Here is a 57,671-nt window from a genome sequence, read left to right as displayed (position 1 = left end):
GAGGGGAAATCAGAGTTGAGTATTTATGTAGATATCAAAAAACGCTTTGGTGACTTCACCCTTGAAATGCAGTTTGAGGCGGAAAATGAAATTGTCGGTATCCTAGGTGCATCCGGCAGCGGAAAAAGCATGACGCTGCGCTGCATTGCGGGCATTGTTACACCCGATTCCGGCGAGATTGTATTAAACGGAAAAACCCTCTACAACTCTGCAAAAAAAATCAACCTTACACCGCAGCAGCGCAATGTCGGGTTGATGTTTCAAAGCTACGCGCTTTTTCCGAATATGACGGTTGCGCAGAACATCGCCGTCGGTATTAAGGATAAGGCGCAGCGTACGAAACTGGTGGGCGACTACATCGAGCTGCTGCGTCTGCAGGGGCTGGTGGGGCGCTATCCATCGCAGCTTTCAGGCGGGCAGCAGCAGCGTGTGGCACTTGCGCGTATGATGGCGAGCAGCCCTGATATTTTGCTGTTGGACGAGCCGTTTTCTGCGCTCGACCGTCATCTGCGTTTTTCGATTGAGCAGGAATTTGCAGACGCACTTGGGTGCTTTGACGGTACGGTGCTGCTTGTATCCCACAATGTGGGCGAAATCTATCAATACTGTGCTACAACTGCCGTTTTGGCACAGGGTAAGATTGCGGAGTACGAAAGCACTGAGGAGTTATTTTACTCGCCCAGAACGGTGGAGGGTGCACGCCTTACAGGCTGTAAGAACCTTTCTGCTGTCAAGGCTATCGGGCACAATACTGTCTTTGCTGAGGATTGGAATCTGCAGTTTATCTTGCAGCAGGAGTTGCCGGACGGAATCACCGCCATCGGCATCCGCGAGGCTGATCTTACACTCACCAATTTTACCGGCGAGTGTGGTGTTTCTGTAACGGTTACAAATGTAAAATATTTTCCACAGTTCGCGGTACTCAACCTTTCCCCAAAGAGGGCACAAAGGGACATTTACTTTACCTGCTCAAAAGCGCTGGTAGGAGATTACCTCACACAGAGTGAACGAGGCGAGCTGTATTTATCTGTTGGCCCCGATCAATTGTTGTTTCTTTCTGGTGAAAGTTAGAATATGGTAATAAAAAACAGCCCAATAAACGGGCTGTTTTTCTTATCTTCAAAATAAATCAACAAAAAAGTTTTTCAAAATTCCATCAGAATGATACAATTTGTAAAAATTACGAATGGATGATAAAAAGCTATTAAAAACGTGGTATAATGTTATGAACAAAAAAGAAAAAAGAAATAGAGCCGGAGGTAATGTATGAAGCATATAATTGACCCTCTTGATTTATCGGTAGATGAAATTACCGAATTGCTTGACGTAGCAGATGACATTGAAAACAACCCCAAGAAATACGCGGAGATTTGCAGGGGGAAAAAGCTTGCGACCTTATTTTACGAGCCAAGCACCCGTACCCGCCTTAGCTTTGAGGCGGCAATGCTGAATTTGGGCGGAAGCATATTGGGCTTTTCGTCGGCAGACTCCAGCTCTGCTTCAAAGGGCGAGAGCGTTGCGGATACCATTCGGGTAATTTCGGGTTATGCCGATATTTGTGCAATGCGCCACCCAAAAGAGGGTGCACCCAAGGTAGCTTCTGAGTACGCAACAATTCCGGTTATCAACGCGGGCGATGGCGGCCACCAGCATCCCACTCAAACCCTTACTGACCTGCTTACGATTCGTTCCCTTAAGGGCAGGCTGGACGATCTTACCATTGGGCTTTGCGGCGACCTTAAATTCGGCAGAACCGTGCACTCCCTCATCAAATCGCTGTCGCGCTACAAAGGCATTCGTTTTGTGCTCATTGCGCCTGAGGAGCTGCGTATTCCCGATTATATCCGCGAAGAAGTGCTGCGTGCAAACAACATTCCGTTTGTCGAGGTAGAGAAGATGGAAGAGGTCATGCCGGAGCTGGATATTTTGTATATGACCCGTGTACAGCGCGAACGCTTTTTTAATGAGGAGGATTACGTGCGTCTGAAAGACAGCTACATTCTCGACATGCAAAAGCTTAGAGCGGCAAAGCCGGATATGTTTATTCTGCACCCGCTGCCGCGCGTCAACGAAATCTCAACCGAGATTGATAACGACCCGAGAGCGGCGTATTTCCGGCAGGCACAGTACGGCGTTTATGTTCGTATGGCGCTGATTCTTAAACTACTGGAATTGGAGGTAAAAGCAGATGATTAATGTTGACAGCTTAAACAGAGGCGTGGTCATCGATCATATCCATGCAGGCAAAGCAATGGAAATCTACCAATACCTGGATCTCGGTCGTCTTGATTGCAGCATTGCGATTATCAAGAACGCAAAAAGCCGTAAAATGGGCAGAAAAGATATCATCAAGATTGATGAGAACATTGATATCAACCTTGATGTGCTGGGTTTTATTGACCCCGATATTTCCATCAACATCATCAACGAGGGCGGATTGATTGAGAAAAAAAAGCTCAAATTGCCCGAGCAGGTGACCAACGTTATTAAATGTAAAAACCCTCGCTGCATTACCTCAATCGAGCAGGGTATCAACCATGTATTTAAGCTTGCCGACGTTCAGAACGGTATCTATCGTTGCATTTATTGTGAACAGGAGTTCCAAAACAAATAATAAATTTTCATCATTGGAGGAGAAAAATCATGGCAAATACAGTTATTGCAGCAAAAAACGCACCCGCAGCGCTGGGGCCATATTCCCATGCAATGCTGGCAAACAATACCCTTTATACTTCCGGTCAGCTGGGGCTTAACCCTGTCTCGGGCGAACTGCTCGCAGGCGTTGAAGCACAGGCAGAAATGGCGCTGAAAAATCTTGGCGCTGTGCTTGAAGCAGCAGGCATGAGCTTTACCGATGTTGTGAAAACCACCGTGTTTCTCGCTGATATGGGTGATTTTGCAGCAATCAATGCAATTTATGCCAACTATTTTAAAGGTGAGTGCCCTGCGCGCTCCTGCGTACAGGTAGCTGCATTGCCAAAAGGCGCCTTGTTTGAAATCGAAGCGATTGCAGTTAAATAGTTTTATGATTTTTTAATTTGGGCAGCAGATAAAGAACTGCAGATTACCTTGAAAAACAGGTATTCTGCAGTTCTTTTGCTTTTGTTACAGGCAATAATAATTTTGCATCATTCTAATTGCTTTTTCTTACAAAAATAATATAAAATTATTATAAAAATCTCTAAATATTATTACAAGGGGCCTAAACAGCTTGAATAATGCTAAAAATGCATTATAATGAGTTTGCATGATAAAAAATAATTATTTATCTGCCGGGCAGGAGCTAGCTGCCTGATGTGCGATGAAAGTCGCAAAAAAATGATATGAGGTGTTATCGTGAAAGAGGCTGTCAACAAAACTCCGGGCTCAATTTTTAGCCTGGAGGGGACTCCCAGCATGAAGCAAATTGTACCACTTGGGCTACAGCATGTAGTTGCGGCAATTGTGGGTGTTGTTACCCCGGCTCTCCTAGTGTCAAATGTGTGCAACCTTTCCCCGGCAGATAAGACTCTTTTGGTCCAGTCATCTCTTTTAATTTCGGCAATCGCAACCTTACTCCAGCTTTTCCCGTTTAGCAAAAAACTGGGTTCAGGTCTGCCCGTAATTATGGGCGTCAGCTTTGCTTATGTACCCACGTTGCTGGCTATCGGCGGCGAATTTGGTATTGCAACCATCTTTGGTTCTCAAATTATCGGCGGTCTTGTCGCTATTGTCGTTGGCATTTTTGTAAAAAAACTAATGGTGCTTTTTCCGCCGCTGGTAACCGGTACGGTTATCTTTACAATTGGTCTTTCGTTGTACCCCACGGCTATCAACTATATGGCCGGCGGTAAGGCTTCAGAGACTTTTGGGTCTCCTCAAAATTGGCTGGTGGCTATCATCACCTTTGCGATTGTAGTGTTTTTTAACTATTACACCAAAGGCTCTATGAAGCTTGCCGCTATTCTCATTGGTATGGTTTCGGGTTACGTGGTTTCGTTTTTCATGGGCATGGTCAGTTTTGATTCTGTTGCAGCGGCTGGCTGGCTTTCGTTCCCCGCACCCATGCACTTTGGAATTGTGTTCCAACCCACCGCAATTGTGTCGATGGTCATAATCTATGTTGTTAACGCAGTACAGACCATTGGCGACCTTTCCTCCACTACTTCGGGCGGCCTTGACAGAATGCCCACCCATGACGAGCTTTCCGGCGGCATCATCGGCAACGGTATTGCCAGTGTGATTGGCGCATTCTTTGGTGGTATGCCCACTGCTACCTATAGCCAGAACGTCGGTATTGTTATTGTAAACAAAGTTGTAAATAGAATAGTATTTGGCTTTGCGGCATGCGTACTGCTTGTTGCAGGATTTGTTCCAAAGTTTGCATCTGTTCTCACCACTATTCCGCAGAGTGTTATCGGTGGTGCTACCATCTCGGTATTTGCTACTATTACTATGACCGGCATTAAAATGATTGCCTCTCAGCCTCTTACACCGAGAAACACCGCAGTAGTTGGTCTTTCAGTTGCGCTTGGCGCAGGTATTGTACAAGCAACCGGCTGTCTGCAGCTTTTCCCGTCGTGGGTTCCCACCGTGTTCGGCAGCTCCTCTGTAGTAGTGGCTACTTTAATGGCTGTTCTGCTGAACCTCATTCTCCCTAAGGACAAACCAGAAGCAAATAAATAAACTACACACTCTATTAGACTGAAAAAAGTTTTACTCGGGATACCCGGCTAAGCCGTATGAAAGAAGGAGGCTATTCATGAACAAATACGTAAGCGCGTACCTACCTCTCGTCGATTTTATCGCCGATTGTATGGGGGAGAACACTGAAGTTGTTTTGCACGACCTAACCGATTACCACCAATCGGTGGTTGCCATCCGCAATGGGAATATCAGCGGAAGGAGTGTTGGTTCACCAATCACCGATCTTTCGCTTAAGGTGCTTAAGGCGGCAACGTTTGAACAAACACCCTACATGGCAAACTACCAGGGGGTAGCAAAAAACGGTCATATGCTTAAATCCTCTACATACTTTATTAAGGACGACAGCGAACGTTTTGTTGGAATGCTTTGTATCAATACGGATTATCACAATTTGGTTTCATCACGCAACCTACTTACCGAGATGATTGCGATGATGAAGATTCCCAATGAGTCTGCGGCAATTTCCGAGAATCTGAATATGAATGTGCACGAGCTTGTTATGAACAATATCCACCGTATCTGTCCCGATATTGGCAATTTAGCGGAGACTATGCAGCAGCGCGAAAAGATGGAGATTGTGGATAAGCTTAACGAGATGGGTACCTTTATGATCAAAGGTGCAATCAGCTATGTGGCTGATGCACTGAGGGTTTCGGTGCCGACAATTTATCGCTATCTAAACCTTGTTAAAAAAGAAAACTAAAAAGAAAGCACGTTGCCTCGGTTGGCAGCGTGCTTTTTACGGTTTGTTTAAGTTATTTTGCATCAATATAGCTGTACAGTGTGTATTTTGAGATACCAAAATGCTTGCTTACTTTATCTCCGGATTTTGTAATGAGAAACGCACCGGTGCTATTGAGAAACTGAATCGCCTTAATTTTATCGTCTTTGCCCATCAGTGCAACGGGTTTTCCCACTAAACGTACGGATTGTTCAATCAGCTCATCAAGCAGATCATTAACATTTTGTGCAATGCGTTCGGGCTCTTTCGTATCCGGCTCGGTGGCAATCAGCGGTTTTAGCGAGTTTTCAATCATCAGCAATCCGGTAATGTCGTAGTTGATGGAGAAAATACCGACAACCTCATTCTTTTCATCGCGGATGTAAATTGTACTTGATTTGAGAATTTTGCCGTCGCGTGTTTTGGTGAGGTAGTTCAGATGATCTTGCAGTTTGCTGTGTTCGCCATGCAGCGCCTCTAATACCACCAAAGAGGGACCGTCGCCTGTTTTGCGCGCGGTTACATGCCCGTTTTCGATAATGACAATCGAGTTTTCGGTAAAATTATTGCTGAGGTCATGCACTACAACCTCACAGTTGCTGCCAAACTGCTGCGATAAGCCTTTCGCAAGCCGCTTTAAAAAATCAAAGGTTAAACCTTGCAGCATAGTTACCTCCGTTTCTCCGGTGCGCATATAGAATGGGCCAAAACCGCATGGTAATGCCTCCGGTGCAAATTTGTATAGTATCCATCATAACAGAAACTAAAAATAAATCAACAGTTTGCATTAAAAAAAATAATTGCTAAAAAATAATTTTTAGTTTATGCATATCGCCAATGCTTTCCTGCTTGATTTTTATTAAATCGAATGGTAAAATATAAATTGTAAACAGAAAAACTATACTTTCTGTGCAATGTGTAGCGTTTGTGTTAAAAGTAATACTAAGTAAATCGAAACGTAAAAAGAAAAGAACAGCTGAAACGGAGTGCTTTGCGCACGGGCTGAATGTTCACAATTCCGGGGAACATTCTGCACGTCGCGTAGGCCTTTTTTATTGCAGAAAACCCGGCAGGGAACATTCCTTTTTCAAACGTGCAACCAACATTATCTTAAAATAGCAAGGAGAATGCGCGATGTTATTAATTGGAAACGGTAGACTGGTTACCCGCGACGAAAACAACCTCTTTCTGGAGAACGGCTGTGTCTGCGTAGAAAAAGAGCTGATTACAGAGGTGGGCGAAACCGCTGCAATGAGGGCGAAATATCCCGACGCTGAGTTTATCGATGCTAAGGGCGGCGTTATTATGCCGGGTCTTATTAATGCGCACAATCATATTTACAGTGCGTTTGCGCGCGGTCTTTCTATCAAGGGGCATAATCCGAAAAACTTTATGGATATTCTTGACGGACTGTGGTGGACGCTTGACCGTAAGCTTACGATTGAAGACACCAAATACAGCGCTTATGCCACTTACCTGGATTGCATCAAAAACGGTGTGACAACCGTATTTGACCACCATGCAAGCTATGGCGCAATTGATGGTAGCCTGTTTGCAATTTCAGATGCAGCGGCAGAATACGGCGTACGCACCTGCCTGTGCTACGAGGTTTCTGACCGTGACGGCGAAGATAAAATGAAACAGGCAGTGCTGGAGAATGAAGCGTTCATCAAAGCAGCGCTGAAAGATGATAACGATATGCAGTACGGCATGATGGGCATGCACGCTGCGTTTACACTTTCGAATAAAACCTTAGAGCTTTGCCGCGAGCATACCCCTAAGGGCACAGGCTTTCACATCCATGTCGCCGAGGGCATCAGTGATGTTTACGATTCCCTTGAAAAATACGGTAAGCGCGTTGTCAATCGCCTTTATGATATGGATATCCTCGGCCCGCAAACGATTGCCGGTCACTGCATCCACATCAACGAGCACGAAATGGATCTTTTAAAGCATACCGACACTATGGTGGTACACAACCCCGAATCCAACATGGGCAATGCCGTTGGCTGCCCCGCAGTGCTTAACTTGTTCCAAAAGGGCATTCTCATTGGCCTTGGAACAGACGGCTACACCAACGATATGCTTGAATCCTATAAGGTTGCGAATATTCTTCACAAGCACAACACCTGCAACCCCAATGTAGCATGGGGCGAAATTCCCGTCATGCTGTTTCACAACAATGCCGCCATTGCAAACCGCTACTTCAAAAAGCCCCTTGGTGTGCTGAAGGCAGGTGCAGCGGCAGATGTCATCGTCACCGACTACAATCCGCTCACCCCAATGACCGCCGATAACATTAACGGTCATACCTTGTTTGGAATGAACGGGCGCAGCGTTGTCACCACCGTCTGCAACGGCAAGGTGCTGATGAAAGACCGTGAGCTGCTTGGTGTTGATGAGGCAGCGGTTCTTGCAAAATGCCGCGAACAGGCAAAAGGTCTGGCAGACCGCATCAACTTTGGGAGATAATAAATCAGATTTGGATTTCTGTGGGCTGAACGCATTTCATTATCAGCCGCAATAGAGAGGAGAAATACACATGAGTGATAGAATGAGACCAATCCCATTTGACAAACTGGTCAACTGGGTACTGGAGGAGCATAAAAACGACGGTGCTGTTTTTGGCGTACAGCGCCCCTTTATTAAAAAAGATGATAAGGTGCTGCACCTGTTCGGCGAGCAGATGGAAACACCGTTTGGCCCTGCGGCAGGGCCGCACACCCAGCTTGCACAGAATATTATTGCCTCGTATTTTGCAGGCAGCCGTTTCTTTGAGCTGAAAACCGTACAGACGCTGGATGGCGAGGATTTGCCGGTTGCAAAGCCCTGCATCAATGCCGAGGACGAGTGCTATAACGTCGAATGGTCGACCGAACTGCGTGTGCCTGAGGCATATGACGAATACGTCAAGGCATGGTTTGCCCTCAAGCTGATCTCAAAGGAGTTCGGACTGGGCAGCGATACCGGATTTATGTTCAATATGAGTGTCGGCTACGACCTTGAGGGTATCAAATCCAAAAAGATAGACACCTTTATTGAGGGGCTCAAAGATGCCTCTGCTACCGAGATTTGGGCGGAGTGCAAAGCGTATACGCTTGCCAACCTAAACCGTTTTGAGCATATTGATGCAGCGTTTGTAGAGGGCATCAGCCCTCAAGTCTGCACCTCCATCACGCTCTCCACCCTGCACGGATGCCCTCCGCAGGAGATTGAGCGTATCGCCACCTACCTCATCACCGAGAAGGGGCTCAATACCTATATCAAATGCAACCCGACCTTGCTCGGCTACGAATTTGCACGCAAAACCATGGATGAGATGGGGTATGACTATCTCGTATTTGATGACCACCACTTTAATAACGATCTGCAATTTGAAGACGCAGTGCCGATGATTGGGCGCCTGATTGCCTTGGCAGAGAGCAAAGGACTTACCTTTGGTGTGAAGCTCACCAACACCTTTCCGGTGGGCATTGCACAAGGCGAGCTGCCCGGCGAGGAGATGTATATGTCCGGCCGCTCACTCTATCCCCTCACTGTTTCGTTGGCGCATAAGCTTTCCAAAGCGTTTGATGGCAAGCTGCGCATTTCCTATTCCGGCGGTGCGGATATCTTTAACATTGAAAAGATATTCGAGATTGGTATCTGGCCGATCACTCTCGCAACCACTCTGCTTAAGCCGGGCGGCTACCAGAGGCTTTCACAGATGGCAGAAGCTCTGGATGCTCACGAATACAAGGATTTCGACGGGGTTGACCTCGTTAAGCTGCAGGCATTGGCCTATGACTGTGTGCGTGACCCTCACCACCTAAAAGCAATCAAGCCGTTGCCGAACCGTAAGATGAATAAGAAGGTTCCCCTCATCGATTGCTTTACCGCACCATGTCAAAACGGATGTCCTATTGAACAGGATATCCCTGCCTATGTGCGTTTGACCGGTGAAGGCAAGCACCTTGAGGCACTCAAGGTTATCACCGAGAAAAACCCGCTGCCGTTCATCACTGGTACCATCTGCCCACACCACTGTGCAGATAAGTGTACCCGTAGCTTCTACGACGATTCGGTAAAGATTCGCGCCGCGAAGCTGGAGGCCGCCGAAGCTGGTTACGATCAGCTGATGGCAGAGTTGGAGACACCAAAAACCAAGGGCAGATCCAAGGTCGCAATCATCGGTGGCGGCCCCGCAGGCCTTGCGGCGGCATATTTCCTGGGCAAAGAAGGAATGCAGGTAACCGTATTTGAGAAGAAAAAAGAGCTTGGCGGTATTGTAAAACTTGTTATTCCCGAGTTTAGAATCCCGTCTGCTGCCATTGAAAAAGATATTGACCTTGTGCGCAGCATGGGTGCGGAGTTTATACTCGGCTCTGAGCAAACCTCGGTAGAGGAGCTTAAAGCGCGTGGTTATAAATACGTACTGTTCGCTGTGGGCGCATGGAAGCCCGGCAGCCTGCGCCTGGAAAGTGGCGAGGCGATGAATGTACTCGAATTCTTAGAGAAATACAAGGCGGATGAATCCAGCCTCAACCTTGGTAAAAATGTTGTCATCGTCGGCGGAGGAAACACCGCTATGGATGCTGCCCGTGCCGCAAAACGCGTCAAGGGTGTGGAAAAGGTTTCGCTCGTTTACCGCAGAACCAAACGCTACATGCCTGCGGATGAAGAAGAGCTTGCACTTGCACTGGAGGACGGTGTGGAGTTCTGTGAGCTGCTTGCACCCATTGGAATTGAAAACGGCATGCTCAAATGCTACAAAATGGAGCTTGGTGCACCCGATGAGAGTGGCAGACGCAGCCCCGTACAAACCGAAGAAATTGTTAAGGTTCCCGCCGATACCGTGATTGCGGCGGTGGGCGAAAAGGTTGACACTGCGCTGTTTGAGAAAAACGGCATCGCTGTTGATGAGCACGGACGTGTGAAAGCAGACACGAAAACCTTTAAAACCAGTATTGAGAATGTCTTTGTTGCAGGCGATGCTCTGCGTGGCCCCGCAACTGTGGTAGAAGCAATTGCCGACGCCATCCAGTTTGCAAAAGCCATTTCCAAACTGGAGACCGACCGTTACGCGGAGCTGAATGTCAACCCCAACCCTGCAAACGTAAGGCTGAAAAAAGGTGTTCTTGAGGTTGATACCGATGCTTACAAGCAAAGTGAGCGCTGCTTAGAGTGCCCAACAGTGTGCGAATGCTGTGTAGATGTTTGCCCCAACCGTGCAAATCTCTCCATCCATGTTGGCTCCAAGCCAATGGCACAGATTATTCATGTCGACGGTATGTGCAACGAGTGCGGCAACTGTGCAAGCTTCTGCCCATACGACAGCGCACCTTACAAAGAGAAATTTACCTTGTTTGAGAATCTTGCCGATTTTGAGGACAGCACCAACGAAGGCTTCTTGTGCGTTGACGGCGCAAAGAGCATCTTCCATGTTCGTTTGGATGGTCAGGTTAAGGATTATCAGATTTCAGACCCCAAATGCGGTCTTCCTGAAGATATTCGCAAACTGATTGCCACCACCTATGTCGAATACAATTATCTTTTTTAATTGACAAGTTTTCATCATCGTATTACCATTGTCTTAAGAAAATAGCCTATGCGGGTGTCCGAACAGACGGATACCCGTATTGTGCATGTTCAAGGGGGCTATACTATGTCAAAAATTATCAAGGGCGGAACCATTGTTACACCAAAGGGCAGCTTTGCTGCCGATCTTCGCATAGAAGACAACAAGATTGCCGAAATTGCCGAGCAGCTGCCCGCAGACGGCGCTGAGGTGCTGGATGCCACCGGCTGCCTGCTGTTTCCCGGTTTTATTGACGCGCACACCCACTTTGATATGAGCACCGGTACTGCTTTGACAGCGGATAACTTCCATAGCGGTACAAGAGGTGCCATAGTTGGCGGCACCACTACCATCGTCGATTTTGCAACGCAAGAAAAAGGTGAAACCCTGGTGCAGGCGCTGAAAAACTGGCACGCGAAAGCCGACGGTGTATCCTCCTGTGATTATGCGTTTCATATGGCAATCAGCGACTGGAACCCATCTGTTCGTAACGAAATTGATACGATGGTGGCCGAGGGTGTCACCTCATTTAAGCTGTACCTCGCCTACGACAACCTGCGCGTTTCGGATGGAGAACTGTACGAGATTCTCAAATGTGTACGCGATGTGCATGGTATCATCGGTGTCCATTGCGAAAACGGTGACCTTGTCAATGAAATGATTGCGGAAAAACGTGCCGCAGGCGAGCTTACCCCCGCCGCACACCCGGCCTCCCGCCCCGATTTTGTAGAAGCCGAAGCGGTTTCGCGCTACCTCTACATTGCCGAGGCGTCAGATGCCCCCGTTAATATTGTACACTTGAGCACCAAACTGGGTTTTGATGAAGTGCTAAAAGCACGCGCAAAAGGCCAGAAGGTATATGTAGAAACATGCCCGCATTACCTAATGCTCGATGAAAGCCGTTACAACCTTGAAAATTTTGAGAGCGCAAAATACGTTTGCTCCCCGCCTTTGCGCAAAAAAGAAGATCAGCAGTGCCTGTGGACAGCGCTGAAAAATAACGATATCGATACCGTTTCTACCGACCATTGCAGCTTTAACTTCAAAAAGCAGAAGGAGCAGGGGAGAGATGATTTCAGCAAAATTCCCAACGGTATGCCGGGTGTTGAGCACCGCCCTGCTGTAATGTATACCTATGGTGTGTGCGAAAACCGCATTACCAAAGAGCAAATGGCAGCGCAGCTGAGTGAGAACACTGCCCGTTTGTTCGGTATGTACCCGCAAAAGGGGGCAATGCTTGCAGGCAGCGATGCAGATATTGTAGTGTGGGACCCCTCGTTTAAGGGAACAATCACTGCGCAGCATATGCAGCAAAATGTAGACTATACTCCGTATGAGGGCTTGGCTGTTACGGGCAGACCCAAGGCGGTATTTCTGCGCGGGCAGCAGGTGGTGCAGGATGGCGAAGTGATTGCCGAGCATTGCGGCGCCTACGTGCATCGCCACGAAAGTGAGTATTACCCGCAGCATGGATAAAGGATTTTAGCGAATATTGTGTAAAAAAGACGGGTGATTTGCCCGTCTTTTTTATATATCAATTGAATTATTAATTTTTCAAAAATTGTGCAATATAATCGAAAATTTATGGTACTATATAGGTAATAACAATAGTAAAAAGAGGAACTTAATTATGAAAAAAACTACAAAGCTTATTGCTGCAGTTTTATCACTCGCAATAACAATACCGCTTGCTGCATTTAAAGTGCCGGACTCCCCTTTGCGTAATCATATGCTGCAAACGAGTGTATCCGACCTATCCTCGGAAGATGAAGACATGCTCAGGCGGCTCAGCGGTACATGGAAAGGCTCGTTTTATGTTGTGGTGGGCGAGGCAAAGTATATCAACGATAACGTCACCATGAATTTTGTAAACAGCAAAGAGGGGCACAAGATTTACCTCACGGTTGCATCTTGCGATGCAGCTTATCTGAAGCCGAACGAGTGGCATTTGGAAGACGGCCGCTTAGTCTATACATTTAACGACGGGCCATGGCAGGCAAATGTCAGCCTGCGCTTTGAAAATGACAAAACACTCGTGGGGGTATATGAGCAGTATGGCAGCAGGCATGATGTTCGTTTTGTTAAAACATCTGCAACCCCTGTAGACCTCGGGCTTCAGCCGCAGTTTTCGTTTGAGGGTATTTCGGCAAACGACAGCCTCAAAAAGCTAAGAGAATACCCTGGCTATACCAATGCCGGCGGGGGCATCCCATATACCTACGAGCTGGGCAACCGAAACAAATTGAAAGCAGCCATAAACACCTATGCCCTAGATGAATTGATGAACGCTCAGGAGGATGATGTGAGCAAGATGACCGCACTTCTGAATTGGGTGTGCAACAATTTCCGCCACAATGGGGAATCCGGCATGCCAGAAAAACAGGATGCACAATCAGTTATGCAGTACAGCAAAAGAATGGGCGGGGTAGAATGCAGGGGGCTTTCGATTATTCTCTCGGAAATGCTGCGAGCCTACGGAGTACCTGCAAAGTCAATCAAATGTGCGCCTGCTAGTGCAAACAGCGAGTTTTGCCATGTGGTGGTGCATGCCTATTCCAAAGAGCTAAAGCAATGGATTATGCTTGACCCGACCTATCGCCTGATTTTAAAGAATGATAAGGACACGTATGTGAGCCTGCCAATGCTGCGTGAAAGCCTCATCAACGGCACGAAGCTGGTTCCGAATGAAAATGCGGGGCGCAACGGCAGACCTTTCTATTTGGATTTTTACCGCGCTTATATGACTCAAAATTCATTCCATTTTTCCAGTGCAACCAATTTTTCATCTGGTTCTGAGGGTAGTGCAGGCAACCTTGTTAACGCTCTGGTGCCGGCTGGCTATCCCGCGACTTATGCTTATTACAGGAGTGAGCGCCCCACTAACAGCAGCGACGAATTCTGGAAGCTGCCGAAATAATCTTATGTTTAATATGAAAAAAGTGCCTTACCAAACGGTGAGGCACTTTTCTGCATCTTGAGAGCTATTTCTTTTTTCGGGAATAAGGGGTATCCTCCATCGGTAGCTTGGTTCTGAATTTGCCGTCCCAATTGTAATAGGCGAGCTGCACGGCAGGTGGAGTGGGAATCGAACAGATTTCACCAATACCCTTTGCACCGTAGGCAAGGTCGTTGTCGTTCTTTTCGATGATTACCGACTCAATATCCGGTACCTGAGTAGATTTGAGTAAGCCCAATGTACCGTATTTTGCGGTGGGGATACCATCCTTGAGTGGGAAATCCTCAGTCAAAGCGTAACCAAGACTCATCACAACGCCACCCTCAATTTGTCCCTCAACGCTGATTGGGTTAACAGCTTTGCCAACGTCGTGTACAGCAATTACTTTTGCAAGCTTGCCATCCTCATCCAAATCTACCAGATGGGTTGCAAAGCCGTAGGCGATATGGCTGACAGGGTTAGGCTTGTCGCTACCCATTTTGTCGGTAACACCAAGGTATTCACCGATAAATTCCTGACCGTTCAGGCTCTCGAGTGCATTGTTGCCCAATGCTTCTTTCAGTGCGATAGCAGCACGGTGGGTTGCCTCGCCGGTAAACAGCGTCTGGCGGGATGCTGTGGTGTTGCCCGAGTTGGGCGCTTCTCTGGTATCGGGTATATCGTAAACCACCTGATCGGGGCTTAACTCAAGTGTTGTACACACCATTTGAGTAACGACAGTACCCATACCCTGACCAATGCATGCCGCACTGGTGTGAATATGCACCTTGCCATCTCTCACGGTCAGTCGGCAGCGACCGGTGTCGGGAATGCCCACACCCAAACCGCTGTTCTTCATTGCACATGCAATGCCCGCTTTGGGGTGTGCATCCAGATAAGGCTTTACTGCCTCCAGTGTTTCCACCAACGCGGTGGAATCATCGGCAATCTGCCCGTTAGGCAGTATCTGTCCGGGACGTATTGCGTTGCGGTAACGAATTTCCCATGGGGAAATCCCTACTTTTTCGGCCAAGAGATTGAGGTTACACTCGGTTGCGAAACAGCTCTGCGTTACACCAAAGCCGCGGAATGCACCTGCGGGCGGGTTGTTGGTGTACCATGCCTGCCCGTGAATATCAATATCTTGATAGTTATAGGGGCCTGCCGCATGAGTACAAGCTCTTTGCAGAACAGGGCCACCGAGAGAAGCGTAGCAGCCGGTATCGGTGAGCAGCGTCGCTTTCATTGCGGTGAGGTAGCCGTTTTCGTCACAAGCGGTGGTAAACTCCATCTCCATTGGGTGGCGTTTGGGGTGTACGAGCATACTTTCTTTGCGGGTAAAGGATACTTTTACGGGGCGTTGGGTTTTGTATGCGAGAATCGCTGCGAGGTGCTGAACGCTCATATCCTCTTTGCCGCCAAAGCCGCCGCCTACCATTTTGGCAATTACACGCACCTTTTCCTCGGGCAGCCCCAGTGCTTCGCTGCATTCCTTGCGTGTCTGGTAAATACCCTGATCGCCGGAGTAGATCAGCACACCGTCGTCCTCGGGCAGCGCAACGGCGGTTTCAGGCTCAAGAAAAGCATGATCGGTGAACGGAGTACTGTAATGCATCGTCACCACATGCTTTGAATTTTTAATTTTCTCATCTGCGTTGCCGCGCACCAGGCGCTCATTGGCAAGCAGGTTGCCGGTCTCGTGAATCAGCGGTGCGCCTTCTGCCATCGACTCTTCAACAGATAGAATCGGCTTCAGCACCTCATAATCGATTTTTACCAGCTTCTTTGCTTCTTCAAGCACTTCTTTGCTCTCAGCGGCAATCAGTACAATAGCATCCCCTGCAAAATGCGTTTCTTTGCCCTCGGGAATCAGCACATCGTAATCCTTTTTAAGGTGCCCGATTTTCTGGTTGCCGGGTAAGTCGGCCGCAGTGAGCACCGCAGCCACACCGGGCAGAGCTTTCGCCTCACTTACATCAATGTGCTTGACAAGGGCGCGGGGGTGACCGCTGCGCACTGCACTGCCGTACAGCATACCTTCCTTGTAAATGTCATCGGTGTATTCCGCTACGCCAAGCGCCTTTGCAACGGCGTCAACGCGGTGCAGGTTCTCACCAATCACACCGGTAAAATCATGTGCGGGCACAGCAGTATTCTCGCGAAACAGCTTTGCGGCGAATAAAATTGCTTCCTCAATCTTTTTATATCCGGTGCAGCGGCAGATATTATTTTTAATCGCTTCTTTTACTTCAATAGGTGAAGGGGTCGGATTGCTGTCAATCAGCCCTTTTGCGCTGATTATCATGCCCGGTGTGCAAAATCCGCACTGAACAGCTCCCACGTGGGTAAATGCATAACCATAAACATCTTTTTCGCGCGGGGTTAGCCCCTCAGCCGTTACAATACTTTTTCCGGCCGAACGTGCGGTGGTTAGAATGCAGGCTTTTGTTGCCTTTCCATCTACCAAAACCATACAGGTTCCGCAGGCGCCCTCTGAACATCCGTTTTTAACAGAAGTGAGGTTAAGATTATCTCTCAAATATGTAATCAGTTTCTCATCCTTCTGCGCAAAAGTTGTCTGCCCGTTTACCACGAATTCAAACATAACTGCACCTCGTTTCTACATATTTTTCTCTACAGCCCGCGCGCGAAGCACTCCGTTTCAGCTATATGATAACAACACTAAAAATTTTTAAGATTTTTATAACTTTTAACTGAAGTATGACTTTACTGCACTTTGTACACAATTAAAAAACAATAAAAGAATTATAGTGTCACTATTACATAGTTTATCATCATAAAACAGAAAAAGCAAGGGCAAAAATCCCCTGATTTCGGTAAAAATAAAATATTTTTGAGCAAATCTAAAAATTTTTTAGAAAACCTATTGATTTCTTCGTTTTCTGTGCTATGATGGAAACATAAAGCAACACCAAGCAATGGAAAATACCGCTTATAATATTAGGAGGGGGCCGTACGAATGGATAAGATTAAATGGGTAGCAAACCAAATGCCTAAAACCGATGACGCGCAGCTTAAAGTAATGGCGCTGCCCGAGGTAGAGAAAGCGAGAGCGTTCCATAAAAGCTTTCCGCAGTACACCACAACACCTCTGGCACATTTAAAGAATATGGCAGAGGTTCTTGGGGTAAAAGAGTTCTTTGTTAAGGATGAATCCTACCGTTTTGGCTTAAACGCATTTAAAGTTCTAGGCGGGTCTTTCGCAATGGCGCGCTACATAGCACAGCAACTCGGCAAAGATGTTTCTGAGGTCGACTACAACTACTTAACCTCCGATAAGCTCCGCGAGGAGTTTGGTCAAGCAACCTTTTTTACCGCAACTGACGGCAACCACGGCAGAGGCGTTGCGTGGGCAGCAAATAAATTGGGACAAAAATCAGTTGTGTTAATGCCGAAGGGCTCTACCAAAACACGCTTTGACAACATTGCCAAAGAGGGTGCAAAGGTAAGCATTGAAGAAGTCAACTACGACGAATGTGTTCGTATGGCTAACGCAATGGCAGAAAAAACCGAGCACGGTGTTATGGTGCAGGATACCGCATGGGACGGCTATGAGGAGATTCCGGCGTGGATTATGCAAGGCTACGGTACTATGGCAATGGAGGCTTACGAACAGCTCAAGGCTTCCGGTGTTGAGCGGCCAACCCATATCTTTGTTCAGGCCGGTGTAGGTTCTCTGGCGGGTGCAGTACAGGGCTTCTTTGCCAATATGTACCCCGAAAACTGCCCCACCACCGTTGTTATGGAAGCTGAAATCGCAGCCTGCCTGTATAAATCGGCGGCTGAGCAGGATGGTAAGATCCGTTTTGCAGAGGGCGATTTGCAAACCATTATGGCTGGTCTTGCTTGTGGCGAGCCGAACACCATCTCGTGGGATATTCTGAAAAACCACAGCAGCTTCTTTGTCTCCTGCCCCGATTGGGTAGCGGCAAAAGGAATGAGAATGCTGGGCGCACCGATGAAGGGCGACCCGCAGGTGGTTTCCGGAGAATCCGGCGCAGTTGCAATGGGTCTCATCGCAACACTTATGGAAAGCGATGAATATAAGGACCTTCGTGAAGCGTTGAAGCTTGACGAGAACTCCAAGATTTTGATGTTCTCCACCGAAGGAGATACCGACCCCGAAAGTTACCGCAATATCGTTTGGAACGGTTCTCACGCGTCATACGTTGAGAAGTAAGGCAACCGTAACACTTTATAGAGTAAACAGATATAAGATAAATTAAAAACAGGAAAGGGAGATTTTATCATGGATTTTAACAAAATCAAAGAAGCTGCCCAGGGCTACGAAGCTGCAATGACTAAATTTCTGCGCGACCTCGTTGCGATTCCCGGCGAAAGCTGCGGAGAAGAGGGTGTCATCAAAAGAATTGAAAAAGAGATGAACGACCTCGGTTTTGATAAAGTTGTAATCGACCCCATGGGCAATATCCTCGGTTATATGGGTAAAGGCGAAACCTTGATTGGCTACGATGCTCATATTGATACAGTCGGTGTTGGCAATATGGCTAACTGGACCTTTGACCCTTATGAGGGCTTTGAGACAGATACCGAAATTGGCGGACGCGGAACCTCCGATCAGCTTGGTGGTATTGTTTCGGGCGTATACGGCGCAAAAATCATGAAAGATCTCGACCTTCTCAGTGATAAATACACCGTTGTTGTGACCGGTACCGTGCAGGAAGAAGATTGTGACGGTCTTTGCTGGCAGTACATCATCAATGAAGATAAAGTGAAACCTGAGTTTGTTGTTATCACCGAGCCGACCGACGGCAACATTTACCGTGGCCAGCGCGGACGTATGGAAATCCGTGTTGATGTCAAGGGTGTATCCTGCCATGGTTCTGCACCGGAGCGCGGTGACAATGCCATCTACAAAATGGCAGACATTCTGCAAGAGGTTCGCGAGCTGAACAATCACCTGCACTATGATCCGTTCCTCGGCAAAGGCACCGTTACCACTTCTGAGATTTTCTATACATCGCCTTCCCGTTGTGCAGTTGCAGATTCCTGCGCAGTTTCTCTTGACCGCCGCCTGACTGACGGCGAGACCTATGAGATGGCTCTTGAGGAAGTTCGCAACCTGCCCTCCTGCAAGAAATACGGTGCAGAGGTTAGCATGTACACCTACGAGCGTCCGTCGTGGACAGGGCTTGTTTACCCCACCGATTGCTATTTCCCCACATGGGTTATTCCTGAGGATCATGCTGCTACACAGGCAATGGTTGAGGCATATAAGGGCATGTACGGCGAGCCGAAAGTAGACAAATGGACCTTCTCCACCAACGGTGTGTCCATCATGGGTCGTTACGGCATTCCTTGCATCGGTTTTGGTCCGGGTAAAGAGGCTCAGGCGCATGCTCCCAACGAGAAAACCTGGAAAGAAGACCTCGTTCGCTGCGCAGCAGTTTACGCTGCAATGCCCACCATCTACTGCAAAAAATAAGAATAGACGCTACCCCCTTGCTTGACGTGTACTTCTGTGAAAGTGCACCGTCAAGTTGGGCGGCTGAAATTTTTAAGTTTCACAGCCCGCATAGTTATGCGGTTGATACTAAAATATAAAGGAGACATACACAATGAGCGGACTGAATAAATACATCGAAACCCTCAACAAGCTTAATTTCTCGAACATGTATGAGAACGATTTCCTCCTAACCTGGGAAAAATCAAATGACGAGCTGGAAGCTGTTTTTACTGTAGCTGACGCACTGCGTCACCTGCGCGAGAACAATATTTCCACCAAAATTTTTGATAGTGGTCTGGGCATTTCGCTGTTCCGCGATAACTCCACCAGAACTCGCTTCAGCTTTGCTTCCGCTTGCAACCTGCTGGGTCTTGAGGTTCAGGATCTGGATGAGGGGAAATCACAGATCGCCCATGGCGAGACGGTTCGTGAAACCGCAAACATGGTTTCTTTTATGGCTGACGTAATCGGTATCCGTGACGATATGTACATCGGCAAGGGCAACACCTACATGCGTGAAGTTTCCGAAGCAGTGCAGGACGGCAACAAAGACGGCGTTCTCGAGCAGAGACCGACTCTTGTAAACCTGCAGTGTGATATCGACCATCCCACACAGGCAATGGCAGATGCTCTACACCTCATCCACCATTTTGGCGGCGTTGAGAACATGAAGGGCAAAAAGATTGCTATGACTTGGGCATATTCTCCTTCTTACGGCAAACCTTTGTCTGTTCCTCAGGGTATCATCGGTTTGATGACACGCTTTGGCATGGATGTTGTTCTCGCTCATCCCGAGGGCTACGAGGTAATGCCTGAGGTTGAAGAGGTTGCGAAGAAAAACGCAGCAGCTTCCGGCGGTAGCTTTACAAAGGTAAACAGCATGGCAGAAGCATTTAAAGATGCTGACGTTGTTTATCCCAAGAGCTGGGCTCCTTTTGCAGCAATGGAGAAACGCACCAACCTTTATGGTGATGGCGACTTTGACGGCATCAAGGTTCTTGAAAAAGAGCTGCTTGCTCAAAACGCACAGCATAAGGATTGGGAGTGCACCGAAGAGCTGATGAAAACCACGAAAGACGGCGAAGCTCTTTACCTGCATTGCCTGCCTGCCGATATTTCCGGTGTTAGCTGCAAAGAGGGCGAGGTTGCTGCAACTGTATTCGACCGTTACCGCACACCGCTTTACAAAGAAGCTTCCTTTAAGCCTTACATCATTGCCGCTATGATTTTCCTGTCCAAAGTAAAAGATCCTCAGAAGACACTGGCTGCTCTTGAGGCTCGCGGCATGGAGCGCTGGCTGCAGAAATAAGCCTGCTCGCTTGAACCATTAAGTTCTTTATGGCTCACCTGCATGAACCCTAATTCTGTGTAGGTGAGCCTTGCCATTTCTATAGATTGCTAAATTTACCAAAAACACATCGAGAGAGGTAAAGATTATGGGCAAAAAGATAGTCATCGCACTGGGCGGTAATGCTCTTGGCAATAACCTTCCCGAGCAGATGGTTGCCGTCAAAGAAACCTCCAAAGCAATTGCAGACCTGATTGAAGAAGGGCATCAAGTTGTCATTTCACATGGCAACGGTCCTCAGGTTGGCATGATTCAAAATGCTATGGCAGAGTTCAGCCGTGTTCACGACCAGCCCCTTGCTCCGCTTTCTGTTTGCGTTGCAATGAGCCAGGGCTATATAGGTTACGATTTACAAAATGCGCTGCGCGAAGAATTGCTCGACCGTGGCATTAACAAAGCGGTTTCTACTGTACTGACGCAGGTTGCGGTAGACCCCGACGACAAAGCCTTTGATAACCCCACCAAGCCAATTGGCGCCTTCATGACCAAGGAAGAAGCCGACAAACTGGTAGAAGAAAAAGGCTGCAAAGTAATTGAAGATGCGGGGCGCGGATATCGTCGCGTAGTTGCATCGCCCAAACCACAGGAAATCGTGGAGCTTAACATCATCAAGGCACTGATCGATGCAGATCAGATTGTCATTGCGGGCGGCGGCGGCGGAATTCCTGTTATCAAGCAGGGGAATCACCTCAAGGGTGTTCCCGCGGTTATTGATAAGGATTTTGCAAGTGCAAAGCTTGCCGAGCAGATAGATGCCGATTGCCTCATCATTCTTACAGCGGTTGAAAAGGTTGCCATCAATTTTGGCAAACCCGAACAGAAGTGGCTGTCTGAAATCACCCCCAATGAGGCGAAACAGTATATGGAAGAAGAGCATTTTGCGCCCGGTTCTATGCTGCCTAAGGTGCAGGCTGCCGTTCAGTTTGCCGAGAGCAAGCAAGACCGCTATGCACTAATCACTTTGCTTGAAAAAGCAAAAGACGGCATTGCCGGAAAAACCGGTACCATCATCAAATAACCTTACATTGCTATACTTCTATCTCCGATAAACCATAGATACCAAAGCCAAAAAGCCATCCGATATTGACCGTCGGATGGCTTTTTGGGTTAAATTAAGATTTACAGCAAAGACAGAATTCCTACCTTACCTACACGTTTCGACAAATTCAGCCGGGTGCTGAATGATGCTTGCGGTTTCTTCCACCGAATAACCCTCGGCAAGATAGCGTTTGGCAATAACCGCCATCGACTCCCCAATTTCTATCATATGTTGGTCCGGGTCGTAGATGCGCACCACACGCTGCTGCCACTCATGCTTTTTGGGTGGATGAACATACTCCACATCTTTGTAATGATTTAACTTTTGTAAAAAAGAGTCAAAATCATCCACCTCATAATAGAGCTCCATATTGTTTGATCTCTTGATAACAGATTCATTCGGCAAATCCGTAAGCCAAGCAAAATCCTCCTGAATTGCAAAGCCGCCGCTGAACGTGACATTTCGTCCCAAATCGAAAACCACCTTTTCATTAAAAAGCTGCTCGTAAAAACGTTTGGAAACCTCCACGCTTTTCACCGCCAGCAATACCAATTTGAACTGCATCTTGGTACCTCCCATTTTATGAATTGGTTTTATTATAGCGCGATGCAATTTGCATTGCCAGTAAAAAAACGGACAACATTAAAAATAGTAAATTATTTGGATCGTTAGTAATACTAATAATTACAATTTCACAACAATTCCAAAAACAGCTCTTGTATTTTTATGTAATTTGTGTATGATTATAGAATTAGTCTATAGGTATAGCACTTTATAAAAAAAAATAGTATGATAGTTTTATGAGGTGATAGGGATGTCGAACAGCAGAAAGGTTTATCTCGATAACGCGAGCACAACCTTCCCCAAAGCCCCCGGTGTGGCGCAGCGTGTGAGCGAATTTATCGAGCAGATTGGCTGCAACGTAGGTCGCGGCGAGTACGAAGATGCCTACAGTGCAGCAGAGGTTGTACTCGATACGCGCGAACGATTATGCGCCTTGTTTGGTTTGGATGAGCCTCGTAACGTCATCTTTACTCAGAATGTAACAGCCGCCCTAAATATGGTTTTAAAAGGCTTTTTCAAAGAGGGTGACCATCTGCTTGTTTCTGCAATGGAACACAACGCGGTAATGCGCCCCGTCACACAGCTCTTGGACGATGGGGTCACCTTTGACCGTATTCCATGCAGCCGAGACGGCGAGCTGCTTTTTGACGAGATGGAACCACTGCTTCGCCCTAGCACCAAGGCCATTGTAATGACGCATGCCTCCAACATCTGCGGTACGCTGCTGCCGATTGAGCAAGTGGGCAAGTTTTGCCGGCAGCATGGGCTGTGGCTTATTGTCGACTGCGCCCAAACAGGGGGCGTTTACCCCATCAATATGAAGTCGATGCAGATTGACGCGCTGTGCTTTACGGGCCACAAAGGTCTGCTCGCACCGCAGGGCATCGGTGGCTTTCTTATTACCGATGCTTTTGCCAAGGAGTTGACCCCATTGCTTTCGGGCGGCACCGGCAGCTTTTCAAACCTTGAAACTCTGCCTACACTGCTACCCGACCGTTTTGAGGCGGGTACACCAAATTTGCCGGGAATTTATGGGCTCAACACCTCGCTGCAATACCTTGAAAGCTATGGTATTGAACGTATTCAGGCAGAGGAGCAGGCGCTGACACAACGCATGTCAAATGGACTTGCTGGAATAAATGACTTGCGTGTTGTGGGAGTTACTGACGTTACAAAAAAGTCGGCGATTGTGTCGCTCGATTTTCTCGGGCGTGACAACGCCGAGGTTGCCTACCGCCTTGACAGCGAGTACGGTATTATGGCGCGCTGCGGGCTGCACTGTGCACCCAATGCGCACAAAACACTCGGCACTTATCCACAGGGGACGGTGCGTTTCTCCTTTAGCCATTTTAACACTGCTGCTCAAATTGACTACGCAGTGGAGTGTATTCACAAGATTCTTTCCGATTAATTCGAGAGGAGCATTTCTGCATGACATCAAACCCGCTGTTGCGCCAAATTCCAAAAGTGGACGAGCTGCTGCACCAGCCTGTGCTTTCGCAGGCAGATTGCCCTTATACCGTACTTTTGCAGGCAATCCGTGCCGAGCTTGACTGCCTTCGCTCTGGGCTTGCAGCGGGGGAGTACAACGAGCTTCCGCCAACGGAGCACCTTTGTGAATCGATATTGATGCGGGTAAAACATCTGAATACGATGAGCCTGCGCCGTGTTATTAATGCTACGGGCGTTATTCTGCATACCAACCTGGGGCGGGCACCGCTGAGCAAAGCCGCTTTGCAGGCAGTGTGTGATGCCGCTTGCAGCTATTCTACATTGGAATACGATACGGAAAATGGCACGCGCGGCAGCAGAGGAGACCACATTGAGGGGCTGCTTTGCGAGCTTACCGGCGCACAGGCGGCGATGGCAGTAAACAACAATGCGGCGGCAATTTTATTGGCGCTTTCTACACTGTCGCGCGATGGTGAAATTATTGTGTCGCGCGGCGAGCTTGTCGAAATTGGCGACAGCTTTCGCGTCCCCGATATTATGCAGCAAAGCGGCGGGCATTTGGTCGAGGTGGGTGCCACCAACAAAACGCATCTGCGCGACTACGAAAATGCAATTACAGAAAACACTGCGGTGCTTTTAAAGGTGCATACCAGCAATTATAAAATTGTCGGTTTTGCAGGTGATGTTCCCCTCTGCGAGCTTTCTAAGCTCGGCAAAGCGCGGCATATCCCTACCGTTTATGACCTTGGCAGCGGAGCTTTGCTCGACGAACAGGCATACCCTTTTACAGGTGAGCCCACGGTACCGCAGGCGCTTCGCGATGGTGCGGATGTGGTAACATTCAGCGGTGATAAGCTGCTCGGCGGCCCGCAGGCAGGCATTATTCTGGGTTCGGTAGAGTGTATCTCCCGTATGAAGCGCAACCCGCTTGCACGTGCGCTGCGGCTGGATAAGCTTTCGCTTGCAGCGCTGGAAGCTACGTTGCGTTTGTATCGTGAGCCCTCTCGGGCAAGGGAAGAAATCCCCACTTTGCGCATGCTTTGCACCGACATTGATGCACTAAATCAAAAGGCGCAGCAGCTATGCAAAAGCATTTTGGAGCACCAGCCGTGTTGTACCGCACAGGTGATACAGCAGCAGCGGCAGACGGGCGGGGGCAGTGTACCCGCACAGAGCTTACCCGCAGCGGCAGTAGCGATAGCACCGCATCGAATTACCGTAACAGAACTTGAACAGCGTTTGCGCGCCCTTGAGGTGCCCATTATCGCCCGTATTTCAGAGAACCGCCTGCTGCTCGATGTATCCACCATCAGCGGGGAGGATTTTGATGCGGTGGTGCGGGGGGTGACAGGTGCGCTGTGAAACAGATTATCATTGGCACTGCGGGGCATGTCGATCACGGTAAAACCTGCCTAATTCGTGCACTCACCGGTATGGATACCGACCGCCTCGCGGAGGAAAAGCGCCGTGGAATTACGGTTGATCTCGGTTTTGCGCATATGACGCTGCCCGATGGAACACAGGCAGGTATTATGGATGTGCCGGGGCATGAACGCTTTATTAAAAACATGCTGGCAGGTGCCGGCTGCATCGACCTTGTGCTGATGACGGTGGCCGCCGATGAAGGTGTTAAGCCTCAAACCGCCGAACATCTTGAGATATTATCTCTGCTTGGCATTAGGCATGGCATCGTAGTGCTCACAAAGGCAGACCTTGTCGATGCCGAAGGGCTTGCCCTTGCAAAGCAGGAGGTTGCGGAGCGTTTCGCGGGCAGCTTTCTCGCCGAGGCACCGGTGCTTGCGGTTTCGTCACAGACCGGTGCCGGTATTAACGCTTTGCGCACGGCAATCACGGTACTGGCCGCAGAGATACCCCCAAGAGGCAGAGTGCAGCCGTTTCGCCTGTCGATCGACCGTGTATTTACCTTAGATGGTTTTGGAACAGTTGCAACCGGCGTTGTTACCGAGGGAGTGATCTCGGTTGGAGACAGCGTCAGTATTTACCCCGATGGCGGAACTGCCAGAGTGCGCGGGCTGCAAAGCTACGGCAATCCGATGGAGAAAGTTATGGTGGGGCAGCGTGCGGCAATCAACTTGGCAGGGGTAAAAAAACAGGAGCTGCAGCGCGGGGATGTACTTGCCGAAATAGATTCTTTAAATCCTACAATGCTCTTAGATGTAAAGCTAATTACCTTGCCAAGCTTTGAAAGGGCTATTCTCAATAACCAGCGTGTTCATCTTTTTATCGGCACGGTGGTGGTACTGTGCCGTATCGTGCTGTTTGGTATAAGCGAGCTGAAACCGGGTGAAAACGGCTATGCGCAGCTCCGCTTGGAAAGCCCGGTTGCGGTCAAAAACGGTGACCGCTTTGTGGTGCGTTTTTATTCTCCGCTGCAAACAATCGGCGGTGGGGTAGTGCTAAGCGCAAACCCACAGCGCCACAAGCGCGGCGACGCTGCTGTGCTGCAGGCTCTTCGCATTGCCGATACTGGCACCCCGCGCGAGCAAATAATGCAGTTGTTAAGCGCATTACCCGGAAATTTGCAAACGCGGGAACAAATACGATTGCAGTTGCCAACGCTAACAAAAGAGCAGTTTGAAAGGGAGCTGCAGATGCTGCTGCAAAACGGAAAAGTAATTGAGACCGATTCCAAATTACTTGTATTCACAGCCTATCTGCAAAAACTATCGCAAAGGGCACAGGAGCTTCTTGTGGATTACCACAAGCGCAATCCGTTGGAAAAAGGTATGTTCAGGCAAGAGCTGCGAGTGTCGCTGTTCGGGCAAAACCCGTCAGCGATGTCAGACCAAATTTTATCGCTGCTTGAAAAGCGAAATACCTTTACAGCTGTTTCTCAATCGGTCGCGCTACCAACCTTTTGCCGTGAGCAAACTCCGCTTTATCTCAGGTTAAGAGAGCATCTCATCCACTTTTACAATAAACAGGGTTTTGTACCGTCTTCACTTAAGCCAACCGAAGTAGACGAATGCGAAAACCTGCTGCGCGTCGCCCGCCTGCTTGTGCAAAGCGGCGAACTCATCGAATTGTCGGCGGGCTGTTACCTGGCCGCAGTACACTACCATGCGGCAGTCAATCATCTCAAACGGCATCTTACGCAAAACAGCAGCATTACACTTGCACAATACCGCGATTTACTTGGCATTTCACGAAAGCCTGCGCAGCAGCTGCTCGAATATTTTGATGCAACAGGCATTACGCAAAAAATAGGGGACGAGCGCACACTGAAATAGTGTAAAAACGGGGAGTCTGCAAAGACCCCCCTTTATATGGGGGTAGATGGGTGCTGGTGTGCCTTGCAGTCTTCAAAACTGTTGCGGGTAGTCAAACTGCCCGGGTGGGTTCGATTCCCACATACTCCCGCCAAAAATAACATAACAAAAACCGTATGAACAGCTCGAAATGCTATTTTAATGCGGTTTTTTGCTGTTTAAAGTAAAACTTAAAAATATATTAAAATACTCAAAACACGCAACTGAATACACAATAAATACACAGTGAACATTCAAAAATAAAGATCCCCCAGCATAGTGGACTATCCTCGGAATCGCACTTCTACCACCGTTCCCCCCTCGTTGCGGTTGGCAACAGAAACCGTAGCCTTGTGCAAATCAAAAATCTCCTTTGCAATCGACAAACCCAAACCAGCCCCGGCTATTTTGCGCGACCGTGATTTATCTGCGCGGTAAAACGGTTCAAAAATATTTTTTATATCGTCTGCTGGTATGCCAATTCCAGTATCGGAAATGCGAATAATGGTTTCAGCTCCCGAACAGCAAGAGGCAATGGTGATAGAGCCATCCTTTTCGGTGTACTTATATGCGTTTTCAATTAGATTAAAAAAGGCGCGATAGAGCAGCAACTGGTTTCCTGTTAAAACATCTGTCTGCAAATCATATGTCAAGGATATATTTTTTTCGTAATAACATGGTTTGATTTCTTCTTCAATTTCGTGCAGCATTTGAGAAATACTTACAGGTTCGAAAGTAACCTCTGAAACGGGTCTTCCGAGCATCAGAAGGCCATCCAATACATTGGATAAACGGCGGACACTTTGCAAGGTAATATCCAAATTTTCACGATATTCTTCTGCCGTTGTATGGTCGCTGAGCTTTAGAACTTGTGCGCTTGTCATAATCGTCGCCAGCGGTGTTTTCAGCTCATGTGCTGCATTTGCGGAAAATCGCTTTTCTTTCTCGAAATCTCGCTCTAATCGCTCAAATAATTCGTTGAAGGAACGTGATAAATTTTCGATTTCATCTTTGGTCTGCGGGATGCTGAGCCGTTTGGATAGGCTCTTTCCGTCCATTGTTTCAATTTCTTCATTAAGCTCAGAAATCGGCTGCATAGCGCGACCGGCCAAGTAATAAGCAGCAATCATACTTCCGGCTATGACAAGAGCCAAATAGAGATAACTGAACAATGAAAACGACTGTCGGGCATTTTCGACATCCAGATTAAGTTCCGGCACATAATGGATGCCTCCAGGTAAATTGCGAGGGTCATCAGCAAAAGGAATTTCGAGGCTACCTTTACCATTTGAGTCAGATTCACCTATATAAGCGGATGAGTATATGATTGGTGTAACAAAGTTGTCCGTCATATTATAAATAGAAAGAAATGTTAACAAGACAGAGGCAACTAATACAAGGATGCCCATCAGAATTGTAATGCGCCAGCGCAAAGAAATTTTACTCATTTACATGGTCTCCTTTAATGGTATAGCCTTGCCCGCGCACATTACAAATGATGTCCGCTTCACCCAACTTCTTTTTCAACGAGTGCAGTTGGAACTTGAGTGCGTTTGAAAAGAGATCTGCCTCGCTGTCCCATACATGTTCAATCAATTCACTCTGCGGAATTACTCTGCCCTGATTCAACATCAGGTACTCTAAAATTGAATATTCCTTATTGGTCAAAGGAAGCGGGGATTTATCTAACGTCACTGCCTTTGCAAGTACATCAATGGTGACGCCGCCAATAGAAAGCACAGATGGCGTCTGTGAAAATGTTCGTCGTATCAGATTATGAATACGGGCAACCAGTTCTTCGAAATCAAAGGGCTTGATTAGATAATCGTTCGCGCCTTCATTCAATCCCAATACGCGATCATTGGTGTCGCTTCGCGCCGACAAAATCAATATTTTCATTTCAAAGTCACTTTCCCGTATCTGGCGTAGCACCTCTATCCCATCGATAATGGGAAGATTCAAATCAAGGATGATAAGGTCATATGCGTTGACTTCATAGGAATACAAAGCCGCTTCGCCATCATAGGCTTGATCGACTGCAAATCCTAATCTTTTCAACCCTTTAGCAATTGCGTTAGATAAAAGCTCTTCATCTTCAACCAACAATATTTTCATGCCGTCACACTCCTTCCTTTGTATTATAAGAATGACCCGGGGCTGTGTATTTATGTTACACAACCCCGGGAAAATTATCAATTTGAGTATGAGACGATTTGTTATTTAAGGGATATTGCGCCTTCGCCGCTCATAGAAATCTCAGCCTGATACTGCACCCCGTCGGGCAGATTGTCTTTGTCGATTTCGTCAAAGGAAAACCCGCCCTCAATGTCCATAGAAATCTCATCTTGAGCCTGCACACCATCAGGCAGATCGGTATTGCCAAATTCATTAAAGTTCAGCGCGCCTTCGCCGCTCATAGAAATCTCAGCCTGATACTGCACCCCGTCGGGCAGATTGGCTCTGTCGATTTCGTCAAAGGAAAACCCGCCCTCGCCGCTCATGGAAATTGTTTTCTGATACTGCGTACCATCGAGCGGAATGCCTTTTTGCGAACTTGTGGCAGAAGCTACTACGGAGGTACTGAGCACCAAAGCCACAACAGTGGCTCCTACAAATAATTTTTTGGGTAACATACAATTAGTCTCCTTTATGTTTTTATTTTTGTGGAACATTCTCCTGTCCACGCACTTATCGTAACATAGCAAAAGTAAGATTTCGGTTAGATTTTCAAGCAAAAGTCAAAGGTTCACTCCTTTTCATTACTAGAATATTTTGTATTCTTATGGTATCATATTTAAAGTAATACTAATGGTCGTATCTAAAATACTCAAAAAACACACAGAAGGCTTGTAATTCTGCATGATAAGCCAATTTAAATAGGGCTTGATTCCCACATACTCCCGCCAAAAACAGATGTTATTTCCTTAAAATCTGCTCAAACAAAAAAAGCCTACGGAAAGCTCCGCAGACTTTTTGCGACACATCATTCCACAATGATGCTGTGTTCTGTTTTATCCGTAACCTCGCCCACAATGCGCGCCCAAGGGGTACGTTGCTGCAGCTCGGCGAGCATCTCCCTCGCTTCTTTCGGCGCTACCGAAATAAGCAAGCCTCCCGCGGTCTGCGGGTCAGCCAGTATATCGCGCGTACTGCGTGCCACACCGTCATTTATCCTTACCTTTTCGTACAGGTAGTTCATATTGGTGTACGCGCCCGCTGGTATAATGCCCATCTCAGCAAGTGTAGCGGCGGTTGGCAGCACGGGAATTTCCTGGGAAAACAGCTTGATGCTGCGCTGTGAACCCTCTGCCATTTCAAAGGCATGCCCCAGCAGGCCAAAGCCGGTTACATCGGTACAGGCATGCGCATGGTAGCGCGTTACCACCTCGCAGGCGGCTTTGTTGAGCGTAGACATGTTCTCAATGGCCAGCTTGTAAGCATCGGCATCCGCCATGTCTGCTTTTGCCGCGGTAGTGAGAATACCAATGCCGAGGGGCTTGGTGAGAATCAGTAGGTCACCCGTTTGCGCACCGCTGTTTTTGAGTACCTTATCGGGGTGTGCAAACCCACTTACGCACAAGCCGTATTTTGGCTCGCTGTCTTCAATGGTATGCCCGCCCGCAATAATAGCGCCCGCTTCGCGCACTTTATCATAGCCGCCTGCCAAAATTGCCTGTACCGTTTCCTGTGGCAGACAGGAGGGGTAGCACAGCAGATTCATTGCAAGCGTAGGGGCAGCGCCCATAGCGTAAATGTCACTGAGTGCGTTGGTAGCGGCAATCTGTCCGTAGGTGTACGGGTCGTCTACAATCGGTGGGAAGAAGTCTACCGTCTGAATCAGTACGAGGTCATCGCTGATTTTATAAACACATGCATCATCGCTTGTGTCGAACCCGACAATCAAATTCGGGTCTGAGAATTTTGGTAAGTTGCACAAAACTTGTGCAAGGACACCCGGTCCGATCTTGGATGCTCAACCGGCGCTTTGGGTCATCTGCGTCAGACGCATATCTTTCAGTTCAGACATTTCATACCCTCCCATCTCTATCATTTGTATACTATCTTACCCCATTCTTATGTGAAAAACAAGAACACATTTGCGCGAAAGGACGTTATATATGGATTTAAAGCAACTTGAAGCTCTTGTGTGGGTGGCAAAGCTTGGCAGCTTTTCCAAAGCGGGCGAACAGCTGTTTTTAACACAGCCCACCATCAGTTCGCACATCAGCAGCCTTGAAAAGGAACTCGGTGTGCGTCTCATTGAGCGCACTACCAAGGCCGTTTATCCGTCAAAAGAGGGCACAAAGCTGCTGGCCTATGCCACCGAGATTTTACGCCTGCGCGATGAAGCCCTTGCCGCTCTTGCACAAGTTAGCAGCCATACGCCCAAGCTTTGTGAACTGTTTGGCATAGATACAACCCGCAAACGAGTAATTTCACTGGTGGGCGCGGGCGGAAAAACCACTTTTTTGTTTGCACTGGCGCATGAACTGGCAGGGCAGGGCAAGCGTGTGGCGGTTACCACCACCACACATATCTTTCGCCCCGATGTTCAGCAATGTACCCATGTGGTAACAGACGGTGATTTGAGAAAAATAGATATCGCTCTGAGCGAATCCAACCTGGTAACGGTTGGCGCATCTGCTGAAAACGATAAGCTGGCAATGCCTGCCGCCGAGCTGCTGCGCTACCTGCAGAACACGGCAGATTTTCTGCTGATTGAAGCGGATGGTTCACGCTGCTTGCCCATCAAGGTACCAAATGACCGTGAACCGGTCATTTACTCCGGTACCGATCAAATCATTGCGGTAGGCGGGCTTTCGTGCCTCGGCAAACCAATTGGACAAGTCTGCCACCGTGCGCCCATCGCCCAGCAGCTATTAAATGTAACAGATACCCATCTGATTAACGCACAAGATATGGCAAGGCTGCTTTACCACTCCTACGGGCACTTTGGCAGCCAGCTGACGGTTGCGCTCAATCAGGCGGATAACGGATTTTTGCGGGGGCAGGCAGGTACCATCGCGGGTCTGCTGATGCAATCGGGAGTTCAGCGTGTTGCGGTTACGTCGTTTTTATCCAAGCAATTTGAATATTATTCTCAAAAAAGGAGTGCTGCAAAATGCTGATATTGATTAAAGGTGCGGGCGATTTGGCAACCGGCGTGGGATGCAGGCTTAAAATGTGTGGCTTTGATGTGGTGATGACCGAAACGGCACAACCAACCACGGTAAGGCGAACCGTCGCGTTTTCGCGCGCGGTTTACGAACAAACTGCCGAGGTGGAGGGCATTCCCGCCCGCCTGTGTGCGAATTTGGATGAGATTAGAGATACGCTGCACAAAAAAGAGGTCGCTGTCATCGTCGACCCAAATGCAAACATTGCGAAAGCACTACAACCTGATGCAATCATTGATGCGATTATCGCGAAAAAAAACCTCGGCACTTGTATTACAGATGCCCCTGTCGTTGTAGCGCTCGGCCCCGGATTTACCGCGGGTGTCGACTGCCATGCAGTTGTCGAAACCAAGCGCGGGCATAATCTCGGGCGTGTACTTTACAGCGGCAATGCAGCTGAAAACACCGGTATCCCCGGTAACATCGGCGGCTTTACCAGCGAACGCATTTTACGTGCATGCTGTGACGGAAGCTTTACTCCGGTTGCCGATATCGGTGATTTTGTAAAAGCGGGTGATATCGTCGCCACTGTGGATTCGAAACCTGTGCTCACCAATATTGACGGCATTGTACGCGGTATGCTGCCACCCAACACCCCTGTGTTTGCGGGTATGAAAAGCGGGGACGTTGATCCGCGTGGTATTTACGAATATTGTTTTACTGTTTCCGATAAGGCACGTGCCATTGCTGGCGGTGCGCTTGAAGCTGTACTCCATTTTATTAACGAGGTGAAAGATTGTGAACAATAGGAATTTTTACAAAAAGCTAGCACACCATGTGCGCGAGGATGGCGACGTGCGGTTGTATACCGCGCTTTCGGGCGAGCATGCAGGGCAAAAAGCACTGTATGCCGGAAATACCACGCTTGTACAAAACGAAGCATTGTACGATTTTTGGCAGTCTGCTGCATCAGATAGCCAACTTGCAGACGCACCCTGTACCGCCAAAATCAATGGAACAGAAGTACTTGCCGAAAACCTAGTGCGCCGCCCAAGGCTCGTCATCTGTGGAGGTGGGCATATCTCGCTGAGCCTTTCACAAATCGGAGTAATGCTCGACTTTGAGGTCACCGTCATAGACGACCGTGAGGAGTTTGCCAACCGAGAGCGTTTCCCCACCGTGCAAAACGTGATTTGTGCCGACTATGAGAAGGCCTTTGCACAACTCGACAGCAACTCAAACACCTATTATGTCATTGTCACCCGCGGGCATTCAGCCGACCGCGAGTGCCTTCAGGCGGCTTTGCACTGCCCGCATGCCTATATTGGTATGATTGGCAGCAAGCCAAAAGTTGCTGTGGTTATGAAGCAGATGAAAGAGGATGGGTACTCTGAAGAGCAGCTGGCACAGGTTTATGCCCCCATCGGGTTGAAAATTGGTGCGCAAACCCCCGCCGAAATTGCCGTTTGCATTGCAGCGGAGCTGATTCAGGTGCGCCGCTCGGGTTTTGCCGAAGGATGTATGGAGGACAGCATGCTCGATTGCCTCGACAACATCAGCTACCCCGTGGTGATGGCGACCATCATCACCAAAAAAGGCTCTGCGCCCCGCAGCACAGGTGCAAAAATGCTGTTGGATGCACAAGGTAAAATTCTCAGCGGAAGCATTGGTGGTGGTGCAGGCGAGGGAAAGGTGTGCGCAATGGCGGGGGATGTTATCGAAAACGGTAAACCGCAGATATGCACCTGCAACATGACCAATACCGATGCTAAGCAGGCAGGTATGGTGTGCGGCGGTACCATCACAGTTTTAATGGAACCGATTGTTTTTGAGCAGTAATTCTCATGAAGACAAACCACACGCTACAAGCAAAGGCTTGAGGTGCTAAAGAGCTTGGAATAACAGCAAAAAGGAATCCCCGTACAGGGGATTCCTTTTTACATAAATTCTATTCAGCCAGAGCGTTTTCGCTAGCCCGGAACAAACTGCTCCTTTTTCACATCGTAAATGCCGCGCGTGGTCAGCCGCAGTTCGGGAATCACCGGCAGTGCCGTAAATGAAAGTGTAATGAATGGATCGATGTTGGGGTTTACCCCCATATTGTGTGCCAACTCCACCATGCTGTGCAGTGTACTGTTTACCTGCTCAAAACCGGTGTCACACATCAGCCCCATTACAGGCAGGGGGAGTGAAGCAATCACTTGCCCGCCGCCCGCAATCGCATAACCGCCCTGCGTACGCATCAGTTCGCGTACCGCAAGCAGCATATCGGTGTCATTGTCACCCGCTACAATAATGTTGTGACAGTCGTGCGACACACTCGAAGCAATGGCGCCGCCGGCAATACCGAAGCCCTTCACGGCCCCCACACCAATATGCCCCGTTGCTTTATGACGCTCTATCACCGCAATTTTGTTGTACTCGGTGTTGGGCATGAAGATGCCGTCTTTTTGCGGCAGCACCGCATCGATGCGCTTTGTCAGTATCTGCCCATCGATCAGCCCAATGACAGGGAACGGCTCGCCATCAGTCCTAAGAGTAAAACTATTCTCACGAAGCACACCTACATGCACACTCTCGCGAATGGCGCCACTGCAGGGCAGAACCCGAGCTTTTGCAGATTTGCAGCCTTCGCTTACTACCATTCCCTTGTGATAGACGCATGCAATTTTCATCTGCTCCAAATCATCCAGCACCACAATATCCGCCTGATATCCCGGTGCAATTGCACCGATACCGTCCAGATGATAGCATTTTGCGGCGTTGATGCTCGCCATCTGAACCGCATGTACGGGGGAAATACCCAATGCTATCGCTTTTTTAACACAATGGCTGATGTGCCCCTCGCGCCGTATTTCTTCTATGTGTTTATCGTCGGTGCAAAAGCAAAACCCGTTGGTATCAATGTTGTGCTCCACAAGCCCCCGCACAATCGCCTCCAAGTTTTTTGCCGCTGTTCCCTCACGGATAAGAATCTGCATTCCGTTGCGGCGCTCTTTCATGGCGTATTCAAAGTCGCAGCATTCATGATCGGTTGCAATGCCTGCCAGCGTATAGGCAGCAAGATCATAGTCCTGCAAAAATGGGGCATGCCCGTCTAGCTTCTTGTGGCGGAACAGCTCCAGCTTATCATACATCGCTTTGTCTGCGTTTACCACGCCACGGTAATCCATCACTTCGCCAAGCCCCAATATGCGGGGGTGGTGCGCATATTGTTTCATCTCATCGGCGGTCAGCTTGCAGCCGTTGTCTTCAAACGCGGCGGATGGTACGCAGGACGGCATCATCACAAACACATTTGCGGGAACCTGCTCAGTTTGGTTTAATATGTAGTCAATGCCCTCCAATCCGCAGACATTAGCGCTTTCGTGAGGGTCTGCTATGTAGGTCGTAGTACCAAACGCAACGGCATTGGCAATCAGCTCAGGTGGTGCTACCAGCGTGGATTCAAAATGCAGATGCGAATCAACAAAACCGGGGCAAAGGGTCTTGCCAGTCATATCCTGCTCCAGTATCCCATCGTAGCGGCCAACGCCAACAATCATTCCGTCCGAGATAGCAACGTCCGCTAGGATGATTTCACCTGAAAAAACGTTTACCACATTGGCGTTTTTGAGCACCAGTTCAGCCTTTTGTTTTCCCAGTGCTGTTTGAGTCATCTTTGCAAATTGCTCATATTTCATATCACAACCTCCTTTAAACTGTATATATTATATATAAGTATTACTATATAGTATATTCCAATTATAAAGAAAATCAACCTATTTTTGGGTATTTTTAAAGAACCCCCCACCGTCTGAAAGAGACAGCGGGGGTTGGGAGTGCTCATCATTATTGCTTCGAGTCCAGTTTGATACCTTTCGTAAAATCGACGGGAACCGTGAAAACAATGCCGGTGTCGGGCTTGGAGAGATCTCCAACCACCAACTCAATTGCATTTAGGGCAATTTCAACCTGCTCCTCGGGCAGCACCGCAAACAGGGTTCTGCTCTCCACACGGTCGGGGTTCAGAATTGCACGCAGCGAGCCAAGAAACGAGCTGCCGCACTCTGAAAGAGTGTGTGCCATGCCGTTGCTGTTTAATATGGTTGCACCATTGATACCGTCGTGTGAAAAGCGTTCCAGCAGGGGCTCCAAAGCCTCTACCTTGTTTAAAACGAAAACCAAAAGCTTCATTAATCTGACCTCCTCGATGGCTGTAGTGGCTACAGCTTATTTTCGTGTGGATTTATGATAATCTATTGTATCACTTTTAGCGGAAGTGAACAATGTGCAATGGTTGCAAACATGCTTTTATTAAAACAAATTTTTGCTGGGTTCCTGTTTTTGCCCTTGAACAAGCCAATTTGGTGTGATAAAATGTATCAGTATGAATTCTTTACATGAGAGGACGATTTTAGATGTCTGGACATTCCAAATGGAGTACCATCAAGCGTAAAAAAGAAAAGACAGATGGTGCCCGTGCCAAGATCTTTACCAAAATAGGCAGAGAAATTGCGGTAGCAGTAAAAGAAAGCGGTGCCGACCCAAACAACAACAGCAAGCTTTATGACCTTATTGCAAAAGCGAAAGCGAACAATGTTCCGAACGATAATATAGAGCGCGCAATTAAAAAAGCAAGCAGCGATGGCGACAAAAATAATTACGTCGATATGGTGTATGAGGGTTATGGCCCCTGCGGCGTGGCGGTTATTGTTGAAGCACTTACCGATAACAAAAACCGTACAGCGGGTGACCTGCGTCATTACTTTGATAAATTTGGCGGCAACCTCGGGCAAAGCGGCTGTGTTTCTTTTATGTTTGAGCGCAAAGGTATTGTTGTGGTTGAGAACAACAAACTCACCGAGGATAAGGTGATGGAGGATTGCATGGATGTTGGTGCAAGCGACTTCAGCTTTGAAGACGATGTGGTTGAAATCTCCTGCGAGCCCAATGACGTTCACGCAGTAAACAAGGGATTAATCGAGAAAGGCTATAAGGTTTTGTCGGCAGACCCCGTAATGGTGCCTTCCACCTACACTGCCATTGAAGACCCAGACCTGCAGAACAAAATGTCTCTGCTGCTTGAGCACCTCGAGGATAACGACGATGTGCAGGAGGTCTTCCACAACTGGGAGATGCCGGAAGAACCTGACGAAGACTGATTGTAAAGCGTATCTGTTCTAAAATCACTTTTTAAGTATCAAGTTACGAGAAGTAGAGCACAATAAAAGCCTTTTTAACATTTGTAAACATGTTAAGGAGGCTCTTTATTTTTATTATGTGCAGATTTGATATGTTTTTTTAAACAAAAACCATCACCTAATTTAATTAGGTGATGGTTCTCAAAGACATTATTGACTTTTTGAGACTTCCTATCCAATGAACAATCGCTTACATACTGGCAGTATTATAAAATACTACGGTATGCTCGTTAATTCTCCAACTTCGGGACATCTCCTTTCAATAGTGTCTTTACTAATATATCCGAAAAGAAGCAATAATATTAGAGTTTAAAAATGGAAATTTTACTAAATTATAAAAAATCCTATATAAATGTCTGCTGAACAAATCAATCATCCTCAACATTTGCCCACTCCGGTATCTCCGTTGCAGCGTCTTTCTGCTGTTGCGTTTCTTCTGCAAGTTGATCCAGCGCCAATTCCTTTGGTGGGGCATAATCCATTGTGATTATGCGGGGATAGGGATAGTCAATATCGTTTCGATCAAGCATTTCTTTTACAGCGAGCCGCATACCACGCTCCACCTGCCACTGCTTCATAGAATGCACCTTGCAGATAACACCGATATCCACAGTGGAGCTGCCAAACGAGGTGATACCCTGCACAACGGGTGGCTCCTTGATCACATCTGTATTTTCACTCGCATAAAGCGTCACAGCGCGCTCAATCAATTGAATCATCTTGCGTGTATCTGCCTCATATGGGGTGGAAACAGTAATAGAAGCTACATTATCTCCACGAGAGTAGTTCACAACACGCGAGATCGTTCCGTTTGGAATAATGACCTGTTCACCTTTAAAGGTGCGCAGATAGGTGACGCGTACCGCAGTTGCTTCTACGGTACCCTCAAATTCTTCGGTTTTAATATAGTCTCCCACCGAGAACTGGTTCTCAAACATCATAAAAAATCCGGTGACAACATCTTTTACAAGGTTTTGCGCGCCAAAACCGATGGCCAAGCTGCCGATACCGGCTGTTACAACCAAGCCTTTCATGCTTTCGAAAAGATTAAACTGGCGCAGAATCAGTAAAAGGGCAATAAAATAAATCACATACCGCGCGGCACTGCGCAGCAGCGTCATCATCGTATCAATGCGTTTTCCTTGCTTCTCACTGCGGTGGTATTTTTGCTTTTGCATAGTCGATTTTGTACCAAGTGAAATAAGGTACAACGCCAGCTTTGCAAGCAGCAAAATAACAGCAACCACAATAACATTCCAGATCAGTTCGCCGGCATTGCCCCTAAAATACTCCACTAGTGTTTCTAATTTCATTAACAATTGCCCGCTGATGGTCGCCGGTGTTTCCAGCATATCATTTGAAATATTGGGTGTCATAGTTGCCCCTCCCGGATACTATAGCTTGATTTCAAGCTGCTGATAACCATGTCCATTGTAATAGTCCAGCAATGCGGTGAATTCGCCTGTCCATTCTAGACGATATTGCCCATGTGCAAACGGCTGGTAGCTGTCATCGGTACCCACTTTATAATCTAGTTTACGTTTGAAAATACCAAATTCGCGGCTGTAAACATCTGCCCAGCCGGAACTGATCAAGGCGCTTTTTTCACGAATGACCAATGTGTTGGTCTTTTGCGGAGATGTAAAATAATATTCCGCACAATCATTATTGATAAGCAACAGGGCTGCATTGCATACAATCAAGAGCCCGGTGAGGATATAAAGCACAGCACGGCGCTTTTGAATTAAAAACAGTGCTGAAATTAGCACAACAAAGTTAATCAGTGGCAGGGTTACTGTTCCTGCAATATACAGCCCTGCGGTAAGCTCCAACCCTGCCAGAGCTATGCGCAGGCTAAGGCTGCTCCAAAATAAAATCCGGGCAATTTTACGTGTGGCTGGGTGAGGTTTCTGTTTAATCAGTTTCATTGGTTACCACCTTTACAATAGGGCAAAGGCTGCATGGAATATCGCCCTTACAAAAAAGTATACCGCATCCACTACTCATCGTCAAATGAACCTTTTATGAATGGTCGATACACACCACTGGCAATTTTTATTAATTTGTGTTAAGATAATAGTATTATAAAAAAAGATGGTGCCATAATATGAGAAACAACCCCAAGCCCCCTGTATATTCTCAGGTAGCCTTTGATATTGCCACGAAAATCGCATCGGGCGAGCTTGCCGAGAATTCAAAATTTACCGGTCGTTCCCTGATGTCTACGGAGTATGGTGTCTCGCAGGAGACTATCCGCCGTGCCTTTAAACAACTTGCCGATATGGAAATTATCAGTGTACAGCAAAACATCGGCGCAACGGTACTCTCGCGAAAAAATGCAGTGGAATACATTGAAAAGTTTGAAACCGGAAAGGATATTCGTTCTCTGAAAGCCGAGCTGCGCGCTCTGCTTGATGAACGCGGCAAGGTTAACACGCGTATTATTGAGCTGGTGAATCAAATTACCGATCTTGGTGACCGCTTTAAAAGCAGCGACCCGCTGCGCAACTACGAGTTTGAAATTTTGCCGGGTTCCCATATCATTGGTAAAAGTGTGCGCGAATTGGAGTTTTGGCAAAATACAGAAGCCACCATTGTCGCCATTAAAAGTGAGGGTAAAATCAATCTTTCACCAGGGCCCAATGCTATATTTAAGCCTTATGACATACTGGTTGTGGCAGGGAAAGTCGATTCGGTGGATAAAGTAAAAGAATTAGTAAAATAAATAAGAACCTGCATTTTAAAAATGCAGGTTTTTCTTCTTGGATAGGAACAAACAGGGAGGAGATAATAAAAGAAAAAGGAGTGAATAAAATGGATGTGAAGCAGAAGATTATTGGGGAGTTGGATGACAGGATAAAACGTCTGGAAAAACACAGAACTACATCCACCAAGCCCACCGAAAATCAATACGATGAGCTAAATCAGGCATTGTCCCGCGTTATTGGTGCGTCGTTGTATCATGAATTAGAGGATATTAAAAGTTTTGTTGAAGGCCTTTCTTAATAAAGCTTGGAAAAGACTGTATTCGGCCGGATACAGTCTTTATCTATGTATTAAGCAAACATTCCAACAATCGAAGATTCATCGATGCTCTCATAATCCTTATAGGCTCCGTTTTTAGAAATTCCCTCAAAATGAAGAAATGGGGCGTTGACTACCATGTTGTCTACCGTACCGCTTACAATACGAAGTTCTACCAAGTCCATATTGTCGTTTTCTATTTCCAACAATTTTTCCTTTAACAAGCTTAGGCTCACAGTGATTCTTTTCAATTTTTAATACATCCTTTTATATAAATTTATTGCGCAACAATTGTTAGTTTAATAGAAGACTGCAAAAATTGCAATAGCGGGAAATGTCGAGAAATAAGAGACTTTGCCGAATGGATAATAATTGTAGGACTTCACAAAAAACAGAGCATCAAATTACATATTTTGTAGAATTTGGTTGAGAATAAGCAGATTGTGAAAACAAAAAAGCAAAGCTAAATAGCTTTGCCCTACGGTTTTAATAGGTTTTCAACGTACTTTTTCATTTCATCCACAGAATGAAATTCATGCGCATGCTCGCTTACGATTCGCTTTACGTCCTCCGGTAGATCTTCAAAATAGGAGGCAGCGGACATATCGCCACCAAAACCAAACGAAAACAAGCTGTGAATGTTATCGTGCATACAATCACCTCGGTATTAGTGTGTACGCAAAAGGGCGGTTTAATCAGCAGAGTCAATCTGTTTTTATGCTTACAAAAGCAAAAGCTGCATTTCACTGTTACTATCGGTGAAATGTAGCTTTTAATTTAGTAGAAAGGATAGTACTGTAATACGAATATTCGATTGGACAGACCTATAACCGTACGAATCGCTACCCAACAAATTGTATCAGTTCACTGTTAAACTTATCCCGTTCATCATAAAACAGCCCATGTCCGCTGTTCTCAAATGTTATAAGTTTCGAGTTTTTAATACCCAGATTCTGCGCAGTAGCCAAAGGATACGGTACCACTTGATCATGGATACCATGCATAATCAAGGTGGGAACGTGAATTTTTCCGAGGTCAGAAAACAGTTCTTCGACCAACCAAGCTTTCGAGATCGCAATGGTTGACCAGCTGGCAGCCTGCAGCCCTAATTGGAAAAACCAATCGGAGAAAGGCTGAGAAACCTTCTGATAAAAGAACATTTCACCAAAGTTATGCAGCATCAAAGGGCGGTCGGCATACGTAGACTGAATAATTGCCTGAATCGCTTCTTCTGTTTGCCCATAGGGGAAATACGGCCGCCTGATAAGGCTGGGTGCAGCTGCTGCGAACAGAGCAAGTTTGCATACCCCGTACCCTTTATACCGTGCCATATACCGAATTGCGACTGCACCGCCTGTAGAATGCCCCGAAAGGGTAATATCTCTTAGCCCTAGGGTCTCAATTACAATTTTTAAATCATCCGCTAGCCTGTCATAGGTATAACCTGTCAAGGGCTTATCTGAATTTCCGAATCCCCTCATGTCAAAGCCGATACAGCGGTAACCTAACGGAACAAGCTTATTGTATTGGTACTCAAACATTTTATAGTTTGCTGGCCATCCGTGAATAAATAAGATGGTCTTTCTGCCCCGTGGGTTAATATCATTTACATATATTTTTACATTCGGCTCTACCTTTATCCTGTATTCCACATCAGCACCCTCAATCAAATAATAATAGTAACATGATATTCGAACAGTTTGATAAAGTGTGCAAAAAACTATATAAAGTAAGTTAAAGATAGAAAAAGAACAAAAGACAAAGGGGAGAGACCGCGAAACAAGGTGTGGATAGAAAAACACTTGACAAAAAAACACGTATGTGGTATTACTACAAGTAGTAAGTAGTAAGTAGTAAGTAGTAAGTAGAGAGCATTTTTTTAGGGGGGAAACATCATGTGTAATTTAAAGCTGGCACAAAGTTTTTCTATGATTGCGCTAAACGCGCAGGATAGCCGCTATATGACAACAGTAAAGAAAATTTCTCTTCGTTGTATCGCGGCGGCGGTTATTTTAGAGATCTATCTAGATGGAGGATTCACGCAAACAGGGTATAACGCAACCTTGCAAAAAAGTGTATCCGAACAGTCTGACATTGCTCTATACCAGGAGACTGTTCTGAATGCTTTGGCTTACAAAAAAGGCAGCGTAAACGGCAACCTGAAATGGTGGCTAGCGAAAGCGTCCAAACTTTCCATGAGGAAACTAAAAAAACTAGAGCGCGCCATAGCAGACTTTTTAATGGGAGCAGACTTGTTGGAAGAAATTCCGAATCTTTTGGGATGCGACCTATTTTATGACGGCGCAGGGGTTAAAATAAAAGAATATCGCAGCAATATTGAGGAGTATACAAGGATTACAGAGAGCATTCGTGCAGAAATTTTAGAAGAAGGCTCGGTAACGGATGAAACGATATTGATGCTTTGGCTTCTCCGTGAGAGCGCTTGCTTGCATGATATATTCTCGAAAAACGAGCTGCAAACAGTAGCGCTTAGAATATATGAGCTGCGCCAAAGCTCAACATTTGCAAAAGCAGTATTTGAAATTGATATACACCGTGGTATCGAAATCGCAATAAAAGGGTTACTGAATGCAAAAAAAACCGTTATCAAAACTTCTACGGGCACAGGTGTGAATTTTATATTTCCGTTTTTTGAGCGTTCTCAATCCGTTTTTATCGATACCGAGGCTTGGTTTTCTAACTCAAACCAAAGGCTGAGCGATGTAAAAGCGCGGTTGGAGGCGAACGGCCACTCCTATACCGTGCTGCGTGAAGGGCAGGTTCCGCTGATAAAAGTAGATAATATTCTGTACGAAGCGGTTCCGGAAGCAATTCAGGGGAGAGTGCCCATTCATGGCGTACGCCTCCGCAAATACCCAATTTAAAGGGGTTTAGGAAGTTATGTCTAGACAACGCTCCATAGAAAAAATATTGGCGTCCGAGTATATATCCATAGGTGAATTGGTGCGGCTCACGAATTGTCGCTACAGTACCCTTAAATTTTATACAGAAGAAGGAATGCTGCCTTTTGAACAGGAGGAAGAAAATTTAACACGAAGGTTCCCCCGCGAAAAGGCAATTGCCACAATAGAAAAAATACGGCTGCTCAAACAACAGGGATATACCATTCCTGAAATTAAGGAATTAGTAGAAATGAAGTGAGCTTATCGCTTTTTTCGGAATCAGCGCAAGTAAAAGTTTGACCGACTCCATGACAATGAGAACCATAAAGCATAGGAAACAAAAAAGCAGCGGGGCTGAGTGCTTCGCTGCTTTTTTGCACTTAGTGTACTAAGGTTATAGGCTTTACATACCAGTAATGACCGTAATCTGTGTCGGACAAAAATTGAATCTAAAATAAATGTTGACAATCATAACTGTAACCAATATAATTACAATATAAACTGTAGTGGAAAAAGTTACATTTAAGGGGGAGAATTGTATTGAAAAAGAAATCGATATTTACATTAGGCAGCACATTGTTGTCCATGCTTATGTTTACTGCTTGTTCGGCTCAGTCGGCATCGTCATCCTCTGCCATATCTTCACAAGCAACTGAAGCGCAAGCGGTCTACCATCAAATAACCGCAGAACAAGCAAAGAAACGAATGGATGAAAATACAGATGCTATTATTCTGGATGTCAGAACGCAGCAGGAATATGACGAAAAGCATATAGGGGGAGCCCTTCTGTTGCCGAACGAAAACATTAAAGATACCCGACCCGAGCAGCTGCCCGACTTAAATGCAGAGATACTCGTTTATTGCAGGAGCGGAAACAGAAGCCGTCAAGCAGCGGAAAAATTAGTCGCTTTGGGCTATACCGCGGTTTACGACTTTGGGGGAATTAACAGCTGGCCGTACGAGACTGTGGCGGGGGATAAATGAATCTAAAATATGTGAGAGTGATTGGAATGGCTGCTGCCGTCCTGCTTCTTCTGTTGCTGTTCCTGACTGGAGGGGCGGGGGTTTGCCCAATTTAAGCGGGGTATCACTTAGCATACGGACGATTCCCATATTTATTTTATGTACAGCAATTATTGCGATGGGCGGTTCCAAGACATGAGGCCGAATATCAGATTGGGAACAGCTTGACATAGAATCGGCTCTAAAGAAGAAGTCAAGCAAATTATTGATGAGAACCTAAAACCTTACAACAGGAGGAAACAAAATGAACACAAGCAAACGTACCCTTATTCTTACAATGGTGCTGGCAGCAGTAACAGTCTTATCGGCATGCAGCCCCAAACAGATTGACGCATCAAGCAGCGCTGCCGAAGCCTCTTTGTCTGCTTCCGCTGGTGACGCCACGTCATCGGCAGCGGAGGAATCAGTTCCTTCTCTCAGTGCCTTTACCTCCACAGACCTTGAGGGAAACGAAGTTACACAAGAAATTTTCGCAGATTACGACCTTACCATGATCAATATATGGGCAACCTTTTGCGGCCCTTGCTTAAGTGAAATGCCTGAGTTGGGCGAGCTTGCAGCCGAATACAAAGATAAAAATGTCCAGATTGTAGGTATTGTAATGGACGTGCTAAAGCAAGATGGAACGATTTCTGAGGAAATGGTGGATACCGCGAAAGAAGTTGTTGCCAAAACGGGCGCGGCATATACGCACCTACTACCCTCGAATGACCTGATTCAGGCAAAGCTCAAAGATGTAACCGGCGTGCCCGAAACAATCTTTGTTGATAAAAGTGGCAACATCGTTGGAAAATCCTATTTGGGTGCAAAGCAAAAAGCAGACTGGGCAAAGATCATCGATAAAACACTTGAGGATGTGAAATAAGTGGGAGCATTCCAAAAAAACATTCCCGGAATACTTGTTTTGTTGGTTGGTATTGCTTTTATAGTCTTCGGTGTCTACCGCGGAGAGGCTGCAACCGTACTGACCAAGGCAATTAACATATGTTTGGAGTGCATCGGCATTGGGTAAACTGTTTTCCAGCTTAAAAAATCATTCAAGGCTATGGGTACAGTCCGTGTTTACAGCCCTAACAAATGGATACGCTGTGGGTTTTGCAAAAGGCAAGATTTTTACAGGCAGTACGAAAGCCTTGTGTGTTCCGGGGCTGAACTGCTATTCTTGTCCGGGGGCTTTGGGCTCTTGCCCCATTGGGTCTTTGCAAGCAGTGCTGGGCAGCAGGAATTATAAATTTGCGTTCTATATTCTCGGTTTTCTCATGGTGGTCGGGGCTGTACTGGGACGTTTTGTGTGCGGCTGGCTCTGCCCGTTTGGGTTGATTCAGGATCTGCTCCATAAAATCCCCTTTGTTAAGAAGCTGAAAAAACTGCCGGGTGACCGGTGGCTGAAATGGCTCAAGTATGTGATTCTAATTGTTTTCGTAATTCTTCTGCCGCTTTATGTAGTCGATATCATCGGGCAGGGGCAGCCTTGGTTTTGCAAATACATCTGTCCGTCCGGCACGCTTACTGCAGGAATTCCGTTGGTAATTGCAAACGAAGGGTTGCGAGCGGCTGCGGGGTGGCTCTTTGCTTGGAAAAATTTTATCTTGGTTGCGCTTATCCTGCTTTCTATGCTTGTTTATCGTCCGTTCTGTCGCTATCTTTGTCCGTTGGGGGCAATTTATGGCGTGTTCAATCCCATTGCATTTTACCGTTTTCGGGTGGATGAGAACAAATGCACCTCCTGTAAAGCTTGTCAAAAGGTTTGCAAACTCGACATTCCGGTGTATAAAACGCCCAACAGCCCAGAATGTATCCGCTGCGGTGACTGTAAAAAGCATTGTCCTCACGGAGCAATCTGCTCAACGTTCCAAAAAGGGAGCTGTCATGAAGCAGAATCTGAACTAATTTCAAAGGAGAAATAGAATGCAATTCATACTATCCACTGTTATTTCGTTTCTAGGACTGGGTGTTGCCTTTGCGGTTTTGATCACCAATACCCTGTACATAAAGCAGACAAAGCATAAATTTTCTGCACTGCTCTACATGAGCATTTCATTGGTTTACGGCTTTGCGCTAATAACCAGTCTGGTTCGTCAAAGCAGCGGTATCGCCTGTGCAATGACACCGCAGAGTACACTTGTAATCTATGGCGGCCTGGTTTTGCTTCATCTGTATTTTTTATGGGACACTTTAAAATCATCAAAAGAAAAGAATGAGCCATAAACCTTTTAGAAAAAAGTTTGGAGGAAAGTAGAGACAATATGACAAGTGAATTTACAATTGCGGTGCACGCGCTTGTATTTTTAAACCATAAAGCAATTACGCTGTCAAGCGAAACTTTGGCAAAAAACATATGTACAAACCCGGCTCGCATTCGAAAAGTAATGGCCAAATTGAAAAAAGCGGGGCTGGTCACGACCAAAGAAGGTGTAGACGGCGGATATCTGTTTGATGCAGACCCGACAAAGGTTTCTTTGCAACAGGTGAATGATGCAGTAGGTGCCCGAATCGTGTATTCCTCCTGGCGGTCAGGCAGCATGGATAAGAAATGTTTGATTGCGTCTGGCATGGCAGAGGTCATGGACGATATTTACGACCAGCTGGATCAGTCATGTAAAGAACAGTTACAAACCATCACAATCTGTGATATTGATAAGAGGATTTTTGGCAATGAGCTATAGCTATGTGTACCCAATTATAATCTAAGAGGAATAAATGCTTGGCGGATAAAATTTGATGAATTCGTTTTGTTCACTAGATTGTAGATAAAAGTGGATAAAGCACACTGCCGATAAAAATAAAAACACCTGCAAACTGGCTTACTGGGCCAATCTGCAGGTGTTTTGCTTAGTCAAATCAGGTTTGTGATATCTTGTTCATCTCCTCCGGAAACTTGCAAGTTTATTCACACTAACAATTTGAAGGGGTGCAAGCGTGATGCCGAGCGAAATGAGCAGAAACACTAGCATGGCAAGCCCAAAGCCGTGTGGTAGGAGCTTATCACAAATATTTATCAAAACGAAATCTAGAATGACTTGATAAAAGATACTTAATGCTGTATACTCAATGTTGAGTATTGTAAATGGAGGTGGATATACAGTGACGAGATTGCTTGTGCTTGGATTATTAGACGAACAACCAATGTCTGGCTACGACATTCAACAAAAGATAAGCAGAGCAGATGCTGAAAGATGGGGTGGTGTATTGGTTGGTTCAATATATCATGCGTTAAAAAAATTGGAACAAGAAAATTATATTGAGTTAACAGGTGTTGAGCAGACGGGACATAGACAAAAAGCTATATATAAAACTACAGATCAAGGGAAAAATTATTTGCAATCTATCATAATTGATTCATTACGCACTTCCTCTGTCATATATCCTACAACACTATACAGCGGATTATCCCTTCTTTATAAAATCCCGTACGAAAAGGCCAGAGAAGCTCTGGAAGAACAAAAAAAGTTGCTTGATGAAGAATACCATGTGCTTGAGCAAGGGCAAAAAACAAATGAAGCCGCTGCGCAAGACACTTCTCCACTATCAAGAATTACGATGGATAATATGTTTGCTATTATCCGGCAACAACAACAGTTCATTGAAAAAATTTTAGAAGTGTTAGACGAGCAAAACAAATAAAAATCATTCTTAATCAAGAGAAAATATTGATATGATTAGAGGTTTGAAAAAGGTGAAAATAATTCTGGTCATATTGTTCGGATTGTTAATTTTATTTGCATTGACAATAATTATCGGAAAAATTATCGGCGCTCAAAAATACAAAATCCGCTCGGAAACAGGCATTCAAAAAGCCGAATACATAACCATAGGCGGAGTTGAGCAGTATATACAAATTCGGGGACAAGACATTTATAACCCGGTTATTATTATGCTACACGGCGGGCCGGGCAATAGTATGGCATATTATTCGTATGGCTGGCAAGCAGATTTAGAGCAAGATTATACGATAGTTCACTGGGATCAGCGTGGTTGCGGGAACACTTATTATCGTAATAAAAAAGTCAAGAAACCTACTTTGGATTTACTGCTGTCGGATTTAGACGAGTTGGTGGAGTATATCTGTTTAGAGTATGAAAAAGAAACGGTAATAATTATGGGGCATTCATGGGGGACGTTTCTCGGCGGGATTTATTCGGGAGAACACCCCGAAAAGGTATCCGCTTATATAGCCATAAGCCAAATGTTGAATTTCAAGAAATCTGAGCAAATATCAGCGCAAGAAGCAGTACGTTTGGCGAATGCGGCGGGCAAAACACAAGACGCACAGGAAATAAGCGAAACGCTTGAATTGATAATGGCCTATCAAAAACTTGATAAACCGGAAGCTACAGAACTTATGAAGTTTCGGCAACTAAAAGAGAAATATCTGCCGTCTCAATACGGCGATAAGATGGTTCCCTTGCTTTTATTTTCGCCATATATGACATTTAATGACTTAAAATGGATGCTGAGTTTTGACAAGCTCATCGAATCAAATAGCGAGCTTTATGAAGTGCTTTTCTCAGATGGGAAATTATCAATGTATGATTACAATTTGCAATATGAAGTTCCAGTAATAATTATTGCGGGAGATTGCGATTGGACTACGCCGTATAGGATGGCGTTTAGTTATTTTAACGATATTTCCGCACCAAATAAAGAGCTTATAACTATCGAGAACACGGGCCATATCCCGTTTGTTGATAAGCCGAAATATTTTTCAGAGGCATTGTTGAAGGCGTTAAGTAATGTATTAAAAAATTAGTAGAAGCAATCAATAAATAATACCCATTATTCTTGGATTGAGGTGGTGAGGTGCAGCGTGAGTAACGGAGTAAGAACAGTGCAGCTAATTTTCTTCAGACAGTGAAAACATACACCGAATGAGGTGTATAGCAGAAACAGGTCGCAACTGCCTTTTCTGGTAACAGAACTAAGAGCGAATACAGATGATTTAGCAGGAAAGAAAGCAATTCAGATGGGAATGACAGAGCAACAAGCCTATGCGTTTTATGAGATCATAAACTGAAAAATCCCTGCCTATCATATTGATGGGTGGGGATTTTGAATAGAAACGAAAAAAGGACATCGTTAGATGTCCTTTTTCATTTGCCATACAATAATTCCTTTATGGAACAGTATGGACATCGCTGCGAGCCTTGCTGTATAAAAATATCATTGGATTTTTAGTTGGGATTTGAACTAACCTCACGTAGATTATGCTCATAACCTAATGTATAAAATTGGGTATGGCATACCTTGTTCATCTGTTTCGGTTCTTTTGTAAACCTTGAAACCCATGTGTTCGTAAAATCCTTTTGCCTCAGGATTTTGCTCGTTTACTCCCAAATCACTTACTGCGTATTCCTGAATGCCATACACAAGCAAATTCTTTCCAACACCATGCCCACGCTCTTCGGGAGAAACAAATAGCATTTCAAGCTTTCGACCTTCTATCCCCATAAAGGCAATAGGAATACCACTTCCCTTTTTTGCAACTATCAAATGCGAAATTCCAGCTAAAGCCTGCCGTACATACTGCTGGATATTATCTATTTCTGTATCCGATAAGAATAAATGGGATTCCTTTACAGAATTTTTCCATACCGTTACAAGTTGTTCTATCAGTACCGAATTTCTGTCTTCAACTTTTATTATTTCCATAAACCCTCTTGACTATTATATAAATAATCTTTGCTTTATTATATCATCAGTAAAGTAAAAGTCATGTATGAGTTCAAATCTCATACATGACTTTAATTCTGTGTCATTAGAAACAACGGTATTAGGAGCATAGGCCCCTACGAACACGAACCATATTAAGAACAACGTACAAACTCGGGGTGGCGGCTTAACCAGCCGCCGATTGCTTGTTGATTTCCACATACTCGGCTATGCGGCGCAGCTCGTCAGCAAACTTAAACTTTACGCTGATATTGCCGCCCTCGTAAATCTTGATGTGGTCTATCAACTCAATTAGAATATCCCTCGTCAGCTTGTCAATATTTTCATGTTGACGAAATGCGGTTAAAAAGGGGTTTTCCGTGTCGATGCCGTGTTCCAGCTCGTCACGCTCGGCAAACAGGTTATCCAGTATCATCTGCAAGCGGCTGGCCTGTTGCTCGTAGTCCTGCTCATCGTCATGCCAAAGCCGGAGGACTGGCTGTTTTTCAGTTCATCCTCCGGCTTAATGAAGAAGCGGTCGCTGCTATCCCAAAAGCTAAGATACAGCTCACCGTCATCCACCTTAATTTCCCGTTGCTCCAGTCCCTCGCCTCAGCCATCACTAAATTGAGAGGAGAGCCAGTCGGTCAGTTCCGAAAGTTCAGAGGGAGAAAGGTGGCCGTAGGTTTGCACTCCGGTCACACCCCATAGCTTACCGTTCCATTCCTCCACGGAAGGGTTGATGCTGTGTATCTTCCGGCTGAGGTCATCATCGAGGTAAACGGCAAGGCCACGCTCGCTCTCATCGGACAGCCTTTCCTTTTTAATGAGATCGAGGATTTTATCCTCATATTCTAAAATTTCCCCAGCGCTTAAATCCACCGGATTGTTCTCCAAATCTCCCCATTCGTTCCGGAGGTAGATGTGAGGGAAGAGTGGATTCCATAAACGGAGGGTAGTCAGTTCATTTTTCATGATGCATCTGTCCTTTCTTTTCGTTTTTGGGCAACAAAAAAAGCGGCTGTGTTTTTCAGTTACGAAGAACACAGCCGCTTAAATTTGCCCTATAGGGTATTGGCTTTATAAAGTTATTTGCCAGACTGATTCCGGCCTAAAAGAGAAACACCACGCTTTCCTTTGAAAAAACAGGGTGCATCTATGAAGGTTCTGATTTTTTCATTCAAAACCCTCGTCAGGCCGTATAAACACTGGGTTTTTCGGCCCTGCATCTATTTTGACCTAATGTTATGGTGCGAGTGTTCATAAGGACAAACACACATTAAACAAGGTTTTTTAGGCACGAACAAGCGAATATTACATTTAATAATGTATCTATTAATCTGTTTTTCCTTATTCCAATTATAATATTATTACCTTACAGTTAGTCGGCACGTGCTATTTAAAAGAATAAATATGATTAATAAGTTTGGGAAAGCCTTCAATATGGTTTATAATAAATCTGCCGAAAGCATTGTTGTAGCTGAATTTCATTACATACATTTACTAAGTCCATAGGTGCCTCAAGAATACAGTTTGAGTAAGGCATAAGACTATTACTGTTTGTGCAATCTGGAGGGCATAGGACTATACAGAGTTTATCGCTAATAGGGAAAAGAATGACACAATCCTTATAAATAGGCCCATATTCAATTATATTACAAGATTTTGAGGGAATATGGTAAAATGCTACAGGATTATCACTCGTTTGAAAAGAACTTGATTTGTTTGTGATTCTATACACAAGCCAAAGCATACTAAGCAAAGATTTCATTCCTGATGAAACAAAATCATTGGAATTAAGAAACTGTAATAAATATGACCTATTAATTAAATCAATGAACTTAATTCCATTATTAAATAACGGCAATAAATCTTCATGAGAGAGAAATATATCCCTACTAACTTGTGAACTGTAATTTAACCATGTTAGATAAGATTTCTTCGTGCGTATTATCTGTGAAAATATTATATAAGATAGTTTCTCCTTCAAATCATAATTTAAAATTTTGCATGTGTCGTCAGTAAAATAATTGGAAAATCTAAGTATATCAAATGTATGTGGTATTAGTGGATCAACTTTTTTTGCATAAAAACGCTCCCAATAGAATTCATCATTTAAAAGAGTGTCGCGGTAAAAGTCCCTTTTCGCAGCGATGTTGCGAGTAGCTGTTTCAAATCTTTTTTGAGTACTTTTATCAAAAACTCCTATTCTCTCATCAGACGCAGAAAAATATCTTAAATATGTCTGTGGAACAAAGTGATGATTCCTAGGTTGAGTCATAAAATCCACCCTTTGGTTTAAATAATAATTAGAAGTATTCCCCCAAAGAATGTATTACTTACTTTTTTAGATTACCCTCATAGAATTTGCCGCTAATAAACCTTTCATGAATTTGGATAAGCAAAAGACCGTCGACTTTTGTCGACGGTCTTTTTAATGTAATGATGATGGAAAAAAGATTTTTTTATTTGCTCACTCGTGAAAGCTATTAAAGCATTAATACGGATCATAATCACACATCATCTCAGAACGGTACTCGGCTTCCATTTCAGCTTTATATTCGTTCATTACGCTAAGTGCAGAATCTATGCTGTCCAATGCATTATTAAGTGCTTCTAAGAATTTTCCTACAGTCCAAAAATCAAAGCGGCGATTACTATTAAAATATGGTTTCATGTCTTTTTGAACAGGATATCTAAACTTGCTGGCATCGCTGTCCAATGTATGAAGTTGTTTGCAGTAGTTTTCCAGCATCCCAATATATTCTTCATCGCCATCGCCATTTCCACATTCGACCGCATAAGGCTTAATTAAATTCCATAGTCCAAGGATGCTATGTTTTTTATCCAACATCGTCTTGCAGCGAATTTGGAAATCCTCACCTGTTTCCTCGAACCAAATAGTTTTCAAGCTCAATTCGGCACAGTTTCGATAAAGGTAACACATGGGCATAAAGAGATTATTTGCGCATTCTTCATCTTTGCTAAGACAATGCACTTTCATGTATTGTCTTAAGTAATTTGCTGTTTCTAAATAGGCTTTTGTATATGGGAAAAAATCATCGCGATTATAGGCATATCCAACAACCGACTGCCCGTAATAGTATCCTCCTTCTTCAATAAATATTGGCTTTAAATCAACATATTCATTAGCAGGTGCAGTATCTCTATGATACCACTTTTTCAATATCTCATAAGCAGCTTCAAATTTGTTCGCAAACTTTATCAAGTCAATATGTGTCTGCTCCTCAAAAATGCGCTTTATAGTAAACTTCCCAGAAATAAGCCAGTCATCAGATTCCCATACAATGTGGAAGGGGTATCGAAACGAATCTGATTCCCTGTCAATTTTTGATATGTCCGATAAATATGTGCGTAACCATATCATTTCAGCATCTGATCGTGATGTGTGGAAATTTTCCTCAATAGTTTGAAGAATAATCTCCAAATTATGAAATGTATCTTTTACAAAAGATGCTTGATCTGTTTGGGTTTTTATATATTGGAACGCAATAGCTTTTAGAATTAGTTCGATGCTATGGCGATACAGAAAAGATAAAGAGAAAAAATATGTGTCCAATTTAGAAATATCGCCACGTTCTGATTCTAATAAATAAGTCGCTATAGTATGCGCTGCCATGTTGAAGTTTTGTGAGTAGTCAAAAAAGGCGCACGCAACATCGGTTGGTGCAACCACTTTAATTATATATTTGGAGTGCTTATCACAATCATTGATTGTCGCACCCTTTTCTGGATAATGATATGTTCTTTCCAATTGCACCAAATGTTCACCTCTCAATGTATCATTCCTCGCAGCAAACTGCGTTACGTAGTTAAGATGCTTACCCAAAATGCTAAGTTGTTGTTTGTTAGTATAGCACTGTTATATCTCTGAAATCAATAATAGTGCCAAAATTGGGATTGATAATTTTAATGTAACTACGCTGACATTGGTATCGGGTTGGGCGATCTCGCTCTTGCTTTGTAGCGCATATTTTCAAACGAATAAGTAATTTCACTTATTATCCCCATATAGGGCGGCGGCGGTTCCGCATGGGAGGTTGGCGGCTTGAATAGAAGTTGATGTGCTGAGTTCCACCATAAATACTGGTGGCATATCTGAGCGGCAGCGGTTTCGCATTTTGCAGGCTCGGCCTGCGGAATTGCGGTCATAACCATGACGGCATCTTTGTCCATGTCGCTGGTCGCACCATCCCCTTGGCGGGACGGCTCACAGGCGGGCACAAATGCCCAACACGCTGTTTCAGCGGCTTCGGCTGTGTCCACGGTCTTGTCGGAGGTAATTTCGCACACAGCGGCGCAAGGCTCCGCCATATTCTGAGCCGCTTCAAAAGCATTGGCTTCAATAGCTTTGATGAGGGCGATTTTGGAGGGGCTCTGCTCTGCGGCAAGCCCAAGATAAAAAGAGCGCTGCTCATTTGTTTCGCAGCACTCTAAAATAACGGTATTCTGTGTCCAGCCCAACAGCAAGGCTTTTGTCATGAGGCTGGGATCATTTTCATAGATGTGGTAAAAATTACGCATCCTGCGGAGGTTGCGTGGGGAGAAGCCTTTCAGCTGCGGAAACTGCTGGGAGAGCTGCTCCGCCAGATAAACTACAAACGCCTTTTCACCCTGGGCACAGATGCATCGGCCGGTAAAGCTGTAGAGCTTCATCAGCTCGGCATTGCTGGGTTCCGCACTTTTGCGGTAGCAGTCGGCGATGGCGGAAACAATTTGCTCGGTATAAATGATGCTTTCGTTTTTCAATGCTTTCATGTGCTTCTCCCTTCCGGCTCGGTGAGCCTGTTTCTATGTACCCGGCAGAGGCTTCTGCCGGTAAAGTTTAGTAGCTGTGGTGCATCTCCATGCCCTCGACTGGTTCCTGAGTATCTTCGGCGGAGGTGATATTGACATATTCCCCGATAATGCAGAGGGCAGCATCATAGCTGCCGCTTGAGGTGATCCGCTCCCGCATCTCCTTTGCTTGCTCTGCAAGACCGTTTTCCCTCAGCGTTTGTGCGGCAATTCCCATGAGGTTGAAAATGTTGCCGTCCTCGCCGATAAGCGCACAATCGGGCTTTTCCTGCTTAGGTTGCTCTGCCACAAACCCACCCAAGCGATTTGGAACATAGTCTGACAGCCAAGTGCCTCCAAAGGTTGTATGACTTTGCAGCCGCCACATCGCCAGCTTGCCGATATCCAAGTCCACACCATCCATCATAAACAGCAGATTTGTAAGCCCCTTATGCTCGAACACGGAAACCTCCTTAAATGTATCACCGTTTTTGAGTATTTGCTCGTCAGTAAACATTTTATTGATGCCGTCTACCCATTCCTGTAATTCTCCGCCGCAGCCTTGTAGCACAAGCCCTTCTCGGTCGCTCATAGCACGGATTTCTTCAGTAGTAATTTTATTCATCGTGTACCTCCATATCTTTGACAGCCAATCGCCGGGTGATTTTTCTTGCCAGATACAATCTGCCGACCGGTGTAAACAGCATATACACACCGCCGTGCTTGCCGTTTGTGTATTCTTTCAGCTCGGCAAATCCGCTGGTAACCATAAAGGCATACGGCATGAGGAGATGTTTCTTTGCGCGGTATGCAAAGCCCATTTCCACCAGCAGATAGGTAAACAGCTTTTCAGGAATATGCAGTTCCTTTGCCGTCTGGCGGATATTGGTGAGGGTATCGGTATCCACCAGCTTGTCAAAATACTCGCATTTTAATGTCATCTCAGACATTTGGTTTTGCAGGCTATCGGTTTTTGCTTGCTCCTGTTTCAGCAGCCGCACAAGCTGTGCCGTAAATTCGGGGCTTTTCTCCATCTTGGACAAAACCTCCGGTGTGATGTAGGCGCCACATTTTCTCAGCGTGGGCAGCACGATTTCCACCACCCACTGTTCAAACTGCTCGGCAGAGGGCAGCTTAGAGCGAAAAATTAAGCGGTAGACATCGGGTTCGGGGATAAAGGAGAACGCCTGTCGACCACCCTCTGTAAGGGAGTCGTGTTTCACGACCCCCTTGCAATGACGCGCCAACGCATCTCTAAAGTTGCGATAGCCCAAAGCCTTGGCAACATCGCTGCCACAAAATAGAATGCGGCCGTTTTCATCGGTCATTGTGCGGATGCTGCCAAATTGATTGTTCTCGAAGATTTGCATTTCCATGTTTAGACCTCTTTTCTTTCCAAAATAAAAGCAGAGCCGTTTGGCTCTGCTTGGTGCTGACCGCTGGGGATCATGTTGATTTAGATAATCTGCTCGATTTCAGTTCCGTCTTTAAAGCAGACCAGCAGTTTGTCCTTGCTCATCACGCGGATGGCTGAGATAAGCTGTCGCACCGACACCTCGTCAAATTGGGTGACCCCGATGTCCGTGCTGTCCAGCTCGGCGGCGATCTGCTCGGCGCGGTTGTCCGCTTGGGAGATATCCTGCTGTGTTTTTTCTATCTCTGCTCTTTTTGCCACCAGCGCGGAAAACTCCATGCTGATTTGGTTCAAGTCCTCATCGTAGAGGGTGGAGCCCGCGCCCACGGCGGCGGCAAGCTGGAGGAGGTGAAACTGCTTTGTTCGCAGCTCTGTCAGCTTGCTGTCGATGGCCGCAAGGCTTATCCCTTCGCCGCTCCCCGAAAGAGCGGACAGGATGCTGTCTTTCAGCAGGGCTTTTACAGTGCTTTGGCTGAACCGCTCGTTCATCGCCGCAACTACGGCGGCATGGATGGTGCCTTCCTCCAGCGTGGGCGCGTCCTTGCAAAATTTCTTGCCATGCTCTAGCCGATTGATGCACCGCCAGACAATTTTCTTGCCCTCCGGCCTTGTCCATGTGGTGCGGCGGTAGGGGCTGCCGCAGTTGCCGCAGGATAAAATTTCGGAGAGCACATACTTGCCGCTGTACTTGGCAAGCTCGGTTTTTGCGTTGGAGCTTACTTTTCTGAGGCTGGAGCGGCGGGCCAGTTCCTCCTGCACCCGCTGAAAGGTCACCTTGTCGATGATGGCGGGGTGGCAGTCGTGGACATAGTATTGGGGCAGCTCGCCGTTGTTCTTTTTGGACTGATGGGTAAACAAATCTGCGATAAAGGTCTTTTGCAGCAGAGCATCACCGATGTATTTTTCGTTGCGGAGCATATTGCGGACGACGCGGTCATTCCAGCTTTCCTTGCCCCGCACTGTTTTGATGCCGTCCGCTTCAAGGTCTGCGATAATTTTGGACACGCTGTGTCCCACCAGATACCGTGAGAAAATCCTGCGGACGATTTCCGCTTCCTCGTCATCAATTTCCGGCAGACCGTCCTCGCCCTTGCGGTAGCCCATGAAGCCTGCATAGTGGTAGTAAACCTTGCCGTCCTTGAAATTTTTGCGGTGTCCCCAGCGGATGTTGCCGCTCATGGACTCGCTCTCGGCCTGTGCCTGGCTCATCATAAAGGTGAGGATCATCTCGTTGTCCATGTAGAGGGTGTTGACATTTTCCTTTTCAAACAGGATTCCCACACCCATCCGCTTGAGCTTGCGGACATAATCAAGCCCATCCAGCGTATTGCGGCAGAAGCGTGACACCGATTTGGTGATGACGAGGTCTACCTTGCCTTTTTCACAGGCTTTGATCATCCGCAGGAAGTCCTTACGCTTTTTAGTTGAGGTGGCGGTTTTGCCCTCGTCTGCGAACATATCCACCATCGTCCAGTCGGGCTGGGCGGCAATTTTCTCGGTGT

Annotated in this window: 57 protein-coding genes and 1 tRNA gene; 34 read left to right on the top strand and 24 right to left on the bottom strand. The window is 46.2% G+C overall.

All coding sequences use genetic code 11. The features are described 5' to 3' along the window. The first annotated feature begins 15 nt into the window (after positions 1 to 15). From RTV33_RS00460 to RTV33_RS00435, 6 genes are all read left to right on the top strand, one after another. The gene (locus RTV33_RS00460; RefSeq protein WP_312640405.1) at positions 16 to 1,071 is read left to right on the top strand and encodes an ATP-binding cassette domain-containing protein; all 1,056 of its coding nucleotides are present in this window, start codon (positions 16 to 18) and stop codon (positions 1,069 to 1,071) included. 195 nt (positions 1,072 to 1,266) lie between these two features. Further along, positions 1,267 to 2,196, top strand: coding sequence for an aspartate carbamoyltransferase (gene pyrB, locus RTV33_RS00455; RefSeq protein WP_312640403.1), 930 nt, complete (start codon positions 1,267 to 1,269; stop codon positions 2,194 to 2,196). Next, entirely contained in the window at positions 2,189 to 2,614 is a 426-nt protein-coding gene (locus tag RTV33_RS00450; RefSeq protein WP_312640401.1) for an aspartate carbamoyltransferase regulatory subunit, read from the top strand. Before pyrB ends, RTV33_RS00450 begins: the two co-directional genes overlap by 8 nt. Before the next feature lie 29 nt (positions 2,615 to 2,643). Next, the gene (locus tag RTV33_RS00445) at positions 2,644 to 3,021 is read left to right on the top strand and encodes a RidA family protein (protein WP_312640398.1); all 378 of its coding nucleotides are present in this window, start codon (positions 2,644 to 2,646) and stop codon (positions 3,019 to 3,021) included. Positions 3,022 to 3,396: 375 nt separating this feature from the next. Further along, positions 3,397 to 4,665 (top strand): nucleobase:cation symporter-2 family protein, encoded by a 1,269-nt coding sequence (locus tag RTV33_RS00440; protein ID WP_312640396.1) that lies wholly within the window; start codon positions 3,397 to 3,399, stop codon positions 4,663 to 4,665. 76 nt (positions 4,666 to 4,741) lie between these two features. Continuing rightward, complete coding sequence (locus RTV33_RS00435; protein ID WP_312640395.1) at positions 4,742 to 5,389, top strand: PAS domain-containing protein; 648 nt, start codon at positions 4,742 to 4,744, stop codon at positions 5,387 to 5,389. A gap of 52 nt (positions 5,390 to 5,441) precedes the next feature. Here RTV33_RS00435 and RTV33_RS00430 read toward each other — a convergent pair whose 3' ends face one another. Continuing rightward, a complete protein-coding gene (locus tag RTV33_RS00430) occupies positions 5,442 to 6,074 on the bottom strand; it encodes a helix-turn-helix transcriptional regulator (protein WP_312640394.1) in 633 nt (210 codons plus the stop codon). Between the two features lie 467 nt (positions 6,075 to 6,541). Here RTV33_RS00430 and ssnA point away from each other — a divergent pair, with 467 nt between their 5' ends. From ssnA to RTV33_RS00410, 4 genes are all read left to right on the top strand, one after another. Then, complete coding sequence (gene ssnA / locus RTV33_RS00425) at positions 6,542 to 7,879, top strand: putative aminohydrolase SsnA (protein WP_312640392.1); 1,338 nt, start codon at positions 6,542 to 6,544, stop codon at positions 7,877 to 7,879. Positions 7,880 to 7,949: 70 nt separating this feature from the next. Beyond that, positions 7,950 to 10,946 carry a putative selenate reductase subunit YgfK gene (gene ygfK, locus RTV33_RS00420; RefSeq protein WP_312640390.1) on the top strand — a complete coding sequence of 999 codons (2,997 nt, stop codon included), beginning with the start codon at positions 7,950 to 7,952 and terminating at the stop codon, positions 10,944 to 10,946. Positions 10,947 to 11,051: 105 nt separating this feature from the next. Further along, on the top strand, positions 11,052 to 12,440 hold the full coding sequence (gene hydA, locus RTV33_RS00415; protein ID WP_312640388.1) for a dihydropyrimidinase: 1,389 nt from the start codon (positions 11,052 to 11,054) through the stop codon (positions 12,438 to 12,440). A gap of 154 nt (positions 12,441 to 12,594) precedes the next feature. Beyond that, positions 12,595 to 13,881 (top strand): transglutaminase-like domain-containing protein, encoded by a 1,287-nt coding sequence (locus RTV33_RS00410; RefSeq protein WP_312640386.1) that lies wholly within the window; start codon positions 12,595 to 12,597, stop codon positions 13,879 to 13,881. Positions 13,882 to 13,945: 64 nt separating this feature from the next. On the opposite strand, the gene xdh is transcribed toward RTV33_RS00410, so the two are convergent. Continuing rightward, a complete protein-coding gene (xdh, locus tag RTV33_RS00405) occupies positions 13,946 to 16,504 on the bottom strand; it encodes a selenium-dependent xanthine dehydrogenase (RefSeq protein WP_312640384.1) in 2,559 nt (852 codons plus the stop codon). A gap of 375 nt (positions 16,505 to 16,879) precedes the next feature. Between xdh and dpaL the strand changes: the two genes are divergently transcribed. The 4 genes from dpaL (at position 16,880) to arcC (ending at position 21,753) form a co-directional block, all read left to right on the top strand. Then, positions 16,880 to 18,100: a diaminopropionate ammonia-lyase gene (gene dpaL / locus RTV33_RS00400; RefSeq protein WP_312640382.1), complete on the top strand. Its 1,221-nt coding sequence runs from the start codon at positions 16,880 to 16,882 to the stop codon at positions 18,098 to 18,100. Between the two features lie 69 nt (positions 18,101 to 18,169). Further along, positions 18,170 to 19,366: a YgeY family selenium metabolism-linked hydrolase gene (locus tag RTV33_RS00395; protein ID WP_312640381.1), complete on the top strand. Its 1,197-nt coding sequence runs from the start codon at positions 18,170 to 18,172 to the stop codon at positions 19,364 to 19,366. Between the two features lie 133 nt (positions 19,367 to 19,499). After that, the gene (gene ygeW / locus RTV33_RS00390; protein ID WP_312640380.1) at positions 19,500 to 20,696 is read left to right on the top strand and encodes a knotted carbamoyltransferase YgeW; all 1,197 of its coding nucleotides are present in this window, start codon (positions 19,500 to 19,502) and stop codon (positions 20,694 to 20,696) included. Between the two features lie 127 nt (positions 20,697 to 20,823). Then, entirely contained in the window at positions 20,824 to 21,753 is a 930-nt protein-coding gene (gene arcC / locus RTV33_RS00385) for a carbamate kinase (RefSeq protein ID WP_312640379.1), read from the top strand. 126 nt (positions 21,754 to 21,879) lie between these two features. Here the strand turns inward: arcC and RTV33_RS00380 are convergent, their stop codons facing one another. Beyond that, the gene (locus tag RTV33_RS00380; protein WP_312640378.1) at positions 21,880 to 22,338 is read right to left on the bottom strand and encodes a glyoxalase/bleomycin resistance/dioxygenase family protein; all 459 of its coding nucleotides are present in this window, start codon (positions 22,336 to 22,338) and stop codon (positions 21,880 to 21,882) included. Between the two features lie 250 nt (positions 22,339 to 22,588). On the opposite strand from RTV33_RS00380, the gene RTV33_RS00375 reads away from it, so the two are divergent. From RTV33_RS00375 to RTV33_RS00360, 4 genes are all read left to right on the top strand, one after another. Beyond that, complete coding sequence (locus RTV33_RS00375; protein ID WP_312640377.1) at positions 22,589 to 23,749, top strand: aminotransferase class V-fold PLP-dependent enzyme; 1,161 nt, start codon at positions 22,589 to 22,591, stop codon at positions 23,747 to 23,749. 20 nt (positions 23,750 to 23,769) lie between these two features. Next, complete coding sequence (selA, locus tag RTV33_RS00370) at positions 23,770 to 25,152, top strand: L-seryl-tRNA(Sec) selenium transferase (protein WP_312640376.1); 1,383 nt, start codon at positions 23,770 to 23,772, stop codon at positions 25,150 to 25,152. Continuing rightward, complete coding sequence (gene selB, locus RTV33_RS00365) at positions 25,149 to 27,041, top strand: selenocysteine-specific translation elongation factor (RefSeq protein WP_312640374.1); 1,893 nt, start codon at positions 25,149 to 25,151, stop codon at positions 27,039 to 27,041. The genes selA and selB overlap by 4 nt, the downstream gene beginning before the upstream one ends. A gap of 38 nt (positions 27,042 to 27,079) precedes the next feature. Next, positions 27,080 to 27,174 (top strand) — tRNA-Sec (locus tag RTV33_RS00360). Positions 27,175 to 27,343: 169 nt separating this feature from the next. On the opposite strand, the gene RTV33_RS00355 is transcribed toward RTV33_RS00360, so the two are convergent. The 4 genes from RTV33_RS00355 to selD all read right to left on the bottom strand — a co-directional run bounded on the left by RTV33_RS00355 (position 27,344) and on the right by selD (position 31,086). Next, positions 27,344 to 28,507 carry a HAMP domain-containing sensor histidine kinase gene (locus RTV33_RS00355; RefSeq protein ID WP_312640372.1) on the bottom strand — a complete coding sequence of 388 codons (1,164 nt, stop codon included), beginning with the start codon at positions 28,505 to 28,507 and terminating at the stop codon, positions 27,344 to 27,346. Next, a complete protein-coding gene (locus RTV33_RS00350; protein WP_312640370.1) occupies positions 28,500 to 29,174 on the bottom strand; it encodes a response regulator transcription factor in 675 nt (224 codons plus the stop codon). The genes RTV33_RS00355 and RTV33_RS00350 overlap by 8 nt, the downstream gene beginning before the upstream one ends. A 101-nt stretch (positions 29,175 to 29,275) precedes the next feature. Beyond that, positions 29,276 to 29,692 (bottom strand): hypothetical protein, encoded by a 417-nt coding sequence (locus RTV33_RS00345; protein WP_312640368.1) that lies wholly within the window; start codon positions 29,690 to 29,692, stop codon positions 29,276 to 29,278. A gap of 350 nt (positions 29,693 to 30,042) precedes the next feature. Next, a complete protein-coding gene (selD, locus tag RTV33_RS00340) occupies positions 30,043 to 31,086 on the bottom strand; it encodes a selenide, water dikinase SelD (protein ID WP_312640366.1) in 1,044 nt (347 codons plus the stop codon). A gap of 91 nt (positions 31,087 to 31,177) precedes the next feature. On the opposite strand from selD, the gene yqeC reads away from it, so the two are divergent. Genes yqeC through RTV33_RS00325 form a run of 3 tightly spaced genes read left to right on the top strand, consistent with a single transcriptional unit; the run spans position 31,178 to position 34,015 of the window. Next, positions 31,178 to 32,188 carry a selenium cofactor biosynthesis protein YqeC gene (gene yqeC / locus RTV33_RS00335; RefSeq protein WP_312640365.1) on the top strand — a complete coding sequence of 337 codons (1,011 nt, stop codon included), beginning with the start codon at positions 31,178 to 31,180 and terminating at the stop codon, positions 32,186 to 32,188. After that, positions 32,182 to 32,985, top strand: coding sequence for a selenium-dependent molybdenum cofactor biosynthesis protein YqeB (gene yqeB, locus RTV33_RS00330; protein ID WP_312640363.1), 804 nt, complete (start codon positions 32,182 to 32,184; stop codon positions 32,983 to 32,985). Before yqeC ends, yqeB begins: the two co-directional genes overlap by 7 nt. After that, the gene (locus tag RTV33_RS00325) at positions 32,975 to 34,015 is read left to right on the top strand and encodes an XdhC/CoxI family protein (protein WP_312640361.1); all 1,041 of its coding nucleotides are present in this window, start codon (positions 32,975 to 32,977) and stop codon (positions 34,013 to 34,015) included. The genes yqeB and RTV33_RS00325 overlap by 11 nt, the downstream gene beginning before the upstream one ends. A gap of 131 nt (positions 34,016 to 34,146) precedes the next feature. Here RTV33_RS00325 and ade read toward each other — a convergent pair whose 3' ends face one another. Together ade and RTV33_RS00315 are read right to left on the bottom strand one after the other, a co-directional pair. Beyond that, complete coding sequence (gene ade, locus RTV33_RS00320) at positions 34,147 to 35,859, bottom strand: adenine deaminase (protein ID WP_312640358.1); 1,713 nt, start codon at positions 35,857 to 35,859, stop codon at positions 34,147 to 34,149. A gap of 148 nt (positions 35,860 to 36,007) precedes the next feature. Continuing rightward, positions 36,008 to 36,352: a hypothetical protein gene (locus tag RTV33_RS00315; RefSeq protein ID WP_312640356.1), complete on the bottom strand. Its 345-nt coding sequence runs from the start codon at positions 36,350 to 36,352 to the stop codon at positions 36,008 to 36,010. 224 nt (positions 36,353 to 36,576) lie between these two features. Between RTV33_RS00315 and RTV33_RS00310 the strand changes: the two genes are divergently transcribed. After that, positions 36,577 to 37,320 (top strand): YebC/PmpR family DNA-binding transcriptional regulator, encoded by a 744-nt coding sequence (locus RTV33_RS00310; protein WP_312640354.1) that lies wholly within the window; start codon positions 36,577 to 36,579, stop codon positions 37,318 to 37,320. A gap of 407 nt (positions 37,321 to 37,727) precedes the next feature. Here RTV33_RS00310 and RTV33_RS00305 read toward each other — a convergent pair whose 3' ends face one another. Together RTV33_RS00305 and RTV33_RS00300 are read right to left on the bottom strand one after the other, a co-directional pair. Beyond that, entirely contained in the window at positions 37,728 to 38,735 is a 1,008-nt protein-coding gene (locus tag RTV33_RS00305; RefSeq protein WP_312640352.1) for a mechanosensitive ion channel family protein, read from the bottom strand. 18 nt (positions 38,736 to 38,753) lie between these two features. Then, positions 38,754 to 39,287 (bottom strand): hypothetical protein, encoded by a 534-nt coding sequence (locus RTV33_RS00300; protein WP_312640350.1) that lies wholly within the window; start codon positions 39,285 to 39,287, stop codon positions 38,754 to 38,756. A gap of 179 nt (positions 39,288 to 39,466) precedes the next feature. Here RTV33_RS00300 and RTV33_RS00295 point away from each other — a divergent pair, with 179 nt between their 5' ends. Then, complete coding sequence (locus tag RTV33_RS00295; protein ID WP_312640348.1) at positions 39,467 to 40,084, top strand: TrkA C-terminal domain-containing protein; 618 nt, start codon at positions 39,467 to 39,469, stop codon at positions 40,082 to 40,084. Positions 40,085 to 40,173: 89 nt separating this feature from the next. Continuing rightward, a complete protein-coding gene (locus tag RTV33_RS00290; RefSeq protein WP_312640346.1) occupies positions 40,174 to 40,365 on the top strand; it encodes a hypothetical protein in 192 nt (63 codons plus the stop codon). A 50-nt stretch (positions 40,366 to 40,415) separates the two neighbouring features. Here the strand turns inward: RTV33_RS00290 and RTV33_RS00285 are convergent, their stop codons facing one another. From RTV33_RS00285 to RTV33_RS00275, 3 genes are all read right to left on the bottom strand, one after another. Beyond that, complete coding sequence (locus RTV33_RS00285; protein ID WP_312640343.1) at positions 40,416 to 40,634, bottom strand: hypothetical protein; 219 nt, start codon at positions 40,632 to 40,634, stop codon at positions 40,416 to 40,418. A gap of 227 nt (positions 40,635 to 40,861) precedes the next feature. After that, positions 40,862 to 41,035, bottom strand: coding sequence for a hypothetical protein (locus tag RTV33_RS00280; protein WP_312640341.1), 174 nt, complete (start codon positions 41,033 to 41,035; stop codon positions 40,862 to 40,864). 190 nt (positions 41,036 to 41,225) lie between these two features. After that, positions 41,226 to 42,035 carry an alpha/beta hydrolase gene (locus RTV33_RS00275; protein ID WP_312640339.1) on the bottom strand — a complete coding sequence of 270 codons (810 nt, stop codon included), beginning with the start codon at positions 42,033 to 42,035 and terminating at the stop codon, positions 41,226 to 41,228. Between the two features lie 243 nt (positions 42,036 to 42,278). Between RTV33_RS00275 and RTV33_RS00270 the strand changes: the two genes are divergently transcribed. The 10 genes from RTV33_RS00270 (at position 42,279) to RTV33_RS00225 (ending at position 49,059) form a co-directional block, all read left to right on the top strand. Beyond that, complete coding sequence (locus RTV33_RS00270) at positions 42,279 to 43,268, top strand: hypothetical protein (RefSeq protein ID WP_312640337.1); 990 nt, start codon at positions 42,279 to 42,281, stop codon at positions 43,266 to 43,268. A gap of 16 nt (positions 43,269 to 43,284) precedes the next feature. Then, positions 43,285 to 43,545, top strand: coding sequence for a helix-turn-helix domain-containing protein (locus tag RTV33_RS00265; protein WP_312640335.1), 261 nt, complete (start codon positions 43,285 to 43,287; stop codon positions 43,543 to 43,545). Positions 43,546 to 43,826: 281 nt separating this feature from the next. Further along, entirely contained in the window at positions 43,827 to 44,270 is a 444-nt protein-coding gene (locus RTV33_RS00260; protein ID WP_312640333.1) for a rhodanese-like domain-containing protein, read from the top strand. A 283-nt stretch (positions 44,271 to 44,553) separates the two neighbouring features. Then, positions 44,554 to 45,174, top strand: coding sequence for a TlpA disulfide reductase family protein (locus tag RTV33_RS00255; RefSeq protein ID WP_312640331.1), 621 nt, complete (start codon positions 44,554 to 44,556; stop codon positions 45,172 to 45,174). Beyond that, the gene (locus RTV33_RS00250; RefSeq protein ID WP_312640329.1) at positions 45,175 to 45,321 is read left to right on the top strand and encodes a CD1871A family CXXC motif-containing protein; all 147 of its coding nucleotides are present in this window, start codon (positions 45,175 to 45,177) and stop codon (positions 45,319 to 45,321) included. Then, positions 45,314 to 46,216 (top strand): 4Fe-4S binding protein, encoded by a 903-nt coding sequence (locus tag RTV33_RS00245; RefSeq protein ID WP_312640327.1) that lies wholly within the window; start codon positions 45,314 to 45,316, stop codon positions 46,214 to 46,216. Before RTV33_RS00250 ends, RTV33_RS00245 begins: the two co-directional genes overlap by 8 nt. A gap of 1 nt (position 46,217) precedes the next feature. Further along, on the top strand, positions 46,218 to 46,517 hold the full coding sequence (locus RTV33_RS00240; protein WP_312640325.1) for a hypothetical protein: 300 nt from the start codon (positions 46,218 to 46,220) through the stop codon (positions 46,515 to 46,517). Between the two features lie 38 nt (positions 46,518 to 46,555). Then, entirely contained in the window at positions 46,556 to 46,975 is a 420-nt protein-coding gene (locus RTV33_RS00235; RefSeq protein WP_312640323.1) for an Rrf2 family transcriptional regulator, read from the top strand. Between the two features lie 418 nt (positions 46,976 to 47,393). Further along, on the top strand, positions 47,394 to 47,933 hold the full coding sequence (locus RTV33_RS00230) for a PadR family transcriptional regulator (protein ID WP_312640321.1): 540 nt from the start codon (positions 47,394 to 47,396) through the stop codon (positions 47,931 to 47,933). A gap of 31 nt (positions 47,934 to 47,964) precedes the next feature. After that, on the top strand, positions 47,965 to 49,059 hold the full coding sequence (locus RTV33_RS00225; RefSeq protein ID WP_312640319.1) for an alpha/beta hydrolase: 1,095 nt from the start codon (positions 47,965 to 47,967) through the stop codon (positions 49,057 to 49,059). Between the two features lie 458 nt (positions 49,060 to 49,517). Here RTV33_RS00225 and RTV33_RS00220 read toward each other — a convergent pair whose 3' ends face one another. The 10 genes from RTV33_RS00220 to RTV33_RS00175 all read right to left on the bottom strand — a co-directional run. Further along, complete coding sequence (locus tag RTV33_RS00220) at positions 49,518 to 49,958, bottom strand: GNAT family N-acetyltransferase (protein ID WP_312640317.1); 441 nt, start codon at positions 49,956 to 49,958, stop codon at positions 49,518 to 49,520. A 187-nt stretch (positions 49,959 to 50,145) separates the two neighbouring features. Then, a complete protein-coding gene (locus tag RTV33_RS00215; protein WP_396327198.1) occupies positions 50,146 to 50,394 on the bottom strand; it encodes a DUF4368 domain-containing protein in 249 nt (82 codons plus the stop codon). Beyond that, on the bottom strand, positions 50,391 to 50,540 hold the full coding sequence (locus RTV33_RS00210; protein ID WP_312640315.1) for a hypothetical protein: 150 nt from the start codon (positions 50,538 to 50,540) through the stop codon (positions 50,391 to 50,393). Before RTV33_RS00210 ends, RTV33_RS00215 begins: the two co-directional genes overlap by 4 nt. Before the next feature lie 30 nt (positions 50,541 to 50,570). Then, a complete protein-coding gene (locus RTV33_RS00205) occupies positions 50,571 to 50,933 on the bottom strand; it encodes a hypothetical protein (protein ID WP_312640313.1) in 363 nt (120 codons plus the stop codon). 463 nt (positions 50,934 to 51,396) lie between these two features. Beyond that, complete coding sequence (locus RTV33_RS00200; protein ID WP_312640311.1) at positions 51,397 to 52,239, bottom strand: DUF4238 domain-containing protein; 843 nt, start codon at positions 52,237 to 52,239, stop codon at positions 51,397 to 51,399. A gap of 216 nt (positions 52,240 to 52,455) precedes the next feature. Further along, the gene (locus tag RTV33_RS00195; protein WP_312640309.1) at positions 52,456 to 53,757 is read right to left on the bottom strand and encodes a hypothetical protein; all 1,302 of its coding nucleotides are present in this window, start codon (positions 53,755 to 53,757) and stop codon (positions 52,456 to 52,458) included. A 140-nt stretch (positions 53,758 to 53,897) separates the two neighbouring features. Next, on the bottom strand, positions 53,898 to 54,737 hold the full coding sequence (locus RTV33_RS00190) for a DUF1016 N-terminal domain-containing protein (protein ID WP_312640308.1): 840 nt from the start codon (positions 54,735 to 54,737) through the stop codon (positions 53,898 to 53,900). A gap of 67 nt (positions 54,738 to 54,804) precedes the next feature. Further along, positions 54,805 to 55,380 (bottom strand): hypothetical protein, encoded by a 576-nt coding sequence (locus tag RTV33_RS00185; RefSeq protein WP_312640306.1) that lies wholly within the window; start codon positions 55,378 to 55,380, stop codon positions 54,805 to 54,807. Continuing rightward, positions 55,373 to 56,131, bottom strand: coding sequence for a BRO family protein (locus RTV33_RS00180; protein ID WP_312640304.1), 759 nt, complete (start codon positions 56,129 to 56,131; stop codon positions 55,373 to 55,375). The genes RTV33_RS00185 and RTV33_RS00180 overlap by 8 nt, the downstream gene beginning before the upstream one ends. Before the next feature lie 80 nt (positions 56,132 to 56,211). After that, positions 56,212 to 57,671, bottom strand: a 1,460-nt coding sequence (locus tag RTV33_RS00175; RefSeq protein WP_312640302.1) for a recombinase family protein, incomplete at its 5' end; no start/stop codon positions are given.

It is taken from the genome of Hydrogenoanaerobacterium sp., from assembly GCF_032017025.1.
Lineage (GTDB): Bacteria > Bacillota > Clostridia > Oscillospirales > Ruminococcaceae > Hydrogenoanaerobacterium.
This window is presented reverse-complemented; position numbering and strand designations above follow the sequence as displayed.

Excerpts from the sequence above, each read along its gene's own strand:
- RTV33_RS00315 (WP_312640356.1), bottom strand. The coding sequence starts at position 36,352 with ATGAAGCTTTTGGTTTTCGTTTTAAACAAGGTAGAGGCTTTGGAGCCC.
- RTV33_RS00380 (WP_312640378.1), bottom strand. The coding sequence starts at position 22,338 with ATGCAGTTCAAATTGGTATTGCTGGCGGTGAAAAGCGTGGAGGTTTCC.
- ygeW (WP_312640380.1), top strand. The coding sequence starts at position 19,500 with ATGAGCGGACTGAATAAATACATCGAAACCCTCAACAAGCTTAATTTC.
- RTV33_RS00355 (WP_312640372.1), bottom strand. The coding sequence starts at position 28,507 with ATGAGTAAAATTTCTTTGCGCTGGCGCATTACAATTCTGATGGGCATC.
- RTV33_RS00205 (WP_312640313.1), bottom strand. The coding sequence starts at position 50,933 with ATGAAAAATGAACTGACTACCCTCCGTTTATGGAATCCACTCTTCCCT.
- ssnA (WP_312640392.1), top strand. The coding sequence starts at position 6,542 with ATGTTATTAATTGGAAACGGTAGACTGGTTACCCGCGACGAAAACAAC.
- RTV33_RS00450 (WP_312640401.1), top strand. The coding sequence starts at position 2,189 with ATGATTAATGTTGACAGCTTAAACAGAGGCGTGGTCATCGATCATATC.
- dpaL (WP_312640382.1), top strand. The coding sequence starts at position 16,880 with ATGGATAAGATTAAATGGGTAGCAAACCAAATGCCTAAAACCGATGAC.
- yqeC (WP_312640365.1), top strand. The coding sequence starts at position 31,178 with ATGGATTTAAAGCAACTTGAAGCTCTTGTGTGGGTGGCAAAGCTTGGC.
- RTV33_RS00240 (WP_312640325.1), top strand. The coding sequence starts at position 46,218 with ATGCAATTCATACTATCCACTGTTATTTCGTTTCTAGGACTGGGTGTT.
- RTV33_RS00295 (WP_312640348.1), top strand. The coding sequence starts at position 39,467 with ATGAGAAACAACCCCAAGCCCCCTGTATATTCTCAGGTAGCCTTTGAT.
- ygfK (WP_312640390.1), top strand. The coding sequence starts at position 7,950 with ATGAGTGATAGAATGAGACCAATCCCATTTGACAAACTGGTCAACTGG.
- RTV33_RS00430 (WP_312640394.1), bottom strand. The coding sequence starts at position 6,074 with ATGCTGCAAGGTTTAACCTTTGATTTTTTAAAGCGGCTTGCGAAAGGC.
- RTV33_RS00375 (WP_312640377.1), top strand. The coding sequence starts at position 22,589 with ATGTCGAACAGCAGAAAGGTTTATCTCGATAACGCGAGCACAACCTTC.
- RTV33_RS00350 (WP_312640370.1), bottom strand. The coding sequence starts at position 29,174 with ATGAAAATATTGTTGGTTGAAGATGAAGAGCTTTTATCTAACGCAATT.
- RTV33_RS00440 (WP_312640396.1), top strand. The coding sequence starts at position 3,397 with ATGAAGCAAATTGTACCACTTGGGCTACAGCATGTAGTTGCGGCAATT.
- RTV33_RS00270 (WP_312640337.1), top strand. The coding sequence starts at position 42,279 with ATGTGTAATTTAAAGCTGGCACAAAGTTTTTCTATGATTGCGCTAAAC.
- RTV33_RS00290 (WP_312640346.1), top strand. The coding sequence starts at position 40,174 with ATGGATGTGAAGCAGAAGATTATTGGGGAGTTGGATGACAGGATAAAA.
- RTV33_RS00280 (WP_312640341.1), bottom strand. The coding sequence starts at position 41,035 with ATGCACGATAACATTCACAGCTTGTTTTCGTTTGGTTTTGGTGGCGAT.
- RTV33_RS00410 (WP_312640386.1), top strand. The coding sequence starts at position 12,595 with ATGAAAAAAACTACAAAGCTTATTGCTGCAGTTTTATCACTCGCAATA.
- yqeB (WP_312640363.1), top strand. The coding sequence starts at position 32,182 with ATGCTGATATTGATTAAAGGTGCGGGCGATTTGGCAACCGGCGTGGGA.
- RTV33_RS00185 (WP_312640306.1), bottom strand. The coding sequence starts at position 55,380 with ATGAATAAAATTACTACTGAAGAAATCCGTGCTATGAGCGACCGAGAA.
- RTV33_RS00300 (WP_312640350.1), bottom strand. The coding sequence starts at position 39,287 with ATGAAACTGATTAAACAGAAACCTCACCCAGCCACACGTAAAATTGCC.
- RTV33_RS00435 (WP_312640395.1), top strand. The coding sequence starts at position 4,742 with ATGAACAAATACGTAAGCGCGTACCTACCTCTCGTCGATTTTATCGCC.
- RTV33_RS00265 (WP_312640335.1), top strand. The coding sequence starts at position 43,285 with ATGTCTAGACAACGCTCCATAGAAAAAATATTGGCGTCCGAGTATATA.
- xdh (WP_312640384.1), bottom strand. The coding sequence starts at position 16,504 with ATGTTTGAATTCGTGGTAAACGGGCAGACAACTTTTGCGCAGAAGGAT.
- RTV33_RS00180 (WP_312640304.1), bottom strand. The coding sequence starts at position 56,131 with ATGGAAATGCAAATCTTCGAGAACAATCAATTTGGCAGCATCCGCACA.
- pyrB (WP_312640403.1), top strand. The coding sequence starts at position 1,267 with ATGAAGCATATAATTGACCCTCTTGATTTATCGGTAGATGAAATTACC.
- RTV33_RS00255 (WP_312640331.1), top strand. The coding sequence starts at position 44,554 with ATGAACACAAGCAAACGTACCCTTATTCTTACAATGGTGCTGGCAGCA.
- hydA (WP_312640388.1), top strand. The coding sequence starts at position 11,052 with ATGTCAAAAATTATCAAGGGCGGAACCATTGTTACACCAAAGGGCAGC.
- RTV33_RS00200 (WP_312640311.1), bottom strand. The coding sequence starts at position 52,239 with ATGACTCAACCTAGGAATCATCACTTTGTTCCACAGACATATTTAAGA.
- RTV33_RS00395 (WP_312640381.1), top strand. The coding sequence starts at position 18,170 with ATGGATTTTAACAAAATCAAAGAAGCTGCCCAGGGCTACGAAGCTGCA.
- arcC (WP_312640379.1), top strand. The coding sequence starts at position 20,824 with ATGGGCAAAAAGATAGTCATCGCACTGGGCGGTAATGCTCTTGGCAAT.
- RTV33_RS00305 (WP_312640352.1), bottom strand. The coding sequence starts at position 38,735 with ATGACACCCAATATTTCAAATGATATGCTGGAAACACCGGCGACCATC.
- RTV33_RS00345 (WP_312640368.1), bottom strand. The coding sequence starts at position 29,692 with ATGTTACCCAAAAAATTATTTGTAGGAGCCACTGTTGTGGCTTTGGTG.
- RTV33_RS00215 (WP_396327198.1), bottom strand. The coding sequence starts at position 50,394 with ATGATACTGGATAACCTGTTTGCCGAGCGTGACGAGCTGGAACACGGC.
- RTV33_RS00220 (WP_312640317.1), bottom strand. The coding sequence starts at position 49,958 with ATGGAAATAATAAAAGTTGAAGACAGAAATTCGGTACTGATAGAACAA.
- selA (WP_312640376.1), top strand. The coding sequence starts at position 23,770 with ATGACATCAAACCCGCTGTTGCGCCAAATTCCAAAAGTGGACGAGCTG.
- RTV33_RS00225 (WP_312640319.1), top strand. The coding sequence starts at position 47,965 with ATGATTAGAGGTTTGAAAAAGGTGAAAATAATTCTGGTCATATTGTTC.
- RTV33_RS00445 (WP_312640398.1), top strand. The coding sequence starts at position 2,644 with ATGGCAAATACAGTTATTGCAGCAAAAAACGCACCCGCAGCGCTGGGG.
- RTV33_RS00190 (WP_312640308.1), bottom strand. The coding sequence starts at position 54,737 with ATGAAAGCATTGAAAAACGAAAGCATCATTTATACCGAGCAAATTGTT.
- RTV33_RS00310 (WP_312640354.1), top strand. The coding sequence starts at position 36,577 with ATGTCTGGACATTCCAAATGGAGTACCATCAAGCGTAAAAAAGAAAAG.
- RTV33_RS00235 (WP_312640323.1), top strand. The coding sequence starts at position 46,556 with ATGACAAGTGAATTTACAATTGCGGTGCACGCGCTTGTATTTTTAAAC.
- ade (WP_312640358.1), bottom strand. The coding sequence starts at position 35,859 with ATGAAATATGAGCAATTTGCAAAGATGACTCAAACAGCACTGGGAAAA.